This is a genomic window from Massilia rhizosphaerae, from assembly GCF_016093545.1.
Taxonomy (GTDB): domain Bacteria; phylum Pseudomonadota; class Gammaproteobacteria; order Burkholderiales; family Burkholderiaceae_D; genus Telluria; species Telluria rhizosphaerae.
Genome location: NZ_JADKYX010000022.1, coordinates 1 through 56,700, shown reverse-complemented (window position 1 = coordinate 56,700; position 56,700 = coordinate 1). Strand labels below are relative to the sequence as shown.

General features: G+C 67.1%; 52 protein-coding genes (1 of these 52 only partly in view). 22 read left to right on the top strand and 30 right to left on the bottom strand.

Annotated elements, in window-relative coordinates:
* The 5 genes from ISF28_RS25365 to ISF28_RS25345 all read left to right on the top strand — a co-directional run.
* On the top strand, window positions 1-1,461 hold the 3' portion of the coding sequence (locus ISF28_RS25365; RefSeq protein ID WP_229519374.1) for a sugar ABC transporter ATP-binding protein. Its footprint begins 57 nt before the window's first position; 1,461 of the gene's 1,518 nt are visible here — the last part of the coding sequence; its start codon lies off the left edge, out of view; the stop codon is at window positions 1,459-1,461.
* Window positions 1,458-2,528: an ABC transporter permease gene (locus tag ISF28_RS25360; protein WP_198119958.1), complete on the top strand. Its 1,071-nt coding sequence runs from the start codon at window positions 1,458-1,460 to the stop codon at window positions 2,526-2,528. Before ISF28_RS25365 ends, ISF28_RS25360 begins: the two co-directional genes overlap by 4 nt.
* Window positions 2,525-3,517: a galactofuranose ABC transporter, permease protein YjfF gene (yjfF, locus tag ISF28_RS25355; RefSeq protein ID WP_198119957.1), complete on the top strand. Its 993-nt coding sequence runs from the start codon at window positions 2,525-2,527 to the stop codon at window positions 3,515-3,517. The genes ISF28_RS25360 and yjfF overlap by 4 nt, the downstream gene beginning before the upstream one ends.
* A 152-nt stretch (window positions 3,518-3,669) precedes the next feature.
* Window positions 3,670-4,623, top strand: coding sequence for a glycoside hydrolase family 43 protein (locus tag ISF28_RS25350; protein ID WP_198119956.1), 954 nt, complete (start codon window positions 3,670-3,672; stop codon window positions 4,621-4,623).
* Window positions 4,624-4,676: 53 nt separating this feature from the next.
* Window positions 4,677-5,618 (top strand): LysR family transcriptional regulator, encoded by a 942-nt coding sequence (locus ISF28_RS25345; protein WP_198119955.1) that lies wholly within the window; start codon window positions 4,677-4,679, stop codon window positions 5,616-5,618.
* Window positions 5,619-5,641: 23 nt separating this feature from the next.
* On the opposite strand, the gene ISF28_RS25340 is transcribed toward ISF28_RS25345, so the two are convergent.
* Together ISF28_RS25340 and ISF28_RS25335 are read right to left on the bottom strand one after the other, a co-directional pair.
* On the bottom strand, window positions 5,642-6,322 hold the full coding sequence (locus ISF28_RS25340) for a thiol:disulfide interchange protein DsbA/DsbL (protein ID WP_198119954.1): 681 nt from the start codon (window positions 6,320-6,322) through the stop codon (window positions 5,642-5,644).
* Window positions 6,323-6,500: 178 nt separating this feature from the next.
* Window positions 6,501-7,097, bottom strand: a complete 597-nt coding sequence (locus ISF28_RS25335; RefSeq protein ID WP_198119953.1) for an SMI1/KNR4 family protein — start codon at window positions 7,095-7,097, stop codon at window positions 6,501-6,503.
* Window positions 7,098-7,201: 104 nt separating this feature from the next.
* On the opposite strand from ISF28_RS25335, the gene ISF28_RS25330 reads away from it, so the two are divergent.
* The 4 genes from ISF28_RS25330 to ISF28_RS25315 all read left to right on the top strand — a co-directional run bounded on the left by ISF28_RS25330 (window position 7,202) and on the right by ISF28_RS25315 (window position 10,247).
* Window positions 7,202-7,897, top strand: a complete 696-nt coding sequence (locus tag ISF28_RS25330; protein WP_198119952.1) for a fumarylacetoacetate hydrolase family protein — start codon at window positions 7,202-7,204, stop codon at window positions 7,895-7,897.
* Complete coding sequence (locus tag ISF28_RS25325) at window positions 7,894-8,820, top strand: 2-hydroxyacid dehydrogenase (protein ID WP_198119951.1); 927 nt, start codon at window positions 7,894-7,896, stop codon at window positions 8,818-8,820. Before ISF28_RS25330 ends, ISF28_RS25325 begins: the two co-directional genes overlap by 4 nt.
* A gap of 99 nt (window positions 8,821-8,919) precedes the next feature.
* A complete protein-coding gene (locus ISF28_RS25320) occupies window positions 8,920-9,948 on the top strand; it encodes a M4 family metallopeptidase (protein WP_198119950.1) in 1,029 nt (342 codons plus the stop codon).
* On the top strand, window positions 9,948-10,247 hold the full coding sequence (locus ISF28_RS25315; protein WP_198119949.1) for a protealysin inhibitor emfourin: 300 nt from the start codon (window positions 9,948-9,950) through the stop codon (window positions 10,245-10,247). Before ISF28_RS25320 ends, ISF28_RS25315 begins: the two co-directional genes overlap by 1 nt.
* Before the next feature lie 9 nt (window positions 10,248-10,256).
* Here ISF28_RS25315 and ISF28_RS25310 read toward each other — a convergent pair whose 3' ends face one another.
* The 5 genes from ISF28_RS25310 to ISF28_RS25290 form a co-directional block, all read right to left on the bottom strand.
* Window positions 10,257-11,411: an HlyD family secretion protein gene (locus ISF28_RS25310; RefSeq protein WP_198119948.1), complete on the bottom strand. Its 1,155-nt coding sequence runs from the start codon at window positions 11,409-11,411 to the stop codon at window positions 10,257-10,259.
* 8 nt (window positions 11,412-11,419) lie between these two features.
* Complete coding sequence (locus ISF28_RS25305; RefSeq protein ID WP_370663497.1) at window positions 11,420-12,871, bottom strand: efflux transporter outer membrane subunit; 1,452 nt, start codon at window positions 12,869-12,871, stop codon at window positions 11,420-11,422.
* 16 nt (window positions 12,872-12,887) lie between these two features.
* Complete coding sequence (locus tag ISF28_RS25300) at window positions 12,888-14,390, bottom strand: MDR family MFS transporter (RefSeq protein WP_198120016.1); 1,503 nt, start codon at window positions 14,388-14,390, stop codon at window positions 12,888-12,890.
* Between the two features lie 26 nt (window positions 14,391-14,416).
* On the bottom strand, window positions 14,417-14,863 hold the full coding sequence (locus ISF28_RS25295; RefSeq protein WP_198119947.1) for a MarR family winged helix-turn-helix transcriptional regulator: 447 nt from the start codon (window positions 14,861-14,863) through the stop codon (window positions 14,417-14,419).
* 263 nt (window positions 14,864-15,126) lie between these two features.
* Window positions 15,127-16,176 (bottom strand): asparaginase, encoded by a 1,050-nt coding sequence (locus ISF28_RS25290; protein WP_198119946.1) that lies wholly within the window; start codon window positions 16,174-16,176, stop codon window positions 15,127-15,129.
* A 332-nt stretch (window positions 16,177-16,508) separates the two neighbouring features.
* Here ISF28_RS25290 and ISF28_RS25285 point away from each other — a divergent pair, with 332 nt between their 5' ends.
* The gene (locus tag ISF28_RS25285; RefSeq protein ID WP_198119945.1) at window positions 16,509-16,874 is read left to right on the top strand and encodes a hypothetical protein; all 366 of its coding nucleotides are present in this window, start codon (window positions 16,509-16,511) and stop codon (window positions 16,872-16,874) included.
* A 66-nt stretch (window positions 16,875-16,940) separates the two neighbouring features.
* Here ISF28_RS25285 and ISF28_RS25280 read toward each other — a convergent pair whose 3' ends face one another.
* Window positions 16,941-17,795, bottom strand: coding sequence for a pirin family protein (locus ISF28_RS25280; RefSeq protein ID WP_198119944.1), 855 nt, complete (start codon window positions 17,793-17,795; stop codon window positions 16,941-16,943).
* 130 nt (window positions 17,796-17,925) lie between these two features.
* Here ISF28_RS25280 and ISF28_RS25275 point away from each other — a divergent pair, with 130 nt between their 5' ends.
* From ISF28_RS25275 to ISF28_RS25250, 6 genes are all read left to right on the top strand, one after another.
* Window positions 17,926-19,461 (top strand): dipeptidase, encoded by a 1,536-nt coding sequence (locus ISF28_RS25275; protein WP_198119943.1) that lies wholly within the window; start codon window positions 17,926-17,928, stop codon window positions 19,459-19,461.
* A gap of 336 nt (window positions 19,462-19,797) precedes the next feature.
* Window positions 19,798-20,892 carry a galactose-1-phosphate uridylyltransferase gene (galT, locus tag ISF28_RS25270; RefSeq protein WP_198119942.1) on the top strand — a complete coding sequence of 365 codons (1,095 nt, stop codon included), beginning with the start codon at window positions 19,798-19,800 and terminating at the stop codon, window positions 20,890-20,892.
* Window positions 20,889-22,010, top strand: a complete 1,122-nt coding sequence (locus ISF28_RS25265) for a M24 family metallopeptidase (RefSeq protein WP_198119941.1) — start codon at window positions 20,889-20,891, stop codon at window positions 22,008-22,010. Before galT ends, ISF28_RS25265 begins: the two co-directional genes overlap by 4 nt.
* A 1-nt stretch (window position 22,011) precedes the next feature.
* A complete protein-coding gene (gene galK, locus ISF28_RS25260) occupies window positions 22,012-23,112 on the top strand; it encodes a galactokinase (protein WP_198119940.1) in 1,101 nt (366 codons plus the stop codon).
* Entirely contained in the window at window positions 23,099-24,907 is a 1,809-nt protein-coding gene (locus ISF28_RS25255) for a glycoside hydrolase family 2 protein (protein WP_198119939.1), read from the top strand. The genes galK and ISF28_RS25255 overlap by 14 nt, the downstream gene beginning before the upstream one ends.
* A 191-nt stretch (window positions 24,908-25,098) precedes the next feature.
* Window positions 25,099-27,702, top strand: coding sequence for an NAD(P)-binding protein (locus ISF28_RS25250; protein ID WP_198119938.1), 2,604 nt, complete (start codon window positions 25,099-25,101; stop codon window positions 27,700-27,702).
* Window positions 27,703-27,719: 17 nt separating this feature from the next.
* Here ISF28_RS25250 and ISF28_RS25245 read toward each other — a convergent pair whose 3' ends face one another.
* The 7 genes from ISF28_RS25245 to ISF28_RS25215 form a co-directional block, all read right to left on the bottom strand.
* Window positions 27,720-28,331: a hypothetical protein gene (locus ISF28_RS25245; protein ID WP_198119937.1), complete on the bottom strand. Its 612-nt coding sequence runs from the start codon at window positions 28,329-28,331 to the stop codon at window positions 27,720-27,722.
* Between the two features lie 154 nt (window positions 28,332-28,485).
* Window positions 28,486-28,881, bottom strand: a complete 396-nt coding sequence (locus tag ISF28_RS25240) for a VanZ family protein (protein WP_198119936.1) — start codon at window positions 28,879-28,881, stop codon at window positions 28,486-28,488.
* A 130-nt stretch (window positions 28,882-29,011) separates the two neighbouring features.
* On the bottom strand, window positions 29,012-29,335 hold the full coding sequence (locus ISF28_RS25235) for a hypothetical protein (protein WP_198119935.1): 324 nt from the start codon (window positions 29,333-29,335) through the stop codon (window positions 29,012-29,014).
* A 579-nt stretch (window positions 29,336-29,914) separates the two neighbouring features.
* Window positions 29,915-30,691, bottom strand: a complete 777-nt coding sequence (locus ISF28_RS25230; protein WP_198119934.1) for an SDR family NAD(P)-dependent oxidoreductase — start codon at window positions 30,689-30,691, stop codon at window positions 29,915-29,917.
* 54 nt (window positions 30,692-30,745) lie between these two features.
* Window positions 30,746-31,255, bottom strand: a complete 510-nt coding sequence (locus ISF28_RS25225) for a TPM domain-containing protein (protein ID WP_198119933.1) — start codon at window positions 31,253-31,255, stop codon at window positions 30,746-30,748.
* Complete coding sequence (locus tag ISF28_RS25220) at window positions 31,255-32,118, bottom strand: TPM domain-containing protein (protein ID WP_198119932.1); 864 nt, start codon at window positions 32,116-32,118, stop codon at window positions 31,255-31,257. Before ISF28_RS25220 ends, ISF28_RS25225 begins: the two co-directional genes overlap by 1 nt.
* 9 nt (window positions 32,119-32,127) lie before the next feature.
* The gene (locus tag ISF28_RS25215; RefSeq protein WP_198119931.1) at window positions 32,128-32,739 is read right to left on the bottom strand and encodes a LemA family protein; all 612 of its coding nucleotides are present in this window, start codon (window positions 32,737-32,739) and stop codon (window positions 32,128-32,130) included.
* Between the two features lie 121 nt (window positions 32,740-32,860).
* On the opposite strand from ISF28_RS25215, the gene pyrF reads away from it, so the two are divergent.
* Entirely contained in the window at window positions 32,861-33,682 is an 822-nt protein-coding gene (gene pyrF, locus ISF28_RS25210; protein WP_198119930.1) for an orotidine-5'-phosphate decarboxylase, read from the top strand.
* Here the strand turns inward: pyrF and ISF28_RS25205 are convergent.
* Window positions 33,670-34,902, bottom strand: coding sequence for an MFS transporter (locus tag ISF28_RS25205; RefSeq protein ID WP_198119929.1), 1,233 nt, complete (start codon window positions 34,900-34,902; stop codon window positions 33,670-33,672). The two genes, pyrF and ISF28_RS25205, sit on opposite strands and share 13 nt — an antisense overlap.
* Before the next feature lie 5 nt (window positions 34,903-34,907).
* Window positions 34,908-36,356, bottom strand: a complete 1,449-nt coding sequence (gene sbcB / locus ISF28_RS25200) for an exodeoxyribonuclease I (RefSeq protein WP_198119928.1) — start codon at window positions 36,354-36,356, stop codon at window positions 34,908-34,910.
* Between the two features lie 503 nt (window positions 36,357-36,859).
* On the opposite strand from sbcB, the gene ISF28_RS25195 reads away from it, so the two are divergent.
* Window positions 36,860-37,228, top strand: coding sequence for a cupin domain-containing protein (locus ISF28_RS25195; RefSeq protein WP_198119927.1), 369 nt, complete (start codon window positions 36,860-36,862; stop codon window positions 37,226-37,228).
* Window positions 37,229-37,290: 62 nt separating this feature from the next.
* Window positions 37,291-38,586, top strand: coding sequence for an MFS transporter (locus ISF28_RS25190; protein ID WP_198119926.1), 1,296 nt, complete (start codon window positions 37,291-37,293; stop codon window positions 38,584-38,586).
* A 68-nt stretch (window positions 38,587-38,654) separates the two neighbouring features.
* Here the strand turns inward: ISF28_RS25190 and ISF28_RS25185 are convergent, their stop codons facing one another.
* Window positions 38,655-39,608, bottom strand: a complete 954-nt coding sequence (locus tag ISF28_RS25185; RefSeq protein ID WP_198119925.1) for a GGDEF domain-containing protein — start codon at window positions 39,606-39,608, stop codon at window positions 38,655-38,657.
* Window positions 39,609-39,718: 110 nt separating this feature from the next.
* Here ISF28_RS25185 and ISF28_RS25180 point away from each other — a divergent pair, with 110 nt between their 5' ends.
* Complete coding sequence (locus ISF28_RS25180; RefSeq protein ID WP_198119924.1) at window positions 39,719-40,540, top strand: helical backbone metal receptor; 822 nt, start codon at window positions 39,719-39,721, stop codon at window positions 40,538-40,540.
* 53 nt (window positions 40,541-40,593) lie between these two features.
* Here the strand turns inward: ISF28_RS25180 and ISF28_RS25175 are convergent, their stop codons facing one another.
* The 10 genes from ISF28_RS25175 to ISF28_RS25130 all read right to left on the bottom strand — a co-directional run bounded on the left by ISF28_RS25175 (window position 40,594) and on the right by ISF28_RS25130 (window position 53,974).
* A complete protein-coding gene (locus ISF28_RS25175) occupies window positions 40,594-41,226 on the bottom strand; it encodes a response regulator (protein WP_198119923.1) in 633 nt (210 codons plus the stop codon).
* The gene (locus ISF28_RS25170; RefSeq protein ID WP_198119922.1) at window positions 41,223-42,443 is read right to left on the bottom strand and encodes an ATP-binding response regulator; all 1,221 of its coding nucleotides are present in this window, start codon (window positions 42,441-42,443) and stop codon (window positions 41,223-41,225) included. The genes ISF28_RS25175 and ISF28_RS25170 overlap by 4 nt, the downstream gene beginning before the upstream one ends.
* Window positions 42,433-44,853 carry an ATP-binding protein gene (locus ISF28_RS25165; protein ID WP_198119921.1) on the bottom strand — a complete coding sequence of 807 codons (2,421 nt, stop codon included), beginning with the start codon at window positions 44,851-44,853 and terminating at the stop codon, window positions 42,433-42,435. The genes ISF28_RS25170 and ISF28_RS25165 overlap by 11 nt, the downstream gene beginning before the upstream one ends.
* On the bottom strand, window positions 44,850-46,583 hold the full coding sequence (locus tag ISF28_RS25160) for a putative bifunctional diguanylate cyclase/phosphodiesterase (protein ID WP_198119920.1): 1,734 nt from the start codon (window positions 46,581-46,583) through the stop codon (window positions 44,850-44,852). Before ISF28_RS25160 ends, ISF28_RS25165 begins: the two co-directional genes overlap by 4 nt.
* Before the next feature lie 231 nt (window positions 46,584-46,814).
* Window positions 46,815-49,391, bottom strand: coding sequence for a TonB-dependent receptor (locus tag ISF28_RS25155; protein WP_229519373.1), 2,577 nt, complete (start codon window positions 49,389-49,391; stop codon window positions 46,815-46,817).
* Window positions 49,392-49,507: 116 nt separating this feature from the next.
* Window positions 49,508-49,882, bottom strand: a complete 375-nt coding sequence (locus ISF28_RS25150) for an HPF/RaiA family ribosome-associated protein (RefSeq protein WP_198119919.1) — start codon at window positions 49,880-49,882, stop codon at window positions 49,508-49,510.
* 69 nt (window positions 49,883-49,951) lie between these two features.
* A complete protein-coding gene (locus ISF28_RS25145; RefSeq protein WP_307727471.1) occupies window positions 49,952-50,653 on the bottom strand; it encodes a DUF1345 domain-containing protein in 702 nt (233 codons plus the stop codon).
* Window positions 50,650-51,912, bottom strand: coding sequence for an MFS transporter (locus tag ISF28_RS25140; protein WP_198119918.1), 1,263 nt, complete (start codon window positions 51,910-51,912; stop codon window positions 50,650-50,652). Before ISF28_RS25140 ends, ISF28_RS25145 begins: the two co-directional genes overlap by 4 nt.
* Before the next feature lie 175 nt (window positions 51,913-52,087).
* Window positions 52,088-52,831 carry a class I SAM-dependent methyltransferase gene (locus ISF28_RS25135; protein ID WP_198119917.1) on the bottom strand — a complete coding sequence of 248 codons (744 nt, stop codon included), beginning with the start codon at window positions 52,829-52,831 and terminating at the stop codon, window positions 52,088-52,090.
* 114 nt (window positions 52,832-52,945) lie between these two features.
* Window positions 52,946-53,974, bottom strand: a complete 1,029-nt coding sequence (locus ISF28_RS25130; RefSeq protein WP_198119916.1) for a CDP-6-deoxy-delta-3,4-glucoseen reductase — start codon at window positions 53,972-53,974, stop codon at window positions 52,946-52,948.
* 95 nt (window positions 53,975-54,069) lie between these two features.
* On the opposite strand from ISF28_RS25130, the gene ISF28_RS25125 reads away from it, so the two are divergent.
* Window positions 54,070-54,903: an NAD-dependent epimerase/dehydratase family protein gene (locus tag ISF28_RS25125; protein ID WP_229519372.1), complete on the top strand. Its 834-nt coding sequence runs from the start codon at window positions 54,070-54,072 to the stop codon at window positions 54,901-54,903.
* Window positions 54,904-55,050: 147 nt separating this feature from the next.
* A complete protein-coding gene (locus ISF28_RS25120; protein ID WP_198119914.1) occupies window positions 55,051-55,314 on the top strand; it encodes a hypothetical protein in 264 nt (87 codons plus the stop codon).
* Between the two features lie 121 nt (window positions 55,315-55,435).
* Here ISF28_RS25120 and ISF28_RS30740 read toward each other — a convergent pair whose 3' ends face one another.
* Entirely contained in the window at window positions 55,436-56,083 is a 648-nt protein-coding gene (locus tag ISF28_RS30740; protein WP_229519371.1) for a glycine-rich domain-containing protein, read from the bottom strand.
* 294 nt (window positions 56,084-56,377) lie between these two features.
* The coding region (locus ISF28_RS25110; RefSeq protein WP_267876981.1) for a sensor histidine kinase at window positions 56,378-56,700 on the bottom strand (323 nt) is incomplete at its 5' end.

Here is a 56,700-nt window from a genome sequence, read left to right as displayed (position 1 = left end):
GGGGTGAAGGCGCTGTCCGATGCGGGCCTGCGCCTGTTCCCCGGCGAGGTCCACACGCTGATGGGCCAGAACGGCGCGGGCAAGTCCACGCTGATCAAGGTCCTCACCGGCGTGTACCAGCCGGACGCCGGCAGCATGGTGCTGGAGGGCCGGGCCATCCGCCCGCGCTCCACGCAGGACGCGCAGGACCTCGGCATCAGCACGGTCTACCAGGAAGTCAATCTGTGCCCGAACCTGTCGGTCGCGGAAAACATCTTCATCGGTCGCTATCCGCGCCGCTTCGGCATGGTCGACTGGCGCGCGATGCGGTCGCAGGCCACGGCGCTGCTGGAACGACTGCAGATCCACGTCGACGTCAGCAAACCCCTCGCCGATTACCCGCTCGCGATCCAGCAGATGGTCGCCATCGCCCGTGCGCTGAACACGGAATCGCGCGTGCTGATCCTCGACGAACCCACGTCCAGCCTGGACGAGGCGGAAGTGCAGATGCTGTTCTCGGTGCTGCGCCGCCTGCGCGAAGAGGGCATGGCGATCCTGTTCGTCACCCACTTCCTCGACCAGACCTATGCCATCTCCGACCGCATCACGGTGATGCGCAACGGCGAGCGCGAAGGCGAGTATGCTTGCTCCGACCTGTCGCGCCTGGCCCTCGTCAACAAGATGATCGGCGCGCCGGCCGACGCCGAACACGCGACCGAGACCGCCGCGCAGGACGACGCGCACGAACACGGTGAAGTGTTCCTGCGCGCCCGCGGCATCGCGCGCAAGGGCGTGCTGTCGCCGGTCGACCTGGAGATCCGCCGCGGCGAGCTGCTGGGCCTTGCCGGCCTGCTCGGCTCCGGCCGCACGGAAACCGCGCGCCTGCTGTTCGGCGCCGACAAGGCGGACGCGGGCAGCATCGACATCGACGGCAAGCAGGTCGGCTTCTCGACCCCGCGCGACGCCATTGCGCAAGGCATCGGCTTCTGCTCGGAAGACCGCAAGCACGAAGGCGCAATCCTCGCGCTGTCCGTGCGCGAAAACGTGATCCTCGCGCTGCAGGCGCGCCAGGGGATCTTCCGCGCCATCCCATTCAAGCGCCAGCAGCAGCTGGCGACCGATTACGTCAAGTGGCTGGGCATCAAGACGGCCAGCATCGAGACGCCGATCGGCACGCTCTCCGGCGGCAACCAGCAGAAGGTCTTGCTGGCGCGCTGGCTCGCGACCGACCCGCGCCTGATGATCCTCGACGAACCGACGCGCGGCATCGACGTGCGCGCCAAGCAGGAAATCATGGATTACGTCAGTAACTTGTGCCGCAAGGGCATGTCGATTCTCTTCATCTCGTCCGAACTGCCGGAAGTGCTGCGCGTGTCGGACCGCATGGTCGTCATGCGCGACCGCAAGGCCTGCGGCGAATACCGCCGCGGTGAGCTGGACGAGACGACCGTGCTGCACGTGATCGCGGGGGAGACGGCATGAGCGCGCCCACCACCGACGCCACCGTCAAACCGGCCGCGCAAGGCGCCGGCGCACGCGGCGCCTGGCTGCAGCATCCGCTCGTGCGTCCCATCGGCGCGCTCGTCGTGCTGCTGCTCGTCGACGCGTTCCTCGTGCCCGGCTTCTTCCACATGGAAGTCAAGGAAGGCCACCTGTACGGCGCCGTCATCGACATCCTCAACCGCGCCGCGCCGCTGATGCTGGCGGCGCTCGGCATGACGCTCGTCATCGCCACGCGCGGCATCGACATCTCCGTCGGCGCCGTCGTCGCGCTGGCCGGCACCGTGTCCGCGATGCTCATCGGCGGCACGATGGTCATGCACAACGGTACGCCCGAATACGTCGCGAACACGCCGATGGCCGTCGCGCTGGCGGCGGCGCTCGGCGTCGCGCTGCTGTGCGGCCTGTGGAACGGCGTGCTCGTCGCCGGCATCAAGCTGCAGCCCATCGTCGCCACCTTGATCCTGATGGTGGCGGGGCGCGGCCTCGCGCAACTGCTGACGGACGGCCAGATCGTCACCGTGTACTACGAGCCGTTCTTCTTCCTGGGCAGCGGCTACCTGGCCGGCCTGCCGTTCTCGCTGTTCGTCGTCGCCGCCGTGTTCATTGCGACCATGCTGCTGGTGAAGAAGACCGCGCTCGGCCTGTTCATCCAGGCCGTCGGCATCAATCCGGTGGCGGCGCGCCTGGCCGGCTTGCGCACCGCGACGCTGATCATTTTCGTGTACGTGTTCTGCAGCGCCTGCGCGGGCCTGGCCGGCATGCTGATCACGTCGAACATCAAGAGCGCGGACGCGAACAACGCGGGCCTGCTGCTGGAACTGGACGCGATCCTGGCCGTCACGCTGGGCGGCACGTCGCTGGCCGGCGGCAAATTCAGCCTGGTGGGCAGCATGATCGGCGCGCTGATCATCCAGACGCTCACCTACACCATCTACTCGCTGGGCGTGCCGCCCGAAGTGAACATGGTCGTCAAATCCATCGTCGTCTTCGTCGTCTGCATTTCGCAGTCGAGCGAATTCAAGAACATCCTGCGGAGGTCCGCATGAGCGCGGTCGCAAGCAAGGCCCGCGGCGTATTCGCGGTTTCGTCCGCGCCGTGGTTCACGTCCCTCGTCACGGTGATCCTGCTGGTGGCGATGCTGGGCATCGGCGGGGCCGCGTATCCGGGCTTCCTGTCGCTGCAGGTGATCTTCAACCTCCTGATCGACAACGCGTACCTGCTCGTGATCGCGGTGGGCATGGGCTTCGTGATCCTCTCGGGCGGCATCGACCTGTCCGTCGGCTCCGTGCTGGCGCTGGCGACGATGATCTCGGCCTGGCTGCTGCAGAGCGCCCACTGGCCGCCGCTCGCCGTCATCGCGCTCGTGCTGCTGCTGGGCGCCTGCTTCGGCGGCGCGATGGGCGCGATCATCCACCTGTTCAAGCTGCAGCCGTTCATCGTCACGCTGGCCGGCATGTTCCTGGCCCGCGGCCTGTGCTACCTGATCAGCGTGGAATCGATCACCATCGACAACCCGATGTTCACGGCGATGTCGCAGACGCAGGTGCCGCTGTTCGGCGGCTTCCTGTCGCCGAGCGCCATCATCGCCGTCGTCGTGCTGCTCGTCGCCATCTGGCTCGCGCATTTCACGGCGTTCGGCCGTGCAGTCTACGCCGTCGGCGGCAACGAGCAGTCGGCTGCGATGATGGGCCTGAACGTGGGCCGCACGAAAGTCCTCGTGTACGCGCTGTCGGGCTTCTGCGCATCGATGGGCGGCGTGCTGTTCTCCTTCTACATGCTGTCCGGTTACGGCCTGCACGGGCAGGGCACGGAGCTCGACGCCATCGCGGCCGTCGTCATCGGCGGCACCTTGCTGACGGGCGGCTACGGCTACATTGCCGGCGCGCTGTCGGGCGTGCTGGTGCTGGGTGCCATCCAGACGCTGATCGCCTTCGACGGCACGCTCAGCTCGTGGTGGACCAAGATCGTCATCGGGGCGCTGCTGTTCATCTTCTGCGTCGTGCAACGCGTGATGGGCGGACGTTCCAAGCAATAAGCAGATAAGCAGATAAGCAGATAAGCAGGACCGTGGCGGCGGCGCACGCGGCTCCGACCCCCGGCCACACGGGGGCGAGGGCCGCGGCTGTCCGGCGCGACGACGTACCCGGCGCCGCCAACGCCGGTGATCGCAAAAACAACGGAGACTACATGCTCAAACTCGCGCTTGGCGCGGCCCTGGCCGCGACGACGGCACTCGCCGGTGCCGCCAATCCCATCACCAGCAAGATCTTCACGGCCGACCCCGCGGCCCTCGTCGACAACGGCCGCGTGTACCTGTACGTCGGCCACGACGAGGCGCCCGTCGGCGGCAAGGATTACCTGATGAACGAGTGGCGCGTGTTTTCCAGCTGCGACATGCAGCACTGGACCGAGCACCCGAACGGCGTGCCGTTCACCACGTTCAAATGGGCTGCCCGCGACGCCTGGGCCAGCGACATCACGAAGCGTAACGGCAAGTACTACCTGTACGTGACGGTCGAGCACAAGACGATCCCGGGCAAGGCGATCGGCGTCGCGGTGTCGGACAGCCCGACGGGCCCGTTCGTCGACGCGCGCGGCTCGGCCCTGATCACGAACGACATGACGCACGAGACCCCGATCAGCTGGGACGACATCGACCCGGCGATCTTCGTCGACGACGACGGCCAGGCGTACCTGTACTGGGGCAACACGGTCATGAAGTACGCCAAGTTGAAGTCGAACATGATCGAGCTGGACGGCCCGATCCACACGGTGGGCCTGGAGGCGTTCACGGAAGCGTCCTACCTGCACAAGCACAACGGCAAGTACTACCTGTCGTACTCGCGCAAGTGGCCGGAAGAGACCGCGTACATGACGGGCCCGACGGCCACCGGTCCGTGGTCCTACGGCGGCGTGATCATGGAGAAGAACACGAACCTCGGCACGATCCACCACGCGATCATCGACTTCAACGGCAAGTCCTACATCGTTTACCACAACGGCAAGCTGCCGACGGGTGGGGAGTACCGCCGTTCCGTCGCCGTCGAGGAGTTGCACTACGGCCCCGACGGCAAGATCCTGCCCGTTGCGCAGACGGCACAAGGCCCGGCCGCGAACCCGTCTTCCGCCTGCAAGCGATGACTGTTTCGCGAAGATTTCCGTTAAAGCAATATCGATAATGATATGATGTATTGATGGATACGACCAACCCGAACTGGTTTCTCAAGGCCCGCCTCAAGACGCGCCAACTGCTGCTCTTGATCGCGCTCGACGACTACCGCAACATCCACCGCGCGGCCGACGAACTGCACATGACGCAGCCGGCCGCCTCCAAGCAGATCAAGGATCTGGAGGAGATGCTGGACGTCAAGCTCTTCGAGCGCTTGCCGCGCGGCATGGAGCCGACGATCTACGGCGAGACGATGATCCGCCACGCGCGCATGGCCCTGACGAGCCTGGCGCTGGCGCACGACGACATCGTCACGCTCAAGGCTGGTTTGACGGGCCAGGTCGAGGTCGGCGTCATCATGACGCCCGCGATGGCGCTGCTGCCGCGCGCCATCGCCCGCGTGAAGGAAGAGGCCCCGCTGCTGCGCATCGGCGTGCAGCTGGAGACCAGTAACCTGCTGCTGAACAAGCTGCAGCACGGCACGCTGGACTTCATGATCGGCCGGATCTTCGACACGGGCGATACGTCCGGCCTGATCTACGAGGAACTGACCGAGGAGCCGGCGTGCGCCGTCGTGCGCCCCGGCCATCCGCTGCTGGAGCGCAAGAGCCTGACCCTGCAGGACATCGCGCCGCTGCCGTGGATCGTCCCGCCGCACGGCAGTATCCTGCGCTACCGCTTCGACATGATGTTCCGCCGTGCCGGACTGGAGCCGCCGGCGAACGTCGTCGACACGACGGCCATGCTGATGATCACCGCGCTGCTGCAGCAGACGGATTCGCTGCACGTGATGCCGATCGAGGTGGCGCAGTACTACGCGTCGCTGAACGTGATGCGCATCCTGCCCATCGACATCCCGTGCAAGATGGACGCCTTCGGCATCATCCGCCAGCAGGACCACCTGCTGTCCCCCGGCGCCGACCTGCTGCTGCGCGCCGTGCGGGCGGCCGCCAAGGAGATTTACTGAGTCACGCCTTCACGGCGCATCGCTCATTTCGACTTCTGCACCTTCGCGATCAACGCGTCCACCACCTGCAGGGTCTGCTGGAACAACTGCGGCTCGCTCTGGACGTGCGTCGTCTGGTACACCTGTCTCGGCGAGACCACGTACTTGCCGTCGACGATGATGGTCGGCACAGTCTCGACCTTGTAGTCGTTGAAAACGATACCTTGCTCGCGGTTCAGCATGGTCCTGACCCCGAACGAGTTCCAGGTGTCCGTGAACTTGGCCTTGTCGATGCCCGGCAGCTTGGAGGCCAGGTCGAGGACCTCCTGCTCCGTCAGCGTCTCCGACCGCTTGCGCCTCACGATGTCGCCCACGGCATCCATGATCCGCGCCTGATACGCTTCGTTCTTGCCCATCGCCTGCAGCGTCAGGAACAGATGCGCTTCCGGATCGTTGGGGCCCTGGTACGGCATGTGGATGCGCTTGAAGACGATGTTGTCTCCCTCTTTCTTCACCCATTGCTCCAGGATCGGTTCCAGCGCGTGGCAGTGCGGGCAGTGATACATGAAGAACTCGATGACCTCGACCTTCTTGCCGGCCGTCTGGCTCGGCTGCGACGGCGATAGCATCGTGTACTCGACACCGGGCTTGGGATCGGTCGTCGATGCGAACGCCGTGCTGGCGACGAGGCTGGCGGCGACCAAGGCAAAACGCAGGGAGCGCATAAATATCCTTCTTGTAATGGTTAGACGAATCAACGGGAGATTATCACTTTGTCAGGGCGGAGCTCGAGGCCGGAGCGTAATTTTTCTTCGGTCGATGCTCGCTTTAAGATTCATTTAAGCAATTGTCTGGTCTGCCGATCCATGCGGCGGGTCTGCGTAGTCGGGTTTCTGGCAGCCGTCATGGACGTTCGAGTTGCGCAAAATCTTCCGCCACCCTGGTCAGCTCACCGGTTTCATGGGACCAGCGATAAACCGCTGCCTCGAACCGGTCGTTAGCGCGGAGGAAGAGCAACTGGTCGCCCTCGCCATTGTGCGCTATCGCGAGCGCCTGGCGCGGGAATCGCTCCCACTCGGACAAGCGCTTCGTCTCCGCAACGACGTCGTTACACGTGCGCGCAAGGCGCTTCTTGTCGGTGCTGTCCATGATCGGATACAGACACCAGTCGTCGACATCGCCGGCCACTTCGCCGCCGTTGGCCGCCATCATTGCGCGTCGATAGCCATCGGGCAGCTTCGCGCCCAGCTTCTCTTCGGCGCTGCGCAGATATTTGTCATCGAGAGGGAAGGGCATGGGCGGGTTTCTGCAGGTATGTCGCTGTCTTGGTTCCGATTTGTTGACCGACGATGCGGTTGACGTTCGATCGCCAACAGCCAAAAAGTGCCAAGTCTTGCCGGGATTGAGCAGCTTGAGCCGCTCGTGCCGCGCATAGTCGAGCAGGACGCGGCCCCGTTCCGTCAGGCGCATCGCGTCACCAGCGGAATAAGCGATCGACATTCATTTGTGCCAAACCTTATCGTTTTGTGTCAGACTTGATCTTTCGTCCACAGTTGCCCCGCATTCGCCCCGATGTCGCGGCAACCGTATTTACAAGGATCAGCATGACCGGCTTCGTCATTCCGCCTCCCGCCGTCCCGGCCCTCGCCGTCGCCGGGTCCGACCAGGTGTTCCCGTTGCGCCGCGTGTTCTGCGTCGGCCGCAACTACGCCGCCCACGCGCGCGAGATGGGTTCCGATCCGAACCGCGAACCGCCGTTCTTCTTCACCAAGCCGGCCGACGCGGTCGTGCCGGCCAGCGGCGTCCTGCCGTACCCGCCGGCCACGCGCGAGCTGCACCACGAGGTCGAACTGGTCGTCGCATTGAAGGGCGGCGGCAAGGACATCGCGGCGGATGCGGCCATGGACCTGGTCTGGGGCTATGGCGTGGGCCTGGACCTCACGCGGCGCGACCTGCAGGCCGTCGCCAAGAAGGACGGCCGGCCGTGGGACATGGCGAAGGGCTTCGACGCCTCCGCGCCATGCAGCCCGCTCGTGCCCGCGGAACGCGTCGGCCATCCCCGTGAAGCGCGCATCTGGCTGGAAGTGAACGGCCAGGCGAGGCAGAAGGGCAACCTGGACGAGATGATCTGGCCCGTGGCCGACGTGATCGCCGCGCTGTCGCGCCTCGTCGCGCTGGCGCCGGGAGACCTGATCTTCACGGGCACGCCGGCCGGCGTCGACGCGCTGCAGCCGGGCGACAAGGTGCGCGGCGGCGTCGATGGCGTGACGACGTTCGAACTCGAGATCGGCGGGGCATGAAGACGGTCCTGCAGATCGGCGGCTTCGCGCCCGAGATCCAGGCCCGGATCGACGCCGAGTTCCGCTGCGTCGGCCTGGCCGACCTCGAACGCGAGCCCGCTCTCGCGGACGAGGTCAGCGCCATCGTCACGCGCAGCAACGAGGAGGTGCCGGAAGACGTCGTGCGGCGCCTGCCCGCCCTCGAGATCATCGCCACCTGCGGCGTCGGCTACGACCTGATTCCGCGGCTGCTCGCGGCCGAACGCGGCATCGTCGTGGCCAACACGCCGGACGTATTGAACGCGGCCGTGGCCGAGCTGTGCATCGGCTCCCTGCTGGCGCTGCTGCGCCGCCTGCCGCAGGCCGACCGCTTCGTGCGCGCGGGGCGCTGGTCCGCGGGCGCCTTCCCCCTGGCGACGAGCCTCGCGGGCAAGCACGTGGGCATCGTCGGCATGGGCCGCATCGGCAAGGAGATCGCGCGCCGGCTGGAGACGTTCGGCGTCGCGCTCGCCTACCACGGCCGCTCCGACCAGCAACTGGCGTGGCGCTACGAGGCCGATCTGCCCGTCCTCGCGCGCGATTCCGACATCCTGATCGTCGCGGCGCCCGGCGGGGCGGAGACGAAGCACCTGGTGGATGCGCGCGTGCTGGACGCGCTGGGTCCCGCCGGCTACCTCGTGAACGTGGCGCGCGGCTCGCTCGTCGACGAGCAGGCGCTGCTCGCGGCGCTGGAGCGGGGCGGCATCGCCGGCGCGGCGCTGGACGTGTTCGACGCCGAGCCGGACATCGACCCGCGCTTCTTCGACCTGGACAACGTGATGCTGACGCCGCACCTGGGCAGCGCCACGCACGAAACGCGCGCGGCGATGGCGCAACTCATGCTGGACAATGTGCGCAGCTGGTTCCGCAGCGGCAGGGCGCTGACCCCGGTCAAGCCGGACTGACGCGCCGTCCGGGCCGCGCCCCGCTATTGTGCGCCGCAACGCGGCCGGGTGGATTACGCTCATCCGGACCAGACGAGCGCAAACCGCAACGGAGGCCCCATGCACATCCACACGCCCGCGTGCAGTTGTTTCATCATCCCTTCTTCCATGCTGCTCAAGCTGGCCATCCAGGCCGACGAGGCCGAGCGACGACGCCTGCTGGAGCAGCTGGAACGGTCGGCCTTCCTGCGCGGCCAGCGCGCGGCCAGCGGCATCGCCGCACCGGGCCTGCTGGTGGCACCCGGGGTCAAGCACCGGACCGTGTACGACGTCCATCAACGCACCCGCCTGCCCGGCAAGCTGGTACGCACGGAGACGGGGGCGCCCGTGACCGACACCGCCGTCAACGAGGCGTTCGACGGCGCCGGCACCACCTACGACTTCTACCTGCAGGTCCTGCAGCGCAATTCCATCGACGGGCGCGGCCTGGGCATCGATTCGAGCGTCCATTACGGCAAGGCCTTCAACAACGCGTTCTGGAACGGCCGCCAGATGGTCTATGGCGACGGCGACGGCAAATTCTTCACCGGCTTCACGCGCGCGCTCGACGTGATCGCGCACGAGCTGACGCACGGCGTCACGCAGTACACGGTGCCGGGCGGTGGCCTCGTCTACGACGGCCAGAGCGGGGCGCTGAACGAATCCGTGTCGGACGTGTTCGGATCCGTCGTCAAGCAGTGGCATCTCAAGCAGACCGTCAAAAAGGCCGACTGGCTGATCGGCGCCGGCATCATGACGCCCGCCGTCGGCCACGCATTGCGCTCGATGGCCGATCCGGGCAACACGAGCCTCACGTGGTCGGGCGACGACCAGCCGGGCACGATGCAGGGCTATGTGGATGGCGGGGACGTGCACACGAATTCCGGCATCCCCAACCACGCGTTCTATCTCGCCGCCATGAAGCTGGGCGGGCATAGCTGGGACAAGGCGGCGCCGATCTGGTACCAGGCGCTGCCGCTGCTGCATCCGGACGCGACGTTCGCCGATGCCGCCCGGGCCACCGTCAAGGCGGCCGAGCTGCGCCACGGCGTGGGCTCGAGCGAGGCCGCGGCGGTGCAGGGCGCGTGGCACGAGGTGGGCGTCGTGTGATGCGCCTGTCGCTGCATTGCGTGGGCGGCTTCACGGGGCCGGCGGGCGCGCAGACGCGCAGCGTCGACGTCGACGGCCTGCCCGCCGCCGAGGGCGCGCGCGTGCGCGCGCTCGTGCAGGCGCTCGACCCGGCGCAACTGCCGGCGACGCTGTTGAAGGCGCGGCCGCAGCCGTGGGATTTCACGTACACGCTGACGATCGCCGACGGCGCGCCGCGGCAGGTGCGCTTTCACCTCGACGCGGCGCCGGCCGCGTTGCGCGACCTGGTCGAGATCATCGAGGCGCGGCCGCCGGACTGAATCGATTAATCAATTCGCCATGTTCCTGGCGACGATGGCATCGGTCGCCGCCCGCGCCTGCTGCAACGGCTGATCGAGGACATTGGTCGCATACGCGGGCGCCGGCGCGGCGACCGTGCCGAGCGCGCTGCCGCCCTGGTTGGCGATGTCCACGTCGACCGTGGTCGACAAGCCCACGCGCAGCGGATGCGCGGCCAGCTCCTTCGGGGCGAGCGAGATGCGCACCGGCACCCGCTGCACGACCTTGATCCAGTTGCCGGTGGCGTTCTGCGCCGGCAGCAGCGAGAACGCGCTGCCCGTGCCCGCGCCCAGGCCCATGACCTTGCCGTGGTAGACCACCTTGCCGCCGTAGATGTCGGCGACGACGGTGGCCGGCTGGCCCACGCGGATGTCGCGCAGTTCCGATTCCTTGAAGTTGGCGTCGACCCACAGCTGGTCCAGCGGCACGATGGCCAGCAGCGGCGTGCCCGGCGCGATGCGGCTGCCGACCTGCACGCTGCGCTTGGCCACATAGCCCGACACCGGCGCGACGATGGCGTTGCGGCGCGCGGCCAGCCACGCGGCCAGGTAGTCCGCCTTCGCGGCCAGCACGGCCGGGTGCTCGGCGGGCGACACGCCCGCCACCGTCACGCGCGCGGCCGCGAGCTGCTTCTGCGCCACTTCCAGCGCGGCTTTGGCGTCGTCGACGGCGCGCCGGGCGTGCGCCACGTCCTCGCCGGAGACGAGGCGGTCGGCCGCCAGCGGCGCGCGGCGCGCCAGGTCTTCCTGCTTGGCCTTGAGTTCCACGCGGCGCTGGCCGACGAGGGCCTCGTACTGCGCCACGTTGGTGTAGCGCTCGCGCTGCTGGCGCACGGCCGTGCCCAGGCGCGCCTCGGCCTGGGCCAGCGCGACTTCGGCGTCGGACGGATCGAGGCGGACGATCTCCATGCCGGCCCGCACGAGCTGGGTCTCGTCGGCACGGATCTCGACGACGCTGCCCGCCACCTGCGACGACACGTTCACGAGGTTGCCGCCCACGTAGGCGTTGTCCGTCTCGACGCGCTTGGACAGCACCAGCGCGTAATAGGCGCCGTAGGCCGCGCCGGCGGCGAGGAAGGCGACGGTGATGCCGGCCAGGACGGCGCGGCGTTTATTGTTCGAGTTGGCTTGGGTCTCGGTGCTCATGGTGTCGTTCACTTCGTATTCGATTGGGTGAGGGCGGGCGACGTCGGCGGCGCCGCGTGATAGCCGCCGCCGAGCGCCTTGATGAGGGCGACCTGGGTCTGCAGGCGCGCGTCCGTCAGCTGCAGGCCGGCGTCGCGCTGGCGCAGCACGGCCATGCGCGCCTGCAGCACAGCGGCGTGGTCGGCCAGGCCGCGCCGCATGCGCGCCTCGGCGTTCGCGACCAGTTTGCGGCTCGCGTCCAGCGTCGCGGCGTGCGCCTGCGTCTCCTGCGCGATGCCTTGCAGGGTGGCCGCCTCGCGCGCGACGTCGCGCACCGCGTCCAGCACGGCCTCGTCGTACTCGGCCAGCAGTTCGTCGCGGCTGCTGCGCGCGCTGCCCAGCTGGGCGTGCAGGCGGCCGCTGTCGAACAGTGGCAGGTCGAGCGTGGCGCCGATCAGCGGCGTGCGGCTCGGATAGCGCAGCAGCTTGCCGAGCGACGTCGCATCGAGGCCGATGGCAGCTGCGAGGTTGATGTCGGGCCGGAACGCCGCTTCGCTGGCCGCCACGCGGCCCAGCTGCGCCTCCACGCGCCAGCGCGCCGCCTGCAGGTCGGGGCGGCGCGCGAGCAATTCCATGCCCAGTTCGCGCGGCACGGCGTCGATCGCGGGCGCCGGCTGGAAGCGGGCGAGGTCGTCCAGCGCGGCGGCGTCGCCACCGATCAGGGCGCGCAGGCCTTCGCGTTCGCGCGCGGCGTCGGTGGCGTAGCGCGCGGCCTGTTCCTGCAGCGCGGCCAGGTCCTGCTCGGCGCTCTGCAGGCTGTCGAGGCTCAGCAGGCCGTGGGCCATGCGCGTCTTGCGGCCGGCGATCACGTCGCGCTGCAGGGCGATCAGCGCGTTCGTGTTGTCCTGGCGCGCCCACAGCATCTGCAGGCGCAGATAGCTCTGCACGACGGCCGCCGTGAGCGTCAGGCGCGCCTGCGCGCTTTCCGCGGCGGCCGCATTCGTCTCGCCCAGCGCGGCGGCGATGAGGGCGCGGTGCTTGCCCCACCAGTCGACGTCGTAGCTGGCGCGCAGCGCGACGGAGGCGTCGTTGAACCACGCCCCGCCGATCGGCGGCGGGAAAAATCCGTTCGAGGAATAGCGCTGGCGGTTCAGGCCTGTCGCCAGGTCCACGCGGCCGCCTTCGTCCGCGACCGCCACGCCGAACGCCGCGCGGGCGCTGGCGACGCGCGCGGCGGCCACGGCGAGCGTCGGACTGTCGCGCAGGGCGCGGGCCACGAGCGCGTTCAGCTGCGGGTCGCGGTAATCGAGCCACCACTGGTCGGCCGGCCAGGCGTCGGCCGGCAGGCGGATCGCGCTCGCATGCTGGGCGTGCGCGACATCGGGTCCCTTGACCGGGTGCGCGTCGGGCGGGACGCTGATGCAGCCGGACAGCAGGGCCAGTGCCGCGGCCGCGATGGGAATCAGTTTGAAGTGTCGCACGTGAAGGTCTTTCGGTTCATTCGAGGGCCGCGTGGTCCACCTGCGCGGGCGCGGCGGCTCTCTTGGGCGGGCGGATCAGCAGCAGCGTCGGGATCACGGCCAGGGTCAGGAGCATCATGAGCCAGTAGTCGTCGACGTAGGCGATCATCGACGCCTGGCGCGTGATTTCGTTGTTGATGAGGGCCGGGCCGGCCTGCGTCGCCAGGTCGTAGAGACCTACGGGATCGCGCACGGCCGGATTCGCGGCGTTCACCTGCGTGACCAGCGACGCGTGCGCAATCTGCGTGTTGCGCACGAGGAGCGCCTGCACGAGGGCGATGCCGATCGACGAGCCGATGTTGCGCACGAGGCTGTACAGGGCCGTGCCTTCCGCGCGCATCTGCGGCGAGAGCGTGGCGAACGTGGCGGCCGACAGCGGCACGAACACGAGGCCCAGGCCGACGCCCTGGATCACGCCCGGCCACACGATGTCCGACTGCGACAGCACGAGCGTGTAATGCGTCATCTGCCACAGCGAGAACGCGGTGATGGCGAAGCCGACGCCGAGCAGCAGCCGGAAATCGACCTTGCCCGTGAGGCGGCCGACGACCAGCATCGCGGCCATCGTGCCCAGGCCCGACGGTGCCGTCACGAGGCCGGCCAGCTTGGCCGGATACCCCATCAAGCCCTGCAGCATCGTCGGCATCAGCGCGCGCGTCGCGAACAGGACCATGCCGACGATGAAGATCAACAGCAGGCCCGTGACGTAGTTGGCGTTCTTGAGCAGGCGGAAGTCGACGAAGGACTGGCCGGCGGGGCGCGTCAGCGTGTGGCCGATGAAGTAGGAGAACGCGAGCGTCGTCAGGATCAGCTCGACCCACGTCTCGGTCGACCCGAACCAGTCGTTCTGCTCGCCGCGGTCGAGCAGCATCTGCAGCGCGCCGATGGCGACGGACAGCGTGACGAAGCCGAACACGTCGAAGCGGATGCGGCGCGCCGGATCGGTCCCGTGGATATAGCGCCAGATGCCCCAGAAGGCCATCGCGCCGATCGGCACGTTGATGAAGAACACCCAGCGCCAGCTGTAGCTGTCCGTCAGCCAGCCGCCGAGGGTCGGTCCCAGGATCGGGCCGATCATCACGCCCATGCCCCACACGGCCATCGCGGAGCCGTGCTTTTCGCGCGGGTTGATGTCGAGGAGGACGGACTGCGACAGCGGCACGAGCGCCGCGCCGAACACGCCCTGCAGCATGCGCGCGACGACGATTTCCGTCAGCGTGGCCGAGATCCCGCACAGCACCGAGGCGAGCGTGAAGCCGGCGACGGACACGAGGAACACGTTCTTCAGGCCGAAGCGGTCGACGAGCCAGCCGTTGAGCGGCGTCGCGATGGCGGCCGCCACGATGAACGACGTCAGCACCCACGTGATCTGGTCCTGCGACGCCGACAGCGATCCCTGCATGTGCGGCAGGGCGACGTTCGCGATGGTGCCGTCCAGCGCCTGGATGATCGTCGCCAGCATGATCGAGATCGTGATCATCGTGCGGTTGATGGGCGCCGCCGTGGTCACAGGGCGTCCTCGATGCGCTGCTTCAGCGCTTCCAGCAGGACGGCGGCGGCGGTGAGCGCTTCCTGGTCGATGCCGGCCAGCAGGTTCGCGCGGAACGCGGCCGCTTCCTGGTGGACTTCGTCGTAGACGGTCTTGCCGGTGTCGGTCAGGTGCACGAGTTTCACGCGGCGGTCGGTGGGGGAGGGCGCGCGCGTGACCAGGCCGTCGCGCTCCAGGCGGTCCAGCATCGACACCATCGACGGCCCCTCGACGCCGACCAGGTCGGCCAGCGCCCGCTGCGACATCGGCTCGCCCGACTTGGCGACCATCGCGATCGTGATCCACCCGGACTGGCCGATGCCGAGGTGCTTGAGGCGCTTGTCCAGCGCGAGCCGCCACAGGCGCGCGCTCGTGTGCAGCGCCGCCGAGAAGCGCTCGCCGGCCGATTCGGGTAGGCTACTCATCATTAGTCATGAAATAGATAGAAACCTATCGAGTTTAGTTCATGGAAACAAACTGTGCAAGAGACCGAAATTCGGGGTCAGAGCACTTTTCGCGACAAATTCGGGGTCAGAGCACTTTTTCGAACAATTGATCTGGCAGTGGGACAGCCGATGAATACGGGGCTGTTTTCCCGGTGCCTGCCGCCCATCAGGGGCAAATATGGTTGCGGCGCCATTTCACCAAAAAGTGCTCTGACCCCGAATTTCTGCTCTGACCCCGAATTTCAGGTTGGGGAATCGGCTTGTTCGAGTGTGAAGACGGCGTGGATGTCGCCGGCCACGATGCCGCGGGCGTTCTTGAGCGGCGGGGCGCGGTAGGGTTCCAGGTGGGCGCGGCGGGTGGCGTCCAGCAGGCCCAGCTGGTCGAGCACGGCGAACGTGGCCGGGTGCAGGGCGCGCGGGGCGCCGTCCGAGACCTTGATCGCGATGCCGATGCCGGCCGAGCGGATGCCGATGGCCTGCACGGCGTCGGCGCCGATCTTGGCGACCCAGTCGCCGCCGCCGGCCTGCATCCAGGCGAGGTCGGTGCGCGAATCGCCCGACACCATGTCCGGATGGCCCGTCATCGCGTCGAACAGCTCGCCCAGCGCGCTGCCCAGGCGGGCGTCCGGGCCCGGTTGCGCCAGGCGCGCGTACAGGTGCGCGAGGCGCGCCAACGGCATCGCGTAATTCGGCGCGGAGCAGCCGTCGATGCCCATCGGCAGGGTGTCTTCCGCCATCTGCACGCAGTCGGCCAGGGTGGCGCGGATGGCCCGCTGCAGCGGGTGCGCGGGATCGACGTAGCCGTCGGTGGGCACGCCGTGCAGGCGGCACCAGCCGAGGAAGCCGCTGTGCTTGCCCGAGCAATTGTGATGGACCGTGCGCCAGCGCCGTCCGGCCGGCACGGGCAGGCCGACAGCGTCGTAGTACAGCGGCGCCGCGCAGCCGCAGGCGAGCTCGCTTTCGTCGACGCCGATCTTGTCGAGGATGGCCGTCACGCCCACCAGATGCTTTTCTTCGCCGGAGTGGCTGGCGCACAGCAGCGCGAGCTCGGCGCGCGTGAGTCCGAAGCGGGCGGGGCCGTCGTCCAGCACGAAGGGCAGGGCCTGGAACGGCTTCAGCGCCGAGCGGGTGAAGGTCATGACGTCGGGATCGCCCGCCGACCACAGCAGGCGCCCGGCCACGTCGACGACGGCGATCGAACCGTAGTGGATGTTCTCGACCGCATAGCCGCCGGCGTGGCCGCGGTCCTGCGGATAGCCACGCGTCGTGGCCACCAATGGCACTGGATGCATCGGTCTCTCCTTCGCCTGGATGGGCTTTCTGGAAGCCGACACTGTAACGGATAACGGCCGCCGCGCGCGCCCGGCAGCCTGCCGAAACGATGCCAAAAACTGTATGCATCCGCTGCAATTCGGCCCGGTTTTTCGACCGTTCATCCCCTGTTTTCGACGGTTCGGCAGTTCGCCGATGACGCTTGATGAAGCGCTTCCTACACTGTCATCACTCGCCGCACATTAACGACGCGGCGATATGAAAATCGGTGGGCCGCTTGAGCATCAAACGATCATTTTGGAATCGAGCTCGTGGTCCGTTCTATGTTTCGTATCTTGACTTTGGAGCAATCATGCGCATTCAACAAGCCCTGGCCTTCATCGGTGCCGCCACCCTGTCGCTGTCCGCGTTCGCCGACCCGTCCGTCGCACCCATGTCGTCCATGGCCGGCAACGTGCTGGTCCAGGGGGCACCGCATGCCTATCGCCTGACCTGGGACGAAGCCGAGCACATGCGTGGCGCGTTCCGCCTCACCGACGGCCGCACCGTCAAGGTGACGAACCGGATGAACAAGCTGTACGTCGACCTGGATGGCAAGCACGAAGAATTGGTGCCGGTCGGTCCCAAGAAATTCGTCACGCGCGACACCGGCGCCATCGTCGCCTTCAACCAGGTGCCGTTCGCCGACGAGGTCGTCGTCAACCAGGCCGCGCGCTGATGCGCGGCGCAGAACACGGCCGGCCTGGCCGATGCGGTCCGGGCCGGCGCCTTTCAACGCCGCGATTCAGATCGGCGCGCCGAAGCGTCCGGCCTGGTAGTCATGGATCGCCTGCTGGATTTCCGCGCGCGTATTCATGACGAACGGCCCGTGCGCCACGACCGGTTCGCGGATCGGCTCGGCATGACCCAGCAGCAGGATGCTGTCGTGGTCGGCCCGGATCTCCAGTTCGTCGCCCTGCGGCTCGAACTCGGCCAGGTGGAACGCGCTGACCGTCTCCGGCGCGCACTGGATCACGCCGCGCACGACGTACAGGAACACATTGCGGTCCAGTAGTCCTTCCACGTGCAGGCGCGCGCCTGCCTTCATCTCCACCGTGCACAGGAACACGCCCGTCAGCGATTCGACCGGGCCCGTCACGCCGCCATGCGTCCCCGCCACGAGGTGCACGCGCACGCCCGCGCCGTCGTCCACGACGGGGATCGCGTCGCGCTGCAGGCCGACGTAGCGCGGCGCCGTCATCTTGAGGGCGGGCGGCAGGTTGACCCACAGCTGCAGGATCTCCAGCGGCCCGCCGCGTTCCATGAATTCCCGCGGCGATACCTCCGCGTGCACGATGCCGCGGCCGGCCGTCATCCATTGCACGCCGCCGGGACCGATCACGCTCTCGTGGCCCGCGCTGTCGCGGTGCGCGAGGAGGCCGTCGAGGATGAACGTGACGGTCTCGAAGCCGCGGTGCGGATGCGGGCCGAACGGCAGGCCGCGGTTGTGCGGCGGGTAGACCTGCGGCCCGTGGTGGTTGAGGAACAGGAAGGGATCCACCTGGTCCAGATGCGGGCTGGGCACGGGACGCTGCGTGATCAGGTCGCCGATGTCGTCGCGCAGCGCGGGGTGGACCCGGCGGATGATCTTGTACGTCATGCGTTCTCCTTGATCGAGCCATCGATGGCGAGGCCATACGATAGCCGATTGCGCGGCGAAGGGTCGCCAGCACGCTTTCCGCTTCCCTGCTAGACTTTTTGCGCATTTGCAATCATGGAGACGTTAAACGATGAAAACGAAAACCAGCGCACGCAACCTGGCGGCGGCCATCAGCCTCGCCTGGGCGGCCGGCGCGATGGGGGCGCCGACCGCGGCCCCGGCCGTACCGGACGAGACGGCGATCAAGGCGGCCAAACACGCGGTGACGGCTTACCACGACGACGTCGTCGATACCCTGGCCAAGCTCGTCAGCTACAACACGGTGGCCGACAAGGACATCCCGTGCGACCGCAATCCGCGCCACCTGGCGTTCAAGGCCTACCTGCAGCAGGAAGCCCAGCGCCTGGGCCTGGACTTCGCCGACTATGGCTGCGTGGCCGTCGTCGGCCTCGGCAAGGGGCTTGAGCGCGTGGGCGTCGTCGCGCACGGCGACGTGCAGCCCGTCGATCCGGCCAAGTGGAAGAAGTCGCCGTTCGAGCTGGACCGCACGAGCGAGCCGGGCCGCCTGCTGGCGCGCGGGGCCGAGGACGACAAGGGCCCGATCGCCACCGCGCTGTACGCGATGAAGTCGCTCAAGGATTTGCAGGTGCCGCTGTCCAAGCGCATCGAGCTGTACGTCTACATGGCCGAGGAATCGGACTGGGCCGCGCTGGAAGCCTTCATGAAGACGCATACGGTGCCGCAGATGAACATCACGCTCGACTCGGAGTATCCGGCCGTGACGGCGGAGAAGGGCTATGGCACGCTGGCCGTCACCATGCCGGCCAAGACCGCCGCGCCGTCCGCGGGCGCGCCGTTCGTGAAGGCGTTCAAGGGCGGCTTCTTCGGCAGCCAGATTCCGGAGGATGCCGAAGCCGTCGTCGCCGACGCGACGCCGGCGCTGGAAGCGCAGATCCGCGCGCGCGCCGCCAAGCAGGCCGGCATGCACTACCAGTTCGCGTGGCAAGACAAGGACTTGCGCGTCACGGCCAAGGGCCTGTCGGCGCACTCGTCCAAGCCGGAAAACGGCGTCAACGCGATCAGCATGCTGGCCGACGCGCTCGCCGTGCAGCCGTGGCCGGACACGACCGCCGGCGCGCTGGTGAACTTCCTCAACGACATGGTGGGCACCGGCTACTACGGCGAGAAATTCGGCAGCATCGCCTACCGCGACGACTTCATGGGCCCGATGACGTTCGCCCCGACCGTGATCCGCCAGCAACAGGACGGCGGCATCGAACTGTCGATCAACATCCGCCGTCCGCAGGGCAAGACCGCGGAGCAATTGACGAACGAGATCAATGCCGCGCTCGCGCAGTGGCAGGGCGCGCACGTGCAGCTGGCGAACGTCAAGACGCAGATCGGCGACCCGTGGGTGCAAAAGGATGCGCCGCAGCTGCCGGTGCTGATGAAGACGTTTGCCTACTTCACGGGCGTCAAGGATCCGAAACCGGTCGCGATCGGCGGCGGGACCAATTCGCGCTTGTTCCCGCATGCCGTCAGCTTCGGCCCGGCCATGCCGCACACGGTCTACACGGGCCATTCGGAACACGAGTTCATCACGACCAAGCAATTGCTGCTGAACCTGCAAATGTACACGGCGGTGCTCGCGGAGCTCGCCAAATGATGTGACATTCCGGCCCCCCCCGGGCCCGCTTGCGGGGGCGCTTCACGATTTTGGTCGCTCGGCCGTCGTGTAGGTCGGCTTCTCGCCGAACTGTGTAAATCCTTCCAAAAATTTTGTAGGTTTGGGCCTACGCAGCATCCTTTTTCATAGGGAGAAAATGCCTGTGGGGCCCCTTTTCCCTCGGAGAGCCAGCAGGCCGGGCCAAGGCGTCCCGGTATGGCTCCGCATGGTCCGTTGATTGTCGGAAAAGCTACAGCTGACCCCGAGAAAATGTGGCGAAAACGCCATGATAGGATCAGGCCTGATACGAGGAGAACAGCCTGATTCGTGGATGCCATGCACAGCCGAGACCTGATCAAACCTGACGGAAGACACCTGACGTTGTACAGCAACCGTCCGATCCCGGACGGCATCGTCGCGACCAGCCCCTTCGCCGAGCCGCAGCACGCCAACCCGCACCTGCGCTGGCATCCGCTGCGCGGCGAGTGGGTCGCGTACGCCGCGTTCCGCCAGAACCGCACGTATCAGCCGCCGCCGCAATACAACCCGCTGGCCCCCACGCGCGACCCGGAGCACCCGACCGAGATGCCGGCCGGCGACTACGAGATCGCCGTGTTCGACAACCGCTTCCCCTCGCTCGCGCTGGACGCGCACGACCCGCCCGCGTTGACGGTGCCGACCGCGCCCGCCAACGGCGAATGCGAGGTGGTCGTGTTCACGCAGGACCCGCAGACGCCGCTGGGCCGCCTGCCGCTGGCGCGCATCGAATTGCTGCTGGACGTCTGGGGCGACCGCACGCGCCGTATCGGAGGCAGCCACCACATCCAGTACGTGCTGCCGTTCGAGAACCGCGGCGCGGAAGTGGGCGTGACCCTGCACCATCCGCACGGCCAGATCTATGCCTATCCGTTCGTGCCGCCCGTGCCCGCGCGCCAGCTGGCGCAGGAACGCGAGTACTACCTGCAGCACGGCACGAGCCTGTTGTGCGACATGGCGCGCGACGAAGCGGAGGACGGCAAGCGCGTGGTGTACCAGGACGAGCACGCGATCGCCTTCGTGCCGGCCTGCGCGCGTTATCCGTACGAGGTGTGGACGATGCCCGCCGCGCCCTGCAAGGACTTCGCCGCGCTCGCCCCGGCGCAGCGCGCAAGCCTGGCGCGCGCGTTGAAAACCGTGCTGCTCAAGTTCGATTGCCTGTGGGAGCGGCCGTTCCCCTACCTGATGGTGTGGTACCAGGCGCCGACGGACGGCGCCGACCACCTTGAAACGCAGCTGCACTGCCAGTTCTATCCGCCGTACCGCACGCGCGACCGCCTGAAATACCTGGCCGGCACGGAGATCGGCGCCGGCATGTTCGCGATGGACGTGCTGCCCGAGACGACCGCGTACGAGCTGCAGCAGATCGACGTGCGGCTGGAGGAAGCGGCATGATCACGTTCGCCGACGACACCCGCGCGGCCGAAGTGGCGGCCAAGCTCGCGCTGCTGCGCGCGGCGCTGGCCGAAACCGGCGCCGGCGCCATCCGCCTGCGCGGCACCGACTGGTTCGCGTGGGCGACGGCGGGCGGCGACGCGGCCGTGCTGCTGGCCGCCGACTGCGGCGTGGCGGAGGTGCTCGTCACGCGCGACGAAGCCGTCGTGCTCACGGACGCCATCGAGGCCGAGCGCCTGCGCCTGGAACAGGTGCCGCCCGGCTTCACGTTCCACGTCGCGCCCTGGACCGAGACGGAGCTGCGCGAAACCTATGTGCTGGGCGCGGCCGCCGGCGGCGTTGTGCTGTCCGACCGCCCGCGCACTGGCAACGGCAGCAGCGAGCAGCCGCTGCCGGCGAGCCTGCGCCTGCGCCGCATGGTCCTGCTGCCGTCCGAGCAGGACCGCTACCGCGCGCTCGGCGCGGAGGCGTCTTGCGCGATGACGGACACCCTGCGCGCCGCGCGGCCGGCATGGACCGAGCTCGAACTGGCGGCGGCGGGCGCGCAAGCGTTGTGGCGGCGCGGGATCCAGCCCGCGCTCGTGCTGGCCGCGGGGGCACGGCGCTTGCCGGCGTTCCGCCATCCCGTGCCCACGCCCGAAGTGTTGGGCAAGCGCGCGCTGCTCGTGTTCTGCGCGCGCCGCCACGGGCTCGTCGCCAGCCTGTCGCGCGCCGTCGCCTTCGGCCGGCTGTCGGATGACGAGCGCAACGCCGAGGCCGACCTGCTGCAGGTCGAGGCGACGGGACTCGACGCGGTGCGGCCGGGCCAGTCGCTGGCCGCCGTCTACCACGCGCTCGACGCGGCCTACCGCCACGTGAATCGTCCGGACGCGATCCGCGAGCACCACCAGGGCGGCATCGCGGGCTACCAGGCGCGCGAGATCGTCGCCAGCCCCAGCACCGCGACGGGCATCGAGACGGGCATGGCGTTCGCGCTCAATCCCAGCTTCGCCGGGATGAAGGTGGAGGACACGTTCCTGCTCGGCGAGGACGGGCTGGACAACCTGACGCTGGACGCGGCATGGCCGGCGACGACAATCCAGGGCCGCGCGCGACCCGTTTGGCTGGAGGTGGCATGACATGAATAATCCCGAGACCTTCTTCGGCGGCGCCCCGGAGGCGCTGGCGTCGGCGCCCGGCCGCGTCAACCTGCTGGGCGAGCACACCGACTACAACGACGGCTACATGCTGCCCGTGGCGACGCCGCAGCGCACCGAGGTCGCGCTCGCCCACAGCCACGACGACCAGCACCACCTGTATTCCGGCACCCTGGACGGCAACGTCACGTTCGCGGCCAAAGGGGGCAGCGCGCCGCAGGGCTTCGGCAGCTATATCGAAGGCTGCATCCGCCTCGTCGAAGCGACGGGCATCACGGTACCGCCGCTGCGCGTGTTCGTGACGACGAACCTGCCGGTGGGCTCGGGCCTGTCGTCGTCGGCCGCGCTGGAAGTGGCGATGCTGCGCGCGCTGCGCAACCTGCTCGGCTTCACGCTCGACAACGTCAAGCTGGCGCAAATCGCCCAGCGCGCCGAGATCGAATATGCCCGCGTCAACTGCGGCATCATGGACCAGATGGCGTCCAGCCTGTGCGACGAGCGCAACATGCTGTTCATCGACGCGCGCACGCTGGAGCACCGCCTCGTGCCGATGCCCGCCGGGACGGAACTGATCGTCGTCGACTCCGGCGTGCCGCGCACGCTCGCGGCCAGCAAGTACAACGAACGGCGCGCCGAATGCGAGGAGGCGGCGCGCAAGCTGGGCGTGCGCGCGCTGCGCGACGTGACCGACCCGGCCGCCGTCGACGCGCTGCCCGACGTGCTGCGCCGGCGCGCGCGCCACGTCGTGCTGGAAGACCTGCGCGTGCTGGAAGCGGCGCGGGGCGTGTCGGCCGAACGATTCGGCGAACTGATGAACGCGTCGCACGACAGCCTGCGCGACGACTACGAGGTGTCGATTCCCGAGCTCGACCAGTTGGTGGCCGCGCTGCGCGCCGCCCCGGGCGTGCTCGGCGCGCGCCTGACCGGCGCCGGATTCGGCGGCGCCACCGTGGCCTTGTGCCACTCTGGGCAGGCCAGGCAGGCGGCCGACATCGCACTCTCCACCTACAACAAAGCAGGACGCCAGGGACGCATCCTGATCCCGGTCCCGACCCAAGGAAAGGAAAACAATGAGCCAGTTTGAGTATCCTCGCCCGCAGCTGGTCCGCGACAATTGGATCAACCTGAACGGTAAATGGCGCTTCCGTTTCGACGATGACCTCGTCTGCAAGATGCCGGACGGCGTGAACGGCTGGACCCACGAGATCAACGTGCCGTTCGCGCCCGAGACCGAGATGTCCGGCATCGAGAACACCGGCTTCCACCGCTTCTGTTGGTACGAGCGCGACTTCGAGCTGATGCCGTCCGACCGGCGCGTCATCCTGCACTTCGGCGCCGTCGACTATTTTTGCCGCGTGTGGGTCAACGGCCAGCTCGTGGCCGAGCACGAGGGCGGCCACACGCCGTTCCGTGCCGACGTCACCGCCGCCCTGCGGCCGGACGGCAGGCAGACCGTGACCGTGTTCGTCGAGGACGATCCGGCCGACCTCGCCAAGCCGCGCGGCAAGCAGGACTGGCTGCTGGAGCCGCACTCGATCTGGTATCCGCGCACGACCGGCATCTGGCAGACCGTGTGGGTCGAGCAGGTCGCCCGCACCTTCATCCAGACCGTGCGCTGGACGCCGCTGTTCGAAACCTTCGAGATCGGCTGTGAAGTCTTTGCCGGCGGCGACATCCAGGAAGACATGTTCGTCGAAGTCAAGATCTGGCACGGCAAGCAATTGCTGGCGGACGACAACTACAAATTGCTGGCCGGCGAGGCCAACCGCAAGATCGCGCTGTCCGACCCCGGCATCGACGATTCGCGCAACGAATTGCTGTGGAGCCCGGAACGTCCCACCTTGCTGGACGCGGAGGTGATCCTGCGCTGCGGCGGCAAGATCGTCGACCACGTGAAATCGTACACGGCGCTGCGCGCCTTCCACATCAACCGCGACCGCCTGCTGCTGAACGGCCGTCCGTATCCGCTGCGCCTCGTGCTCGACCAGGGCTACTGGAACGAGTCGTTCATGACGGCGCCGTCGGACGAACACCTCAAGCGCGACGTCGAACTGGCCAAGCTGATGGGCTTCAACGGCGTGCGCAAGCACCAGAAGATCGAGGATCCGCGCTACCTGTACTGGGCCGACAAGCTGGGGCTGCTCGTGTGGGAAGAGATGCCCTCGGCGTACCGGTTCTCGCCGCGCGCGATCACGCGCATGGTCAAGGAATGGACCGAGGCCATCGAGCGCGACTACAGCCACCCGTGCATCATCGTGTGGGTGCCGTTCAACGAATCCTGGGGCGTGCCGAACCTGACATTGACCCAGGCGCATCGCAATGCGGTCGAGGCGCTGTACCACTTGACGCGCACCCTCGACGCGACCCGCCCGGTGATCGGCAACGACGGCTGGGAAGCCTCGGCCACCGACATCCTGGGCATCCACGACTACGACTGCAACCCGGACAAGGTCAAGGCCCGCTACGAGGTCAGCGACCCCGTACGCACGCTGTTCGACCAGCGCCGCCCAGGCGGACGCATCCTCACCCTGGACGGCTTCCCACACCGCGGCCAGCCCATCGTGCTCACCGAATTCGGCGGCATCGCGTACGACCCGAACGCGACGCCGGAGGACGGCACGTGGGGCTATACCCGTGCCCATACGGCCGAGAGTTTTCACGCGCTGTACCAACGCCTGCTGAAGGTGGTCAACGAGACCTTCATGTTCAGCGGCTTCTGTTATACCCAGTTCGCCGACACGTTCCAGGAAGCGAACGGCCTGCTCAACGCGGACCGTACGCCCAAGCTGCCGTTCGAGGTGATCAGCGCGGCCACGCGCAACGCCGACCTCGAACCCAAGGACGTGGAAGAGGAGGGAGAAGGGCCGGGCACCGCTTGACGTATCTGACGTATCGAGCAAGGTAGGTCGAACGCGCCGCCCGGCGCACTCCGAACCCTGTCGCGAGCACGGCACCTCAGGGCGCCTGCCCCCACCGTTGCGCGGCCGCGCAAGGCCGCGCTGTGGGTCGGCACGCCCGTCCGTGCCGCAACGCATTCGATCAAGCCCGCAGGGGCGAAAAGGAGTTCATCATGACCACGATCGTCGTTTTCAGCCACTTGCGCTGGGATTTCGTCTTCCAGCGGCCGCAGCATCTGCTGTCGCGGCTGGCGCAGCATTATCCGATCCTGTTCGTCGAGGAACCGGAATACGATGACGGCGCCCCGTTCATGGAACGATCCAGTCCCGTCCCCAACGTGACCGTGTGCCGCGCGCACACGCCCATCCACGCCAACGGATTCCACGACGACCAGCTGCGCCTGCTCCAACCCATGGTGGCGCAGTTGGCACCGCCGGGTGAGGAAGTCGTCGCCTGGTTCTACACGCCGATGGCCCTGCCGCTGCTGCAATCGCTGCGGCCCGCGCTCGTCGTGTACGACTGCATGGACGAACTGGCGTCGTTCAAGAATTCGCCGAAACAATTGCTGCAGCGTGAAAGCGCGCTGCTGTCCATCGCCGACCTCGTGTTCACCGGCGGCCCCAGCCTGTACGAGGCCAAGCGCCACCGCCATCCGAACGTCCATTGCTTCTCGTCCAGCGTGGACGTCGTGCACTTCCAGCAGGCGCTGGACCGCACGCGCGCGCATCCGCAGCAGGACGCGCTCGCGCGTCCGCGCCTGGGCTTCTACGGCGTGCTGGACGAGCGCTTCGACCCGGACCTCGTCGGCGCCGTGGCCGAAGCCCATCCGGAATGGCAGATCGTGCTGGCCGGACCGATCGTCAAGATCGACCCGGAGCGTCTTCCACGCGGCCCCAACCTCCATTATCTCGGCCAGCAACCGTATGCCGCCTTGCCCGACCTGCTGGCCGGCTGGGACGTCTGCCTGATGCCGTTCGCCATCAACGAGGCGACGAAATACATCAGCCCGACCAAGGTGCTCGAATACATGGCGGCCCAGTTGCCGATCGTCAGCACGCCGATCGCCGACGTGGCCAATCCGTACGGCCACGTCGTCGCCATCGCCGCCACGCCCGACGAATTCGTCGCCGCCTGCGAAGCGGCCCTGGCGCAGACGCCCGAACAGCGCCGCCACATGGTCGACGCGATGCAGGCCGTCGTCGCCGCCACGTCGTGGGACAACACGGTCGCGCGCATGCGCGAACTGATCGACACCGCGCCGCCGCACACGGACCGGCGCGCGACGCCGCGCCACGCGGATGGCCCGGACGATGCGGCGGCCGCCTCGCGCCGCGGCTCGAAGGTCAACCCGCTGCGGGCGCACGAGCCGCACGTGGGCACGATCATCATCGGCGGCGGCCCGACGGGCCTGTCGGCCGCTTACCACCTGGGCGCCGACACGCTGCTGCTGGACCGCAACGAGAGCGTCGGCGGCTGGTGCCGCTCGATCGAAGACAATGGCTTCACGTTCGATCACGCCGGCCACATCATGTTCTCGAACGACCCGTACGTGCTCAAGATGTACGACGTGCTGCTGGGCGATAATGTGCACTGGCAGAACCGCGAGGCCTGGATCTACAGCAAGGGCGTCTACACCCGCTATCCATTCCAGGGCGCGCTGTACGGCCTGCCGCCGAAAGTGATCACGGAATGCGTGATGGGCGCCATCGAAGCCCGCTACGAAAGCGCCGAGGGCAAGACGGCGGCCGCGCAGGCCGTCGACGACTGCTGCGCGGACGGCACGACGGACGTGTGCAATACCGACCGCGCCGTGAAAGGCGAAGTGAGGAATTTCGAACAATTCATCTACAAGGTGTGGGGCAAGGGCATCGCCAAACACTTCGCGATCCCGTACAACCGCAAGATCTGGACGGTGCCGCTGGCCGAGATGGAAACGTCATGGCTGGGCGGACGCGTGCCGTTGCCGAACCTGGAAGAAATCATCCAGGGCGCGCTGGAGCCGTCGCCGAAACCGCTGGGCCCGAACGCGCGCTTCGGCTATCCGCTCAAGGGCGGGTTCCAGGCCTTGATGAATGGCTTCCTGCCCCACATCAAGGGCAAGATCGAATTGAATGCGGACGTCGCGAAAGTGCTGCCGCGCGAACACATCGTCGCCCTGCGCGACGGGCGCCGCTTCCGCTACGACGACCTGGTTTCCACGATGCCGCTGCCGGAACTCGTCAAGGCGATGGGCGACGAGGCCCCGGAAGAGGTGAGGGCGGCGGCGAAAGGCTTGCGCCACGTGTCGATCCGCTGCGTGAACATCGGCATCGACCGCGTGGCGACGGACAAGCACTGGATCTACTATCCGGAAGACACGATCTTCCACCGCATCTTCGTGCAGGGCAACGCGAGCCCCGGCTGCAATCCGCCGGGCGGCTTCGGCTTCACGTGCGAGATCTCGTATTCGCCGTATAAACCGCTGCCCGTCGATGGCGACGCGCTGGTCGCGCGGGCCATCGAGGATTGTCGCAAGGTCGGCATGATCCAGGACGGCGACACGATCCTGGCCGCGCACCAGGTCGACATGCCTTACGCCTACGTGCTGTACGACCACGCGCGCGCCCGCAACGTCGAGACGTGCAAGGCCTGGCTGAAGCAGTTCGACATCACGCTCGTCGGCCGTTACAGCGAGTGGGAATACTACAATTCCGACCACGCCCTGCTGGCCGGCAAGCGCGGCGCGGACATCGTGCGGGCCAAGCGGACGCAGGCGCAGCAGGTCGGGGCGGAATAGGGCGGGCGCCGCCGGGCTCAGTGCTGGATGACGCCGCCTGCCAGGCTCACCCGGTCGCCGGTGCGGAAGTCGGGCGTCGTCTGCTGCGTCACGACCTGGGTGCTGCCGTCGTCCATGCGCAGCGTGATGCGATAGACGCGGTCGGGGGAGGCGCCCGTCGTGCCGCCCGCGCTGCTGCCCATCGCGGCGCTGGCGCTGCTTTCGGATTCGGTGCCCGTGCCGCTCGAACGCGGCATGACTTCGATGGCGGCGACGGTGGCGTTCGGGGTCGTGGCCGCCGCCGTGGCGCCGCTGGCGGCGCCCTGGTCCTCATGCATCATGCCGGCCGACGTGCCCGAGCTGTCGTAGCCGCTCGAGCTGCCCGACGATCCGGACGTGCCGGACGTCCCCGAGCTGCCGGTCCCGCCGCCCCAGCTGCCGGACCCCTGCGATCCGGTGCCGCCGCCGGTGCCCGACATGCCGCCGCTGCTTGATGTGCCGGTGGCCGTGCCGCTGCTGCCGGTCTCGCCGCCGGTGCCGCTGCTGCCGCTGCTGCCCGTACCGCCGCCGCGCATGGAACTGCACGCGGACAGCCCGACTGCCAGGGCCAGCAAGCCCGCCAGGAAGATGCTCTGGTGTTTTTGCTTCATGATCAACTCCTTCTGAGGGGATAGTGTCAGGTTGGATGAGTGACGATGCCGCGTGCCACTGCAGTAAGAGGCGCGTTTGGTATCGGCGTTCAAGCCGCCTGCCGTTGAGCATGAGCCACGTCAAAGCCGTGGCGAATATTGCGGGGCTGTGGGTTCAGTGTCCCGTGTCGACGGCGGCGCGCGACGTCAGCAGGGCCAGCACGCTGCCGGCGACGATCGCGGCGCTGACGTCGACGGCCCAGTCGTGGACCGAGGCGCCGCGGTAGGGGAAGAAACCCTGGATGAACTCGTCGCCGGCACCCATCGCGGCGATGGCCAGCACGGCCTTGCACGCGCGTGCCGGCGCGCTGCCGCGGCTGCCGGCGAACCACAGCGCGGCCAGCACGGCATAGGCGATCGAGTGCAGGATCACACCGGGCGCGAACGCGCCGATGTCGGCCCGCGCGCCCGGGATATTGCCTGTCGTTATGATCGTCAGGTAGATGAGGACGGCGCCCGCGAGGCACAGCAGGGGTCTGCGCGGATTCCGCAGGAACGTGGTGAAAGACATTGTCATGACAAGCAAGGCTGGAAAGCGCCCACCTTACCACGCGCGTCGCGCGTTTGCAGCGTATCGGATCGCGGCGCCGCATCCGCCGGCGCACCGCCGGGCGGCGCGTCGGACTTGCGGGTTGCGATGTTCAGATCGTGAGGGCTGGGGTGCCGTTGGGATAGTGGGCGTCGAAGCAGCTGGCGCAGTCGGCACAGAATAAGTGGGCAACGCGTACGGCCGACTGGCGCAGGACCAGTTTCAGGTGGCCGCTTTGACATTTTGGGCAAACCTCGCGGACAGTGCCGAAAGTCATGATCTGCAGAGGTTGCCCTTCATCGTCGATATGGTCGATCACCATGCGCGGGTTGAGCTCACTGAGAACCAGGCAGTCTTCCGGTTCCGCGTGACGGCGGCGCGATGGATGTTGTTGGTCTTGGGGTGGCGACATCGTCTCAGGTACAGGTAAAGTCATTGGACCGGCTCCATTCCAAGTTTGGATTGTCTTATCCCCACGCGAATGTAAAAAACGCGAGGTGCGAATTTCATCATAGCGGAATCTGTAGATGGTTCAAGCACAACAACACTTAATTGTGCGGTGCGTAGCAGACGCGACAATTAGGATACGGAACAAAAAAATGCCCGCCAACGGAGGACGGGCACAACCCAAGATCGGGCCAAGAGACGCAGAATCCGGTGCGGTGTGCCGCGAGCAGCACACCTTCTGCGATCACGCATATCGGTTGCGTGTATCGAGATGAACCCAGTATAGGGAGAGAATGTGACTTGACCATGACACTCGTCAAATGTGTGTGACATTGGTCGCGAACGTTTGCGGATGGGATTGGTCCAATCGGCCCCCGCGCCGGCGGCAATGAAGGTTGCTCGAGAGCGATAAAAAAAAGCCCGCTGATTGAGCGGGCTTCAAACTATTTTCTTGGAGGAGAATAGTGGAGACAGGTGCAAGTATGCTGCACTGCGGTATGCGTGTCCAATGATGAATTCCGATACCGGTTATTCTCCAGGTTAATAATGGTCGGGTTCGCGATGCATCTCACTCCTTGACCGGCACCGTGTAATTCAAGGCCATGCGTCCGCCGTCCGCGTACAGCGTCTGGCCCGTGATGTACGACGCGTCGTCGCCGGCGAGGAAGGCGGCGATGCCGGCGATCTCTTCCGGTTCGCCGCAGCGGCCCAGCGGCGTGCGCGACAGGATCGTGTGGCGCGCTTCCGGGCTCGCCAGCACGGCTTCCTTCGCCAGTTCCGTCAGGATCGTGCCCGGGCCGATCGCATTGACGCGGATGCCGTGCGGCGCCAGGCTGATCGACGCCACCCGCGTGAGCTGGTTGACGCCGCCCTTCGACACGACGTACGGAATCTGGTTCGGGATCGTCAGCTCCGCGTTCACGCTCGACATATTGATGATGCATCCGCGCTGCTGCGTATCCTGGCGCTTGACCATCTCGCGGGCCACGGCCTGGCTGCACAGGAACATCGACTTGAGGTTGATGCGCAGGACGCGGTCGAAATCGTCCTCGGCCAGGTCGAGGAAATCGGCCGCATGCGTCACGCCGGCGTTGTTGACGAGGATGTCGATGGGGCCGAACGCGGCCAGCGTGGCCGCGACCAGCGCGTCCACCTCGGCCTTCACGCTCACGTCGGCCCGGAAGAACCGGGCGCCGTCGCCCAGCGCCGCGGCGGCGGCCGCACCGTCGGGACGTACGTCGACGAGCATCACGTGCGCGCCCTCGCGCACGAAGCGTTCCGCGCACGCACGGCCGATGCCCTGGCTGGCTCCGGTGACGATGGCGACTTTCTGGCTGAGTTTCATGGGATTTCCTCGCTGCGGCAAATAAGAAGGCCGCCATTGTAGCGGCCGCCGCCATCAGAGCATGACGGGCCGGTCCGGCAATTCGTTCGGCCGCGTGCCTTCGGACGGGAAATGGCTGCGCAGCAACTGGTTCACCTGGGCGATCGCGGCGAGGGTGGCCACGCGGAACTCGCCGTGGGCAAAGCCGCGCGTCATCGTGTCGCACACGTCCTGCCACGTGGCGGCGGGTATCTTGCGGTCGATGCCCCGGTCGGCAATGATGTCGACTCTGCGGTCGGCGAGATTCACGTAGATCAACACGCCGCAGTTGTCCTCGGTGTCCCAGATGCCGTAGTCGGCGAACAGGGCGACGGCGCGCTGGCGGGTCGTCACGCCGGCCCAGGCCAGCGACAGCGGCAACCCCTTTTCGACGATCAGCCGCACTTCGCCGCGGTGCGTCTGTTCGCCGGCCGTGATGGCTTCCGTGATGGCGGTGAGGGCGTCGGGCGGATACGCGTGCTCGGCCTCGTTGCGGGTGCTGAACAGGTGGCGCAGGGCGCGCCGCAGGCGGCTCGGTTCTTCCATCACCAGTCTCCCGATGCGCCGCCGCCGTCGAAGGTGCCGCCGCCGCCGGAAAAGCCGCCGCCGCCGCCGTCCATGAAGCCGCCGGAGAAGCCGCCGCCGCCGCGCCATTGGTCGTCGTCGTGGTGGTGGGCCGCGTTGGCGAGGATATTGCCGATAATAAAGCCGGTGGTGCCGCTGCCCCAATTCGGGCCGGCGTGGCCCGGCTGGCCCATCCGTGCCAAGCGCGTGCGGCGCGGACGGAAGATCGAGCGGACCACGATGATCCCGACGATCATCAGGAAGATGCTGACGACGATGCCGGGACCGCCGCCGTCATCCTGCTGCGCCTGCGTCTGCGCCTGCGGCGCCGGGAATTTTTCCTGGTCGAGCAGGGTGGCGATGGCGCCGACGCCCGCGACGAGGCCGCCGTACCAGTCCTGCTGGCGGAAGTGCGGGGCGATCGTGTCCTGCAGGATGCGCTTCGATTGCGCGTCCGTGAGCACGCCCTGCACGCCGCGTCCGGCCTCGATGCGCAGGCGGCGCAGCGCCTTGGGATTGTCTTTCGCGACCAGCAGCAGCACGCCGTCGTCCACGCCCTTGCGGCCCAGCTTCCAGGCGTCCGTCACGCGGATGCTGTACTGCTCGATGGCCTCCGGTTCCGTCGACGACACGAGCAGCACCGCGATCTGGCTCCCCGTCTTCGCTTCGTAGTCGGCCAGCACGTTTTCCAGTTTCTGGCGCTGGTCCGGCGTCAGCATGCCGACCTCGTCGGTGACGCGCGCGCGCAGCGGCGGCACCGGTTTGAATTGACCTTGCGCCTGCGCGTGGCAAGCGAGCAGCACGGTCAGCATCCAGGCCCACAGCAGGCGCGGCAGGGCGTTCATGGCATGGCCTTATTTGCCGAAGTTGACGGCCGGTGCCGTCGAAATGGATTTCTCGTTCTCGACGGTGAACGACGGCTTGGCCTGGTAGCCGAACATCATCGCGGTGAGGTTGGTCGGGAAGCTGCGCACGGTGATATTGTAGTCCTGCACCGCCGCGATATAGCGCTGGCGCGCCACCGTGATGCGGTTCTCCGTGCCTTCCAGCTGCGACTGCAGGTCGCGGAAACTGGTGTCGGCCTTGAGCTGCGGATAGTTCTCGGACACGGCCATCAGGCGCGACAGCGCGTTCGACAGCTCGCCCTGCACCTGCTGGAATTTCTGGAAGGCTTCGGGATTGTTCAGGACTTCCGGCGTGATCTGGAAACTGGTCGCGGCCGCGCGCGCGCGCGTGACGGCTTCCAGCGTATCCTTTTCGTGCGTCGCATAGCCCTTGACCGTGTTCACCAGATTGGGAATCAGGTCGGCGCGGCGCTGGTATTGGTTGACGACCTCGGCCCAGGCGGCCTTGACGGCCTCGTCCTTGGCCTGGAACTGGTTGTAGCCGCAGCCCGACAGCAAGGTGGCGGCCAGTACGGCGGCCAGCAGCAGGCCGAACCAGCGCGTGAACAGGGAGGGTTTCATCTGGCGTTCCATGACAAGTTGTCGAATGGCCAAAATATAACCGAAATGCGATCGTATTGGCGAAACGGACGAGGCGGCGCGCTACAATAGAGGGTTTGCAATCAGATCAGAGAGGCCGCCCATGAACTTCATCGACAAACTGAACGCCGCCTGGAAGCGCAACGATTCCCTGCTGTGCGTGGGACTCGATCCGGACACGGCCCGCTTCCCCGCGCACCTGGCGGGCACGCCAAGCGGCATCGTCGAGTTCTGCAAGGCCATCATCGACGCCACCGCCGACCTGGCCTGCGCCTTCAAGCCGCAGATCGCCTATTTCGCCGCCCTCGGCGCGGAAGACCAGCTGGAAGCCATCTGCAAGTATTTGCGCGAGAACTATCCCCACATTCCGCTGATCCTGGACGCCAAGCGCGGCGACATCGGCGCCACCGCCCACCAGTATGCGCGCGAAGCGTTCGACCGCTACGGCGCCGACGCCGTCACCGTCAATCCGTACATGGGGTTCGATTCCGTCGAGCCTTACATGGAATGGAAAGACCGCGGCGTGATCGTGCTGTGCCGCACGTCGAACGCGGGCGGTTCCGACCTGCAATTCCTCGACGTGGGCGGCCAGCCGCTGTACCAGCATGTCGCGCGCCTCGTCGCGGAAAAGTGGAACAAGAACGGCCAGTGCGCGCTCGTCGTCGGCGCCACGTTCCCGGAGGAACTGGCGCAGGTGCGCGCCATCGTGGGCGACATGCCGCTGCTCGTGCCGGGCATCGGCGCCCAGGGCGGCGACATCGAGGCGACCGTCAGGTCGGGCCGCACGGCCACCGGTACGGGCATGATGATCAATTCCTCTCGCGCCATCATCTACGCGCAGCCGCAGGGCGGCGAGGATTTCGCCGCGGCGGCGCGGCGCGTGGCGCGCGAGACGCGCGACGCCATCAACCGCTATCGCGGCTGAGCATTGCCGGTTTGCCGCCGGGCCAGCGCCAGATAGCGCATCCCGACCGCCAGCGCCGCAAAGCCGGACGCCGCGGCCACGCCGAGGGCCCAGCGCGGGCCGGCGTGGTCCGCCACCCAGCCGACGATCGGCGCCCCGAGCGGCGTCGTGCCCAGGGCGATGCCGAGCCGCAGGGCCATCACGCGGCCGCGCATGGCGGGTTCCGTGGACAGCTGGATCAGGCTGTTCGACGTGTTCGTGAAGGTGAGGGCGGCCACGCCCGTGAGCGCCAGCGCGGCGGCGAACCACAGATAGCCCGGAGACAGGGCCGCCAGCAGGCAGCCGGCACCGAACGCGCCCGCGCCGACCACGAGGGCGCCGAAGCGCGTGCGTTCGCGGCCGGCGGCGAGCAGCGCGCCGACGACGCTCCCGACGGCCATCGTCGACGACAGCAGGCTGTACCCGCGCGCATCCGTATGGAACACGGACACGGCCATCGTGCCGATGTAGATCGGGAAGTTCAGGCCGAACGTCGCGATCAGGAACAGCATCGCGAGGAGCGCCAGCAGGTCCGGCCGGTTGCGCACATACCGCACGCCGTCGAGCATCCCGTGCCCGCCGCCGCTGCCGTGCGTGCGCGGATGCGCGTGCAATTCTCCCTTGCGCAGGCAGGCCAGCGAAGCGAGGACCGCGACGTACGACAGGCCGTTGACGACGAACGCCCAGCCGGTGCCGACGCCGGCGATCAAGAGGCCCGCGCACGCGGGGCCGATCATCCGGGCGCCGTTGAACGACGTCGAATTCAGCGCGACGGCGTTCGGCAGGTCCGCGTCGCCGACGAGTTGCGCGACGAAGGTCTGGCGCACGGGCGCGTCGAAGGCGGACGCGCAGCCGAACAGGAAGGCGAACACGTACACCTGCCACAGCGAGACGATGCCGGCGACCGTCAGCGCGCCCAGCGCCAGCGCGAGCACGCCCATGGCCGCCTGGGTGACCATCATCAGCTTGCGCTGGTCGACGTGGTCGGCGACCCAGCCGGTCCAGGGCAGCAGCAGCAATTGCGGGCCGAACTGCAAGGCCATGACGATGCCCACGGCCGACGCATTGTGGTGCGTCAGCCCGGTCAGCACGAGCCAGTCCTGGGCGGTGCGCTGCATCCAGGTCCCGACGTTGGAGACGAGGGCGCCGATGGCCCACAGGCGGTAGTTGTAGTTGTCGAGCGAGCGGAAGGCGCGGGGCATCGAGTTCAGTAACGGCTCGGGGCGATCATCTCCGCGTAATCATACAGCTCCCCCAGGATTGCTTCGGCCCGCTCGTCCGCCGTCTCGGACAACGCGTCGATCTCCGCGAACAGCCGGTCGATCGTGCGCGCGCCGCCGGCGCCGTCGAACAGGCGCGCGGCGCGGTGGTCTTCCCACGCCTGCCGCTCTTCCTCGGCCAGCGTGTGCGGGAAGTTGCGCGCGCGGTAGCGGAACAGCAGGTGCGACAGGCGCTCGTCCTCGAACGACGGGCGCGCGGCCGCCAGCTTGGGCGGCGTTTCCGTGCGCAGCGATTCCAGCCGGCGCCGGTCGCCGTTCGAGACGAAGCCGCCGTACAGGTCTTCGTCGACGTCCACCGCGGCCAGGTTCTTGTCGCGCTGGAACACTTGCTGCCAGACGGCCGCCATGTCGGGCCCGGCCGCCGCGATGCGTGCGTGGGCGAGGCACTGGTCGACGTCCAGTTCCCAGCGGGCCGCCATCGGCGCGCTCAAGGTTTTCAGGTTGCCGACCAGCATGGGCGACTTGTTCAGGTGCACGCTCTTGATGGGGAGGCGCGTCATGCCCTCGGGCATGTCGGCGGCGCGGGTGAACAGGCGCTGGCGGATCGTCTCGACGTTCAGGTTGAACAGTTCGGACGGATCGTGGCGGCAATCCCACACGAGCACTTCGTTTTTATTGGTCGGGTGCGTGGCCAGCGGCCAGACCATGGCCAGGCAGCCGCGCTCGGCCGGGAACATGCCGGACACGTGCAGGAAAGGCTGGCGCAGCGCGCGGTCCAGGTGCAGGCCCATCTGTTCGGCCACCTTGTCCTTGCGGCGCAGTTCGAGGCAGAAGTCGAACAGCTTCGGCTGCTTGTTGCGCAGCAGGCGCGCCAGCGCGATGGTGGCGCGCACGTCGGACAGCGCGTCGTGCGCGGCGTCGTGGACGAGGCCGTTGTCGCGCGTGAGGTGTTCGAGCCGGAAGCTGGGCCGGCCGTCGTCGTGGCGCGGCCAGGTGATGCCGTCCGGACGGAGCGCGTAGGCCATGCGCACGACGTCGAGCATGTCCCAGCGGCCGCAGCCGTTCTGCCACTCGCGCGCATACGGGTCCATCAGGTTGCGCCACAGCAGGAAGCGCGTGACTTCGTCGTCGAAGCGGATCGTGTTGTAGCCGACGCCGATCGTGCCCGGCTCGGAGAACGCGGCGCAGATGCGGGCCGCGAATTCGTGCTCCGGCACGCCGTGTTCCAGGCAGTGCTGCGGCGTGATGCCCGTGATCAGGCAGGCTTGCGGATCGGGCAGGTAGTCCGGCGCGGGCTGGCAGTACAGCATGATCGGCTCGCCGATTTCGTTGAGGTCGGCGTCGGTGCGGATCGCGGCGAACTGTGCGGGACGATCGCGCCGCGGTTCGGCGCCGAAGGTCTCGTAATCGTGCCAGAGGAACGTGTGGGTGCTCATTGGGGTGCCAGTTGGAGTGCCAGTTGCGCGGCTGAGTTGCGACGCGCCATTCTAACGTGCATGATCCGCACGGCCTAGTCCGCGTTCAATCCGCCTCGGGGAACTCAGGTGCCGATGCAGCCCATGGCCCGGGCCGTATGGTGTTAAGAAAAACTTGGTTGTTCCAGTAAAAATAAGTTGCTTGTCGGGCAAGGGAAGTCGCGCCTATTCTTGTCGATATATCACCACCCAGGCAGGAAACCCGTGACACCGACCACTGCGATGAAGCGTTCGCTGGTCAACTCGTCAAGAAGCATCTGATCGTTTCGATTCCGCTTTCAGGTTTTTACTCCCGAGCGCCCGCTGCGCAAAAAATTCCCTTCTGTTTCACCAAACGTGATGAAACGCTTGACCGTGCCACTTCCATCCTTAGGAGCATTTAGTTGCGGTCTTACGTCGCGCGCACGGGCAGGAGCGAGCTTTATCAATCGAATAGTCAATTCATCGCTTTATTGGAGCCAAACATGCTGAAGGAACATAAAGAGTTTCATTCACTCGATCTTGCAACCGGGTGGTCGACACCTGACGGTTACCCATCCGGAATCGAAGAGAAAATTCTGGCGGGTTCATTGAATTATGCCGCCAGGACCGGCAGTCGGACACGGTTGCTCCGTTTTAAGAGCGGTGTATTTACTCGCGCACCGTTTGTCCATGACTACTGGGAGGAAGTCTATCTTCTCGAGGGAGACCTTACTGTCGGCAATGATGAACAGGGGGCGGGGGGAGTGCCCTTCAAGCCACATACCTATGCTTGCCGCCCACCCGGCGCATTTCACGGCCCTTTTAAATCTGAACAAGGGTGTCTTCTTTTGGAGATCCATTACTACAAGTAAATTCCCTTAATCTCGCAGCGGGCGCTGCATGTCAGCTCATCTAAATCTGGCTCGGAAAATCCATGACTTTGCAACAAAGAAAAACTGGTGTTACGCCACAGCATAGAAAATTTGCACGTATGCAATGGCTGATCTTCGGACTTGTCATTGTCGCGTACATGATGTCCTTCTTCCACCGTGTCGCGCCAGTTGCACTGGGCACTCATCTTCAGCGGGATTTTTCGGCATCGTCGACTGAACTTGGTTTCATCGCGGCGATGTATTTCGTGATGGTCACAGCCATGCAAATCCCAACCGGTATCATTGCCGATACGTTTGGACCGCGAAAAATTCTTGTTCTTGGCTGTGTCACTGCGGCCATCGGCAGCGCCATTTTCGCGACTGCGACAACGATACCAATGGCAGGCGTCGGCCGCGCGCTCATCGGCACGGGTGTCGCCGTGCCCTTTGTTGCCCTGCTAAAGCTCAATGCCTCGTGGTTCGCGCCACGTCAATTTGCGACGCTGAGCGGATTGACGATCCTGTTCGGAAATTTCGGCTCGATTTTGTCGACATATCCGCTCTCCGTGCTGTCCAATTATGTCGACTGGAGAATCATCATCGCGGCGACCGGCGTAGCAAGCCTGTCCCTCGGTGCTGCGATCTTCCTGTATGTGCGCGACACACCGTCCGATGCCGGATTCAAAAGCGAAATCACGGGCTTGCCTCCGGTGGCGAGGCGTCCGCCCAATTCCTCGTGGCCAAAACAGTTACGCATCGTGATGGCGAATTCAGCGACATGGCCGTGCTTCTGGGTCGGTTTTGGCATCTGTGGAACGTTTTTCACTTTCACCAGCCTTTGGGCGACGCCCTTTCTCACAAAAACGTATGGCCTGACGAAAGACGTGGCATCAGCCCATGTTCTCGTGATGCTGGTCTGCCACGCGGTAAGTGCCATTTTCGTCGGTCGGCTGTCGGACAAGTTCGCGAACAGGAAATCCCTATTGCTCGGATTGGGAACGTTGTATGTACTGATGTGGGTGCCGATGTTCATGGGGGCAATGCGTCATCCCTGGTTCAGCTTCGCGGTGTTTGCCATACAGGGAATCGGATCGACGAGCTACACGCTCATTTGGGCGTTGGCAAAGGAAGTCAACCCGCCTGAGTCGGCTGGCATGGCGATTGGCGTGGCAAACACCGGCATGTTTCTAGCGACGGCGTTGTTGCAACCCTTGATTGGCTGGATCATCGACATGCGCCCGGAACACGGCGTGGCATACGGCATCGCCGTACTGGCCGCAGTTTCTGCTGTCGGCTTGTTCTCCGGCATGAAAACCATCGAGACGCATGCTCGCAATATTTTTCCGCAACCGATTTGAGAGGATGTGCAAATGGGAGCCCTGCGGATCCGCACGGCCTGGTCCGCGCTCAATCCGCCTCGGGGAACTCAGGTGCCGATGCGGTCGCGCCCGGCTTCCTTGGCGCGGTACAGCGCGGCGTCGGCCGCTTCGATCAGCGCGCGTTCGTCCTGGCCGGGCAGCAGGGTGGCGACGCCGAACGAGCCGGTGACGTGGGGCAGCGGCTGGCGCATGTCGTCGAACACGACGGCCTCGCGCATGCGCGCGCACAGGCGCTCGGCGACCATCACCGCGTGCGGCTGCGGGGTGCCGGGCAGGATCGCCATCATCTCTTCGCCGCCGTAGCGCACGGCGAAGTCGGTCGGGCGCAGGCCCGCACGAATCACGCCGGCGGCCGCGCACAGGGCGGCGTCGCCCGCCATGTGACCGTGCGTGTCGTTGAAGCGCTTGAAGTGGTCCAGGTCGATCATCACGAGCGACAGCGGGCCGCTCTCCTGGCGCGCCCTGGCGACGAGCTTGGGCAGCGCGTCGTTCAGCCAGGCGCGGTTGTACAGGCCCGTGAGCCCGTCGTTGAACGACAGCTGGCGGTAGAACTCGCCCAGCTTCTGGCGCCGGCGCAGGCGGGCGTTGGTCGCGCGGATGCGGAACGACAGCAGCCGCAACAGGTTGCGCGCCACGCCGTTCTGGCCGTCGATCAATTGCCACACGCGGTCTGGTTCGATCACGAGCAACTCGCTGTCTTCCAGCGCGACGATGGCGTCCAGGTTGGCCGCGTCGTCCAGCACGGATTGCTCGCCCACGCTCTCGCCGGGCAGGATGCGCTCGACATTGCCTTCGCCCAGCGCCCCTTCGACGGCGAGGCTGCCTGCCAGCAGGACGTACAGGCGGGCCCGCAGGCCGTCTTCCAGCGCCTCGCCGCGCGCCAGCCGCACGAGCCGGCAATCGGCGAGCGCCGCCGCCACGGCGGGGCCGTCGGCGTCGCGAAAGAGCTGCAGGTCGCGGATGCTGTAGGAAGACGCACCGAAGGTGCCGGTCACTATCATGTTTTTAAAACTTCTTGGCGACAACTTATATTGACAAGCTCGCATGATACCCGAACGACACACCGCCGCCGATGCTTGGCGCCGATAAACAACAGTGTTTCAATGGCGGCATGAATACCGCAACCGATTCTTTCTACGCCGACGCGCTGGGCACGCGGCACGCGCCCGCACCCGGCGCGCGCATCGTCTGCCTCGTGCCGTCGATCACCGAACTGCTGTGCGACCTGGGGCTGGCCGGCCAGCTGGTCGGCCGCACCGGCTTCTGCGTCCACCCGCGCGACGTCGTCGCCGCCATTCCCAAGGTGGGCGGCACGAAGGACGTCAACATCGACAAGATCCGCCGGCTGGCGCCCACGCACGTCGTCGTCAACATCGACGAGAACAACAAGCCGACCGTCGACGCGCTGGCGGCATTCGTGCCGCACATCGTCGTCACGCACCTGAACGCGCCGCGCGACAACCTGCACCTGGCGCGGCTGATGGGCGGGATCTTCGGCGCGGACGAGGCCGCCGCGCGCTGGTGCGCCGCCTTCGAGGCCGAGCACGCGGCGCTGCGGGCGCTGCCCAAGGAACCCGCGCGCACCGTGCTGTACTGCATCTGGCAGGATCCGTGGATGACGGTGTCGGACGGCACGTACATCGCCGCCATGCTGGCCGAACTGGGGTGGCGCGTGCCGGACCTGGGCGCCGACCGCTATCCGCGCTTCGCGTGGTCGCAGGCGCTCGTCGACGGGCTCGACGCCGTGCTGCTGTCGACGGAGCCGTACCGCTTCACGGAAGCCCACGCGGACGCGCTCGAGAAGCAGCTGGGGATTCCCGTGCTGCTGGTCGATGGCGAGATGATGTCGTGGTACGGCAGCCGGGCGCTGGCCGGCCTGCGCTATCTGCGCGCCTTGCCCGCGCTGCTGGACGGCCGTCACGGGTCTGTCTGACTGCGCGGCCCGGACGCAATATCGCCCGACATCCTGGCGCGGCATGTCCCGGTTCACTCGGCCAGTCCGTGCATGATGGCGTACCGGACCAGATCCGCGTTGTTCATGAAATTCATCTTCTGCATCAGGTGCGCCTTGTGGCTGCTGACCGTCTTGTTGCTGATCATGAGGTCCGCCGCGATGTCGTTCACGCTGCGGCCGCGCGCCAGCAGCGTGAGGATTTGCGTCTCGCGGCCGGACAGGCGCTCGTGCAGCGGGGCGGCGCCGGGCTGTTCGACGTCGAACACCAGCTGTTCGGCCAGCGTCGGATCGATGAAGCGCCCGCCCGCCGCGGTCTTGCGGACGGCGACGACCAGCATTTCCGGTTCGCTGTCCTTGGTCAGGTAGCCCGAGGCGCCGGCCTTCAGCACCTGGCGCACCACCTGGGGCTCGTTGCGCATGCTCAGCACGAGGATGGGCAGCGCCGGAAAGAGGCCGCGCAGGCGCGTGATGAGGTCGGTGCCGCTCATGCCGGGCATCGCCAGGTCCAGCAGGACGAGATCGACCGGCGTGGCGCGCAGGCACTCGATCGCCTGCATGCCGTTGACGGCCTCGCCGGCCACCTCGATGTCCTTCACCATCGCGAACAGTTGCTTGAGGCCGCCCCGCACGATGGCGTGGTCGTCGGCAATCAGGATGCGTATCATCGCGCCTCCTCCGGTTTCGTGGCCGGCAGCCGGACGCGCAAGGTCGTCCCTTCGCCCGGCACGCTGGCGATGGAAAATTCCCCGCCCAGCATTTCGACGCGCTCGCGCATGCCGACCAGTCCGAATTTGTCGCGCTCGACGTCGTCCGGCGCGAAGCCGCAGCCGTCGTCGCGGACTTCGAGCGTGCATTGGCCGCCGCCGGCCTGCAGCGTCATGCGGACCGCGCTGGCCCGCGCGTGGCGCGTCACGTTCGTCAGCGACTCCTGCGCGACCCGGAAGATCGCCAGCTCGACGCCGTCGCCCAGTCCCAGCGACGGCTCGGGCGCGACGAGTTCGCAATCGATGTCCGAATGGGCGCGGAATTCCTTGACCAGCCATTCCAGCGCCGGCACGACGCCCATGTCGAGCGCGGCCGGCCGCAGGGCCGAGGACACGCCCCGCACGACGCCGATGGTGCGGTCGACCAGCTCGTTCATCTTGCCGACGTGGTGGATCAGGGCCGGATTGTCCTGGCCGAATTCGACGCGCAGCAGCGCGATCTTCATGCGCAGGGCGGTGAGCGCCTGCCCCAGCTCGTCGTGCAGTTCGCGCGCGATGCGCATGCGTTCCTGTTCGCGCGCCCGCTCGCGGTGCGCGGCCAGCTCGCGCACGCGCACGAGCGATTCTTCCAGCCGCCGTTCGCTGTCGCGCAGCGCCGCGGTGCGCTCGGCGACCTGCAGCTCGAGCCCTTCGCGGTAGGCCTGCAATTCGCGCTCGGCGATCTTGCGGTCCTCGATTTCCCGCTGCAGGCGCTCGTTGCGCTCGGCCAGCATCGTCCGCATCTGGCGCAGGTTCAGGTGAGTCCAGGCCCGTGCCGTGACTTCGTCGATCTGGAACGGCTTGGTCACGTAATCGACGGCGCCGGCCTTGAACGCGGCCACCTTGCTATCGATATCGAGCAACGCCGTCATGAAGATGACGGGAATGTCGCGCGTGCCCTCGTCCTGCTGCAGGCGCCGGCACACTTCGAAACCGTCGATGCCGGGCAGCATGACGTCGAGCAGGATCAGGTCCGGATGGACGAAGGTCGCGCGGCCCAGTCCCTCTTCGCCGTCCTGCGCGACGACGACGCGCACGCCGTCGCGCTCGAAGCCCTTGGCGATCACGTCGAGATTGGCGGGCGTGTCGTCGATGATCAGGATCGTCGGCCGCCGCGGGTCCGGCGTGTCAATGTGCATCTATTACCTCATGATATCGTTCGACCAGGGCGAGGATCGCCTTGGATTGATAGCTTCCGGCGAGCTCGACGAGCCGGTCCGCGAACGGATGGTAACGGTCGTCGAGGGTCGCCAGATGCCGCGCGTGGTCGACGATGTCGGCCATGTTGCCGACCATCGCCAACCGGTACAGCAAGTCCATTTCGGCCGGCGGCGGCGGCACCAGGTCCGCGGCCGACCGGCCGCGCGCGGGCAGCAGGCCGGCCGGCGCGCTGTCGATCACCGGCAGGTCGAGCTCGAACCAGAACCGGCTGCCGTGGTCGACGCGGCTTTCGACCCGGATGTCGCCGCCCATCAGCCGCACGAACTGGCTGCTGATGAACAGCCCCAGGCCGGTGCCGCCGAGCTTGCGCTGGTGGTCGCCCGCCTGCTCGAACGGCTCGAAGATCGTGTCGAGCTGGCCGCACTCGATGCCGATCCCGGTGTCTTCCACCTCGAACATCAGCCGGCCCGGCGGCGTGAAGCGCACGCGCAGGACGACGCTGCCCTCGTCGGTGAACTTGACGGCGTTCGACAGCAGGTTGAGCAGGGCCTGGCGCAGGCGCTGCTCGTCGGCGCGGACGATGGCCGGCAGGTCCGGCGGCAGCAGATAGAGGAAGGCGACCTGCTTGCGCTCGGCGCGCACGCGGATCATTTCCGCGATCGTGCGCAGGAATTCCGGCAGCGGCACGTCGGACGGCATCAGTGCGAGCTTGCCGGCCTCGATCTTGGCGGAATCGAGGAAGTCGTCGATCAGCGTCATCAACTGCTCGCCGCTCTTCTGGATGACCAGCAGGCTCGCGGCCTGGTCCGCCGGCAGCACGGCGTCGCGCTGCAGCAGTTGCGTATAGCCGAGGATGGCGTTGAGCGGCGTGCGCAATTCGTGGCTCATCTGCGTGAGGAATTCGCTGCGCTGGCGCGCCAGGCGCTGCAGTTCTGCCGTGCGGGACTGGACGCGCTGCTCGAGGCTGCCGTTCAATTCCTGCAGTTCCGACTGTGACTGGCGCAGCATCCGGTTCGTCGCCGACAGCATGCGGTGCGATTTGCGCAGGCGCACGAGGAAATAGCTCGTGCCCAGGAGGAAGGCGATGCAGGCGCCGAGCACGGTCCACGTCCAGCGCTGTTTCAATTCGCGCTGTTCCAGCTCGAACGCCTGCTGCTCGTTGCGCCGCGCCAGGTCGTCGATCGCGTGCTGCTTGGTCTCGCTTTCGAAGCGCTGCGCCAGTTCGAGCATGCGCGCGCCCGATTTTTCGATCGCCCCCTCGGCGCTCATGGTGGCCGCCTCGACCGACATCTGGTAGGCGCGCCGGTAGTCGCCGCGCGCCGCGTAGACCCCGGCCAGGCGGCGCGCGCTCTCGCTCAGGTAGAGCGGAAAGCCGATGTCCCGGGCGATCCGGTAAGCGCTTTCGGCGTCGGCCCACGCCGGCGCCAGCTGGCCGAGCTGTTCGTACGCCTTGCTGCGCGCGTTGTACGTGAACCACAGGCCGATGCGGTTGTGCTGGCCGAGATAGATCGTTTCGACTTCGTCGTACAAGGGCATCGCCGCCGTCACCGCCTTGCGGCCGCGCAGCCGCTCGGCGAAGTTCAGTGTGCCGAAGCCGATGCCCGTCGACGTGTGCACCGCACGGAACAGGTCGATGGCCTTGCGGATGTCCGCCTCGCCCGTGCGCGGGTCGCCGAGATCGCCCTTGATGTTGCCGATGCCGACCAGCGCATAGCCTTCCTGCAGCCGCAATTGCGCGCCGTGCGCCGTCTCGTACATCTTCGTGTAGTGCTCGAGCGCTTCCTTGCGGCGTCCGCTCAGGTCGTAGGAGATCGCCATGCACTGGTGTGCGTAGGCCAGCTCGAGCGGATCGGCGAAGCGGCGCGCCACTTCCATCTCGCGCATGCACAACGTCACCGATTCGTCGAACTGGCCGATGCGGCGGTACATCATGGCCGTGCGCAGCATCGCTTCGCCCTGCAGGTCGCGCCGGTTCACGCCTTCGAGGACGGTCATGCTGCGCAACGAATACGTGACGATGTCGTCGACCCGGCCGCGGAAGATCGCGTTCACGGACAGGTTGAGATAGGCCTCGGCCTGGCCGGCCCGGTCCTGGACCTGCAACGCCAGCCGCAGGGCCTGCTCGGCATGCTCCTGGGCCTCTTCCGTGTGCGCCTGGTAGACCTCGGCGCGCGCCAGCGCGTTGAGCGCGCGCGCGCGGTCGGCCGGTGTCGCGCCGGGCGGCACGTCCTCGACCAGTTGCGTGGCGCGCCCGTACGCGGCCTGCACGTCGCGCTCGACGAGCAGGCGCATGGCGGCGACGTCCTCGCGCCATGCGTCCAAGGTCAGCGCGCTGGCCGCGCCGCTGAGCGCGAGACAGGCAAGAAACAGGAACAGGTGACGCGTCATGGTCTCCCCTTGGCGTCGCGGTGGGCGCCTGCCGTTGCGGGCATGGTCGGTGCGGATGGTGCGCTTGGCATGATAGCAGGCACGGCCGGGCCCACCGTCAACGGGCCGCCCGCGTTCAGCATCGCGTCGAGGGCCGCGCCCGGCATCGGCACGCCGAACAGGTAGCCTTGCACGAACCAGCAGCCATGGGCCAGCAGATAGTCGACCTGGTCCGTCGTTTCGACGCCTTCCGCGACCACCTGCAGCCGCAGCGCCGCGGCGATCGACAGGATGGCCTTGACCAGTTCGCTCTTGTGGCTGTCGTGCGGGACGTCGCTGACGAACGAGCGGTCGATCTTGATCTGGCTGACCGGAACGCGGTTCAGATAGCCGAGCGCCGAATAGCCGGTGCCGAAGTCGTCGATCGACATCGCGACGCCCAGCGCGTACAAACGGCCGAGGATGCGCGCGATTTCCTCGTCGTTTTCCAACAGCAGGCTTTCCGTGAGTTCCAGCTTCAGCCACGCCGGCCGGCAACCGGTGGCGGCCAGCACGCGCTCGACCGTGGCCGCGAAGTCGTGGCGGATGAACTGGCGCGTCGAGACGTTGACCGACACGGCGATCGGCCGTGCCGACGCGCCGTTCCAGGCGACGGCGGCGCGGCAGGCGGCGTCGAGCACCCATTCGCCGATCTCGACGATCAGGCCGGATTCCTCGGCGATCGGGACGAACTTGTCCGGCGCGACGAATCCATGGCCGGGACGCTGCCAGCGCAGCAGCGCCTCGACGCCGGGGACGCTGCCGTCGCGCAGGTCGACCTGCGGCTGGAAGTACAGTTCGAGTTCGCCGCCGCGCACGGCCTGGTGCAGCGCGGCCGCCATTTCGAGGCGTTCCGACGAGCGCGCCGTCAGTTCGGTCACGTAGAACTGGAACGTATTCTGTCCTGCGCGCCTGGCGTGGGACAGCGCGGCGCCGGCGAAGCGAAATAATTCGTCGATGGCGACGCTGTCGTCCGGATACAGCACGATGCCGATGCGGGCCGGGACGACGACCGCGTGGCCGTCCAGCAGGTACGGCGCGGCCAGCGCGTCGATGAACTTGCGCGCGACGAGGCCGAGCTCGTCCGGACCGCGCGCGCCGGGCAGCAGCACGGCGAATTCGTCCGCGCCCAACCGGGCCACGGTGTCGCAGGTGCCCATCCGGCATTGCAGGCGCATGGCCGACTCGCACAGCAGCGCGTCGCGGGCGCCTTGGCCGAGCGAGTCGTTGACTTCCTCGAGGTGATCCAGGCCGACGACCATGAGCCCGAACTGGTTGCCGGTGCGGGCGCCCTCGGCGATCGCCTGCCGCACGCGATCGGCCAGCAGCGTACGGTTGGGCAGCCCGGTCAGTTCGTCGTACAGCGCCAGCGTGCGGTATTCCGCTTCACGGCGGCGCAGGTCGTCCGTCAGGCGCCGCTGCCGGAGGAACAGGCTGCGCAGCCCGATCGCGTGGCAGGCCAGGGCCAGCGTTCCCGCCAGTCCGGCCGCCAGCAACGTCATCTCCAGTGCCGCGTTCCAGTCCAGGCCGTCGCGGCGCCGGACTCGCAGCAGGAACACGGCGAGCGCGCAGGCGAGCACCAGGATGCTGCCGCCGGCCAGCGCGACGAGGCGCAGCTTGCGCAGGCCCGGGCGCCGCCGCGGCAACGGCAACGGCGACGGCATCGTGTCGCCCTGCGCGAGCAGCGGCACGGCGTCATGCCGGGCTTGCATACCGGCCATCCGCTCGTGCCGGGGACGTGCGCATCCATGGCGTCGGGTTGTCGTATGCGTCGCCGTCGGCCCGTCGTATCGCCATCGTTTCCTCGCCCTCGTCAGTTGCTCGTGTGTGACATCCAGTCATGGCATGAGCTTGCCGCAGAACGCGGCGTTTGAAAATCAGGCGGTCTTGATTCTGGGGTAGGCTTGCATGAAGGAGCCATCAGGAAATCCTGATATGCAAGCCTACAGCCGCAGCATCGCCACGAGGCCGACCTGGCGGTCGTTGATCCAGGCGCCTTGCGGCCGGGTCGGCACCCCGTAGTAGGCCGTGCGCACGGTGCGCAGCAGGTTCGTGCCTTCCAGCGCCAGGCTGACGCGGTCGCTGAGCCGGTAGGTGACCGATGCGTCGAGCCAGCCGTAGCCGCGCAGATACACCGGCAACGCGCCGACGCCGACGACGTTCGTGTACGTGCTCAGGAATTTGCTGCGCCAGTTGTAGGCGACGCGCGCCGACAGCGCGCCCCGTTCGACCATGCCCACCAGGTTGGCGCTGTGCCGGGACAGATTCGGCAGGGGCTGGTCGCCGCCGGCCCCGTCGGACATGGCGCTGTGCACGAAGGTGTAGTTGGCCTGCACGCCGAGTCCCCGCATCCATCCCGGCAGGGTGTCGAAGAATTGCTGGTAGCCCGCTTCGGCCCCCGCGATGCGCGCATCGCGGCCGTTGTGCGGGCGGCTGACCAGGTAGACGGCGCCGTCATGCGTTTCCGGGCCGGCGACGTTGGTGACGAAGCCGTCGACGTGCTTCAGGAAGACCGTCGTGTACATGGACGTCGTCGGACCGGCATAACGTTCGGCCGCCAGGTCGAGGTTGGTGGAATGGACGGCTTGCAGGTCCGGATTGCCGGCGCTGCCCTGGTTCAACGACGGGGTGACGGTATTCGCGACGAGCGTCAGCGAGGGCGACAGTTGATTGAAGTCGGGACGCGTGATCGTCTTCGATGCCGCGCCGCGCAGGTAGAACCCGTCCTGGAGCCGGTAGCGCAGGTTCACGCTCGGCAGTACGTCGGTATGGCTGCTGTCGACGTCGATGGGGGCGAGCGCGCCGGTCGTGGGCACCGCCTGCGAACCGGCCACCCGTTCGCGGGTCCGCACGACCCGCAACCCGGCGTCGCCGTCGACCGCCGCGCCCTGGAATCGCGTCGTCACGTACGCGGCCCGGGTGTCTTCCCGGATCGCCCACAGGCTGAGGGGGCTGGCCGATGGCGGCACCGCCGCCGTGATGCCGAAGGCGCGGCGCAAGCCGATGGCGTCGCGGGCCGTGGCCAGATCGCCGACCAAAAACGTGCCGATGCTCGGCACGCCCTGGCCCGGGAAGAAATCGGCGTACGGGTTCGGCATCACGTATCCCGGCTTGTCGGATGCGGAGAGCCCGCTCACGCCGGTATCCGCGTAGATGAGCCCGGGCGCGTTGCCGGCGCTGCGCCGCGCCAGGCGCACGCCCGCGGACACGGATGCGAAGAACGGATTCTCCAGCCGGTAGGTGCCGTCGATCCGGGCGGCGGTCAGGCCGCCGTCGTAGGGACGCGTGCGGTAGCCGATGCCCGTGTAGCGGTAATTGGCCGGGTCGAGCAGGTTTGTGCCGGCGACGCGGGTGGCCGGGACGGTCGTCGCGACGTCTTGCGTGAACCTGGCGACGGTGCCGGCGAAATACGGGCCGGAAAAGAACAGCTGGTCGGTGCCCGACGTGCGGCTGAGATCGGCCGTGAGCGTCAATGCGCCGCCGGTCCAGCGCCCGCCGGCCGCGATCTGGCGCGTGCGGTCCGTCGTGTCGCGCGCGAAGCTCAGCACGGAAAACGGCGCATCGGTCCAGGTGATGCTCTTCAGGTCCGCCGTGCCGGGAAACAGGACCGGACTGCCCGCGACGAACGTGGGCGCCGCCGAGACGTTGATCTGCTGGGAGTCCTGCACCGTCCTGAATTCGGCGTAGCTGCCTTCGGCATACAGCTCGAGCGCGCGGTCCGGACGCCATTGCAGGGCGAAGCCGCCGGCATTGCGCTCGCGGTCGCCGAGGCTCGTCGTTTCCGACGTGCCGCTGGGTACGACCACGGTCTGCCCGGGAACGACGTCGGTGCGCGCGACCGGGTTGCCGGCCGATTTCTGGTCTTCGCGCCACGCCCGCTTTTGATGGGCGACGTTCACGAGCACGCCGAATTCGCCGCCTGCGGCCGTGGTCCAGCGGTCGCTCGCCATGAAGGACAGTTGCGGCTGCGTGCGCTTGACGAGGTCGCCGCGCACCGCGCGCACCGAACCGGCGATCTGCCGGCCGCTGAAGTCGAACGGGCGGTGCGTGCGCAGGTCGATCGTGCCGCCGACGCCACCTTCGAGCTGGCTGGCGGACGAGGTCTTGTAGACGTCGATGCCGGCTACCAGCTCGGCGGGGATGTCCGCGAAATCCAGGTTGCGGCCCGTACCGGCGGTGAAGACTTCGCGGCCGTTGAGCGTCGTTTCCATTTGCGTGAGACCGCGAATCGCCACGCCCGCGCCTTCGCCGCGGTCGCGCAGGATCTGCACGCCGGTGACGCGCTGCAGCGCATCCGTCACGCTGATGTCGGGTAGTTTGCCGATGTCTTCGGCGACGACGGCATCGACGATGCCGATGCCGTCGCGCTTGATTTCCTGCGCCGACGCCAGGCTGGCGCGTTTGCCGCTGACGACGACGGCCGGGGCGCGTTCCTGCGCAAGGGCAGCGCCGACGTGGCACACGGCCAGTACGGCCATGGCGGACGTCAGGCGTTTCTCGAGTGAAGTTCCTTCTTGCAAGTCATGCTCCCGCGATGCGCGCCGTTCCAGGGTTGCCGCAATATGATGGGGAGCATTCTAACTTACAAGAACGAAATTTTTGAATGTTTTCCGGGCCGCGCCGGCCCGGGCACCGCTCAGGAATCGCTCGCCAGGTCCTTGTCGGACGTCGCGTCCACGGGCAGCGGTTCGTGCTTGTTCTTGTCGTTGAGGCGGCCGATCGCGCTGTCCAGCGCGCGCTTGAGCTTGGTGATGGCGTTCGAGATCGACAGTTGCAGGTTTTCCGCATGCGCATGCACGACGACGGGCGCATAGCCGGCCACGAGCGCTTCCATCATGCAGCCGTTACTGCCGTCTTCGTGCTTTTCGCGGTTTTCGTTCGAGAGGTGGACGTCCACCCGGCGCACGTGGTCGCCGAAACGGCCGAGCGCTTCCTCGACCTGCATGCGGACGCGTTCGTCGAGGCCATGGTGGCGCTGGATGGTGTTGTCGGTGTTGACATTAATTTCCATAAAGTTCTCCCGGAGTAATCATATTTGCACTGATCTTACCACTCCGAGGGGGAACGGCGCGCGTGCGCCTCAGGAATTCACGAGACTGGCCGCGATGTTCACCGACAGGCCGAGGATGACGAGGTTGAAGAAGAAGGCGAGCACGCAGTGGCCCAGCACGAGCTTGCGCATGCCGCGCGTCTTGATCGTCACGTCCGAGGTCTGGACGGCGACGGACAGCGTGAACGAGAAGTACAGGAAGTCCCAGTAGTTCGGCTGGGTGTGCTGGTCGGGGAATTCCAGCGGCAGCGCGTGCTTGCCGGCGGTGTAGTAGATGTGCGCGTAATGAAAGCAGTACATGACGCCGACCAGCAGCCAGGACCCGACCACGGTCAGCGCCGTGAACGCGTAGTGCATGGCCTTCACGTGGTCCGACGCGTCCTTCACGTGCGCCAGTTCCGTCACGATGGCGTACACGCTCAGGACCGCGCCGGCGATGACGGCGCCCAGCACGGCGCCGCCGCGTTCGTCCTGCCGCTCGGCGATTGCGCGTACCCGGCTGTGGTCGGCCCGGAACATCGTCCAGGTCATCGTCAGCAGGTACGACCACACGCCGCCGTTCCAGCCGATCAGGGCGCGCCGCACGCCGCTGTAATCGCCCGGGACCAGCAACCCGATCACCACGCCGAGCGCCAGCGCGCCGACCAGGTAGGGCCGGCTGCGGATGAAGCGGGTCAGGAAGCCGGGCTGCTCCGGCGGACGGGCGTCGTGGGGAAAGGGCTGGTCCATCATCCGACCTTGGCTTGCGCGGCGTGTTCCGCGTCATGGTGCGGGAAGCGGTCCATGCGCGACAGCACGGGGAACAGCTTCATCCACGTGCCGGTGACGACCAGGGTGGCAACGCCGCCGAACACGATCGCGCGCACGAGCCCGAACCAGCTCGCGGTGAGGCCGGATTCGAATTCGCCCAGCTCGTTCGAGGCGCCGATGAACACGGCGTTGACGGCGCTGACGCGGCCGCGGATCTCGTCCGGCGTCTCGTACTGGACGAGCAGGTGGCGGATGTACACGCTCACCATGTCGCCCGCGCCCAGCAGGAACAGGGCGCCGAGGGCGACGTAGAAGCTGTTCGTCACGCCCATCGTGACGGTCGCCGCGCCGAACAGGGCGACGCCGCCGAACATCCAGGCGCCGACCTTGCGCGTGATGGGCCAGAACGCCAGCGCGACCGAGCACAGGGCGGCGCCGGCGCCGGGCGCCGTGCGCAACAGGCCCAGGCTCGTCGGTCCGGCACGCAGCACGTCGTGGGCGTAGGCGGGCAGCAGGGCGGTGGCGCCGCCGAACAGCACGGCGAACAGGTCCAGCGAGATCGCGCCCAGCACGATGGGGCGCGACCGCACGAAACGCAGCCCCTCGAGCAGCGTGTGCCAGCTGACGGGCGCTTTGTTCATCGCCTGCGGCGCGCTCTTCGTGCGCGCCATCAGCAGCACGGCGACGACGAACAGGGTGCTCGACACGGCGTACACGACGTTCGGTCCGAACACGTACAACAGACCACCCAGCACCGGACCGGCGATCACGGCCACCTGGAACGAGGACGAGCCGAGCGCCACGGCCTGCGAGAAGTCCCGCGCGGAGACGAGGTTGCGCAGCGCGGCCTGCGCGGCCGGCTGGATGAAGGCGCGCGCGCTGCCGAACAGCACGAGCACGGCGTACACGGGCCACACGGTGGTGCTGCCGGACAGCGTGAAGGCGACGAGCAGCAGGCTGCACAGCAGCTGGGTGCCCATGCACGCGAGGACGATGTTGCGGCGGTTGTGCGTGTCGGCCACGTGGCCGGCCCACAGGATCAGCAGCAGGAAGGGCGCGAACTGGGCGAGGCCGATGAGGCCGAGGTCGAACAGGCTGTGGGTGATCTGGTAGACCTGCCAACCGACGGCCACGCTCTGCATCTGGACGGCGAGCGTGCCGAGGAAGCGCGAGGACAGGTAGAGCGAGACGTTGGGGTTGCGCAGGACCGCAAGGCGGCCTGTCGGGGAAAGGACGGACATAGGTTGGGTGAGGGGACTGGCGGGAATGCAACCCTCATTGTGCCTGATGTCGGTGAAACGCGCTGTCTTGACGGCCGCGTGCCCACCCTACGGTGACACGTATCACACACCGCATGCGTGCGTCGCCGCTATTCGTAGGGTGGGCGGCCCTCCGCCCACCATGCATGCCGCGAAATTATTTTTTGACGAACCGGATCGCGAACTTGTCGTCCGGCGCACCGTTCATTTCGAAGAACGCCTTCTCGCGCGGGTCGGACGGCGCGCGCAGGTAGTCGCTGCGGGCGTCGACCTTGAAGCCGGCTTTCGTCACCTCGTCGACCACCGTGTCCTCGTCGATGCGGTGCAGCGTCTTCGTGACCGACAGGCCCGCGCCCTTCTTGGCCGAGTTGTCGACGATGACGAGATGACCGCCCGGCTTCAGCGCGTCGTACAGGTGCTTGTTCATCGCGGCGCGGTCGGTCGGCGTGTTCACGATGTCGTGGTACGACATGTTGATGGTGATGAGGTCCAGCGGCGGCGTGCCTTTCGGGACCGGATCGTCGAAGGACGCCACGACGGCATGCAGGTTCGGCACCGTGGCCTTGCCCAGGCGCATGTCGAGCTTGGGATTCGGCTTGCTGTTCTGGGCCCAGACTTCGCCCTTGCTGCCCACGGCCGCCGCCAGCAGGGCCGCGGTGGCGCCGCCGCCGGACGCGACGTCGAACACCTTCATGCCCGGCTTCACTTCGGCGAACGTCAGGAACTCGCCCGACTTGCGGTGGGCGTCGGCCTTGCGGTCGGCGTCGGTGCGCAGCGGGCTGGCGAGGACGGATTGCCAGTGCGTGCCGGCCTGGTCGTCCGCGCGGGCAGGCAGGGCGCCCGTCAGCAGGGCGGCCGACAGGGCGAGCAGGACCGGGGCACAGCGGAGCGTCTTATGCATTTGTTTGACCCTTTCGTGTTGGGACCGGCCGGGCGCGGCCGGGGCAACCGGGAACATACCGCAAATTCTTGTCGAGATGTACAAGAATCGCGTGCATACACGCCGTGCCGGGCGTCAGGGCTGGGCCAGGTCGGCTTCCGTCGTGAAGGCGTCGGCGTAGAACTCGTCGGCCGGCAGGCCGCACCGTTCGACGTAGTCGCGCCGCGCGGAATCGACCATGATCGGCGCGCCGCACGCATACACCTGGTGGCGGGACAGGTCGGGAATGTCCTGCATGACGGCCGCGTGGACGAAGCCGGTGCGGCCGGCCCAGGCGTCTTCCGGCAGTGCGTCCGAGATCACGGGCACGTAGGTGAAATGCGGCAGCTCGCGCGCCCATTGTTCGCACAATGCGTGCATGTACAGATCCTGCGGCCGGCGCCCGCCCCAGTACAGCGCGACGGGGCGTTCCGACTTCAGGTGGATCATGTGTTCGACGAGCGCCTTGACGGGCGCGAAGCCGGTGCCCGACGCCAGCAGCACGATCGGCTTGCTTGACTCCTCGCGCAGGAAGAACGTGCCCAGCGGGCCTTCGAAGCGCAGGATGTCGCGTTCCTTCATCGCCCCGAACACGTGGTCCGTGAACACGCCGCCCGGCAAATGGCGGATGTGCAGTTCGAGCGGACCGCCCAGCGACGGCGCGCTGGCGATGCTGTAGGCGCGGCGCTTACCGTCCTTGAGCATGAATTCGATGTACTGGCCGGCGCGGTAGGCGAGGGCTTCGTTGGCGGGCAGCTGCAGCGTGAGGATGGCCACGTCCGGCGCGGCGCGGCGGATGGCGGTGACACGGGTCGGCATCTTGCGCACCGGGTACTCGCTGCTGCCGCTCACTTCGCGCGCTTCGATCACCAGGTCGCCCTCGGGGACGGCGCAGCACATCAGCGCATAGCCCTGCACCTTCTCTTGCTCGGACAGGGCGCGCGCCTGGTGCGGCTTGTGCTGGATCGTCCCTGCGACGACCTTGCCCTTGCAGGAACCGCAGGCGCCGTTCTTGCAGCCGTACGGCAGGCCGACGCCGGAGCGGATCGCGGCCGCCAACACGGTTTCGTCCGCGTCGCAGTCGTAGTGGTGGCCGCTGGGCTGGACAGTGATCTGAAACGTCATACAATCCTCGAATGGATACAAAAAACAATGTTACAAAAAACAATGTCAGGTTCAACAAGCCGCGCCTCCTGATCGTGGGTTGCGGCGACGTCGGCATGCGTCTGCTGCCGCTGGTGCGTGCGCGCTTCCGCGTGTTCGCGGTGACGAGCCGGCCGGACCGCTGCGCGGCACTGCGCGCGGCGGGCGCCGTCCCGATCGTGGCCGACCTGGACCGGCCCGAGACGCTGGCGCGCCTGGCCGGATTGGCGCAGCGGGTCGTCCATCTTGCGCCGCCGCAGCAGGAGGGCGCGCTCGATTTGCGCACGCGCAATTTGACCGCCATTCTACCCGAGGGCGCGCGGGTGGTTTATGTCAGTACCTCGGGCGTCTACGGCGACCGCGGCGGCGCACCGACGCCCGAGACGACCCCGGTGGCCCCGCGCAACGCGAGGGCGCGCCGCCGCGTCGACGCCGAGCGTGTGCTGCGCGCCTGGGCCGTGGCGAGCGGCGGCAAGGTGGCGATCCTGCGCGCGCCCGGTATCTACGCGGCCGATCGCCTGCCCATCGAACGACTGCAGCGTGGCACGCCGGCGCTGGCGCACGAGGACGACGTGTACACCAACCACATCCACGCCGACGACCTGGCGCGCCTGTGCGCGCTGGCGCTGTTCCGCGCGCGGCCGGGGCGGGTCTACAACGCGTCCGACGATTCGCGCCTGAAGATGGGGGAGTATTTCGACCTCGTGGCCGACGCCTTCGGCCTCGCCCGGCCGCCGCGCCTGGCGCGCGCGCAGCTGGAGCAGACCGTGTCGCCGCTGCTGCTGTCGTTCATGTCGGAATCGCGCCGGCTGGACAACCGCCGCATCGGCACGGAACTGCGCGCCCGCCTGCTGCATCCCCGCGTCGAGGGGGCCGTCGCCGCGCTGGCCGCCGAAATAAGGGCGGCTTAAGCATTTCGCAACTAATCCATGTATCATTTTGGTTCGCCGTAGAGCGACCATACAAATACTCTAAATTTCCCGAAACTGGCTGATTTTCCATTACCCGTCATGGGGTCGTGGAAATTTCCCATGGATGTCACAAACGAAGGAACAAGCATGCCCATCAGACGCATACCTGAGGGGGCCGAGTATGACCCGAACCGGGTACTCGATGCCATCATCAGCAAACTCAAGCTCAAGAACGACGCCGCGCTGTCGCGCCTGTTGGAAGTCGCGCCGCCCGTGATCAGCAAGATCCGCCACAACACGCTGCCGATCGGCGCCACCATCCTGTTGCGCATGCACGAGGTGTCCGACTTCAGCATCCGCGAGCTGCGCGCCCTGATGGTGCGGACGGACGGCGTGGCCGTGCCCGCCTGATTTCACGCGGAGACGGCCACAAAAAAGATCCGCCCCGGCGCAAGGGACGGATCAGACCGGCGCGGCCAGCGAGGGGCGGGCGCGCCAGGAGCACCGCGAGACGTGATGACGTCCCCGTACCTCAGGCAGCGGCCATGCCGACGGCATGGTCGGCGCGGTTGATCACCTTGTCGATGTGCGGGCTGGCGCACCATGCCGTGTTGTCGGCGCGGTTGATCACCTTGTCGATGTGCGGGCTGGCACACCATGCCGTGTTGTCGGCGCGGTTGATCACCTTGTCGATGTGCGGGCTGGCGCACCATGCCGTGTTGTCGGCGTGGTTGATCACCTTGTCGATGTGCGGGCTGGCGCACCATGCGGTCGCGCCGTCCGCGGCCTCGGCGATGGCACCCGGATAGGCTTCCCCGAACGTCGCTTCATAGAGCGTGCGCATGCGCTCGCCGCTGTCGAGGCGGAATTGATCGTCCTCTTCGCCATGCATGCCGACGTAAGGATAGTGGTGCAGGAAGTAGCCGAACACCTGCTCGCAGTCGGCGGCGTATTTCATCGTGTCGAGGATGTGGTAGTGCCAGAACGTGTCGACGTCGACCAGCGGCGCGGTGTCCTCGTTCGGGTGCATCTTCATCAGGCACAGGAAGCGGCGGTATTCCTTTTCCACGGCATTGGCCTTTTCCAGGCTCCAGCCCTGGCCGGACGCGTGCATCAGTTTCATCTTGATCGGTTCCAGGTCGAGTTGCATCACAGCGGTAAACAGGTCGTTGTTGTTCATGGTTATCCTCGTATTGATATGGTTGAGTACTGTTAGCCCTAGTTTTGGTTATCAGCGGTGAAATGGCTACTTGCAACAATAAATTCACTAAGCATGTGATGACATCAGGCAACGCATTGCTGAATTTGCCGATATGTCTTACACGTGCTCAATGTAGTTGAAGAAATTCACCGAGTTCTTGATATTTGTCAAAAGAACAATAAATGTTAATCGCTTGGCTACACAACATTGGAAAGGTGGAGTAGGGCTATCCATGAAGGTCGCCGGACATGAGGGCGGGCGAAGAGAACAGCGTCAGATGACGGCCGAACCCGAGCCATGTTCCTGCTGCTGGGAGTGGACGGGCTCGGGCATGCCGATGACGGGCGCCGACACCATCACGGTGGTGCCGCCGTCCGGCTCGCTGAACACGGCGCAGGTGCCGCCGAGGATGACGATGCGCTCCTCGATGCCGACCAGGCCGAACGAACCGTATTTATTGCGCCCGCCAGGCGGCAGGCCGCAACCGTTGTCGCGCACCGTCAGCGTCAGCCAGCCGCCGTTCAGCCGTAACTCCACCTTCACCCGCGTCGCGTTGGCGTGCCGGACGATGTTCGTGAGCGACTCCTGCAGGATGC

Bases quoted from the DNA above. Each gene is read 5' to 3' on its own strand.
- ISF28_RS25345 (WP_198119955.1), top strand. From the start codon at position 4,677: ATGGATACGACCAACCCGAACTGGTTTCTCAAGGCCCGCCTCAAGACG.
- ISF28_RS25330 (WP_198119952.1), top strand. From the start codon at position 7,202: ATGACCGGCTTCGTCATTCCGCCTCCCGCCGTCCCGGCCCTCGCCGTC.
- ISF28_RS25125 (WP_229519372.1), top strand. From the start codon at position 54,070: ATGCGTCTGCTGCCGCTGGTGCGTGCGCGCTTCCGCGTGTTCGCGGTG.
- ISF28_RS25255 (WP_198119939.1), top strand. From the start codon at position 23,099: ATGAGCCAGTTTGAGTATCCTCGCCCGCAGCTGGTCCGCGACAATTGG.
- ISF28_RS25245 (WP_198119937.1), bottom strand. From the start codon at position 28,331: ATGAAGCAAAAACACCAGAGCATCTTCCTGGCGGGCTTGCTGGCCCTG.
- ISF28_RS25225 (WP_198119933.1), bottom strand. From the start codon at position 31,255: ATGGAAGAACCGAGCCGCCTGCGGCGCGCCCTGCGCCACCTGTTCAGC.
- ISF28_RS25120 (WP_198119914.1), top strand. From the start codon at position 55,051: ATGCCCATCAGACGCATACCTGAGGGGGCCGAGTATGACCCGAACCGG.
- ISF28_RS25230 (WP_198119934.1), bottom strand. From the start codon at position 30,691: ATGAAACTCAGCCAGAAAGTCGCCATCGTCACCGGAGCCAGCCAGGGC.
- ISF28_RS30740 (WP_229519371.1), bottom strand. From the start codon at position 56,083: ATGAACAACAACGACCTGTTTACCGCTGTGATGCAACTCGACCTGGAA.
- pyrF (WP_198119930.1), top strand. From the start codon at position 32,861: ATGAACTTCATCGACAAACTGAACGCCGCCTGGAAGCGCAACGATTCC.
- ISF28_RS25285 (WP_198119945.1), top strand. From the start codon at position 16,509: ATGCGCATTCAACAAGCCCTGGCCTTCATCGGTGCCGCCACCCTGTCG.
- ISF28_RS25165 (WP_198119921.1), bottom strand. From the start codon at position 44,853: ATGACGCGTCACCTGTTCCTGTTTCTTGCCTGTCTCGCGCTCAGCGGC.
- ISF28_RS25280 (WP_198119944.1), bottom strand. From the start codon at position 17,795: ATGACGTACAAGATCATCCGCCGGGTCCACCCCGCGCTGCGCGACGAC.
- ISF28_RS25220 (WP_198119932.1), bottom strand. From the start codon at position 32,118: ATGAACGCCCTGCCGCGCCTGCTGTGGGCCTGGATGCTGACCGTGCTG.
- ISF28_RS25275 (WP_198119943.1), top strand. From the start codon at position 17,926: ATGAAAACGAAAACCAGCGCACGCAACCTGGCGGCGGCCATCAGCCTC.
- galT (WP_198119942.1), top strand. From the start codon at position 19,798: ATGCACAGCCGAGACCTGATCAAACCTGACGGAAGACACCTGACGTTG.
- ISF28_RS25325 (WP_198119951.1), top strand. From the start codon at position 7,894: ATGAAGACGGTCCTGCAGATCGGCGGCTTCGCGCCCGAGATCCAGGCC.
- sbcB (WP_198119928.1), bottom strand. From the start codon at position 36,356: ATGAGCACCCACACGTTCCTCTGGCACGATTACGAGACCTTCGGCGCC.
- ISF28_RS25300 (WP_198120016.1), bottom strand. From the start codon at position 14,390: ATGATCACGATCTCGATCATGCTGGCGACGATCATCCAGGCGCTGGAC.
- ISF28_RS25175 (WP_198119923.1), bottom strand. From the start codon at position 41,226: ATGATACGCATCCTGATTGCCGACGACCACGCCATCGTGCGGGGCGGC.
- ISF28_RS25135 (WP_198119917.1), bottom strand. From the start codon at position 52,831: ATGCATAAGACGCTCCGCTGTGCCCCGGTCCTGCTCGCCCTGTCGGCC.
- ISF28_RS25360 (WP_198119958.1), top strand. From the start codon at position 1,458: ATGAGCGCGCCCACCACCGACGCCACCGTCAAACCGGCCGCGCAAGGC.
- ISF28_RS25145 (WP_307727471.1), bottom strand. From the start codon at position 50,653: ATGATGGACCAGCCCTTTCCCCACGACGCCCGTCCGCCGGAGCAGCCC.
- ISF28_RS25190 (WP_198119926.1), top strand. From the start codon at position 37,291: ATGACTTTGCAACAAAGAAAAACTGGTGTTACGCCACAGCATAGAAAA.
- ISF28_RS25150 (WP_198119919.1), bottom strand. From the start codon at position 49,882: ATGGAAATTAATGTCAACACCGACAACACCATCCAGCGCCACCATGGC.
- ISF28_RS25140 (WP_198119918.1), bottom strand. From the start codon at position 51,912: ATGTCCGTCCTTTCCCCGACAGGCCGCCTTGCGGTCCTGCGCAACCCC.
- ISF28_RS25265 (WP_198119941.1), top strand. From the start codon at position 20,889: ATGATCACGTTCGCCGACGACACCCGCGCGGCCGAAGTGGCGGCCAAG.
- ISF28_RS25205 (WP_198119929.1), bottom strand. From the start codon at position 34,902: ATGCCCCGCGCCTTCCGCTCGCTCGACAACTACAACTACCGCCTGTGG.
- ISF28_RS25295 (WP_198119947.1), bottom strand. From the start codon at position 14,863: ATGAGTAGCCTACCCGAATCGGCCGGCGAGCGCTTCTCGGCGGCGCTG.
- ISF28_RS25350 (WP_198119956.1), top strand. From the start codon at position 3,670: ATGCTCAAACTCGCGCTTGGCGCGGCCCTGGCCGCGACGACGGCACTC.
- ISF28_RS25160 (WP_198119920.1), bottom strand. From the start codon at position 46,583: ATGCAAGCCCGGCATGACGCCGTGCCGCTGCTCGCGCAGGGCGACACG.
- ISF28_RS25320 (WP_198119950.1), top strand. From the start codon at position 8,920: ATGCACATCCACACGCCCGCGTGCAGTTGTTTCATCATCCCTTCTTCC.
- ISF28_RS25240 (WP_198119936.1), bottom strand. From the start codon at position 28,881: ATGTCTTTCACCACGTTCCTGCGGAATCCGCGCAGACCCCTGCTGTGC.
- ISF28_RS25235 (WP_198119935.1), bottom strand. From the start codon at position 29,335: ATGACTTTACCTGTACCTGAGACGATGTCGCCACCCCAAGACCAACAA.
- ISF28_RS25290 (WP_198119946.1), bottom strand. From the start codon at position 16,176: ATGCATCCAGTGCCATTGGTGGCCACGACGCGTGGCTATCCGCAGGAC.
- ISF28_RS25130 (WP_198119916.1), bottom strand. From the start codon at position 53,974: ATGACGTTTCAGATCACTGTCCAGCCCAGCGGCCACCACTACGACTGC.
- ISF28_RS25340 (WP_198119954.1), bottom strand. From the start codon at position 6,322: ATGCGCTCCCTGCGTTTTGCCTTGGTCGCCGCCAGCCTCGTCGCCAGC.
- ISF28_RS25250 (WP_198119938.1), top strand. From the start codon at position 25,099: ATGACCACGATCGTCGTTTTCAGCCACTTGCGCTGGGATTTCGTCTTC.
- ISF28_RS25180 (WP_198119924.1), top strand. From the start codon at position 39,719: ATGAATACCGCAACCGATTCTTTCTACGCCGACGCGCTGGGCACGCGG.
- ISF28_RS25185 (WP_198119925.1), bottom strand. From the start codon at position 39,608: ATGATAGTGACCGGCACCTTCGGTGCGTCTTCCTACAGCATCCGCGAC.
- galK (WP_198119940.1), top strand. From the start codon at position 22,012: ATGAATAATCCCGAGACCTTCTTCGGCGGCGCCCCGGAGGCGCTGGCG.
- ISF28_RS25310 (WP_198119948.1), bottom strand. From the start codon at position 11,411: ATGAGCACCGAGACCCAAGCCAACTCGAACAATAAACGCCGCGCCGTC.
- ISF28_RS25195 (WP_198119927.1), top strand. From the start codon at position 36,860: ATGCTGAAGGAACATAAAGAGTTTCATTCACTCGATCTTGCAACCGGG.
- ISF28_RS25215 (WP_198119931.1), bottom strand. From the start codon at position 32,739: ATGAAACCCTCCCTGTTCACGCGCTGGTTCGGCCTGCTGCTGGCCGCC.
- ISF28_RS25315 (WP_198119949.1), top strand. From the start codon at position 9,948: ATGCGCCTGTCGCTGCATTGCGTGGGCGGCTTCACGGGGCCGGCGGGC.
- ISF28_RS25335 (WP_198119953.1), bottom strand. From the start codon at position 7,097: ATGTCGATCGCTTATTCCGCTGGTGACGCGATGCGCCTGACGGAACGG.
- yjfF (WP_198119957.1), top strand. From the start codon at position 2,525: ATGAGCGCGGTCGCAAGCAAGGCCCGCGGCGTATTCGCGGTTTCGTCC.
- ISF28_RS25170 (WP_198119922.1), bottom strand. From the start codon at position 42,443: ATGCACATTGACACGCCGGACCCGCGGCGGCCGACGATCCTGATCATC.